General features: G+C 68.4%; 51 protein-coding genes, 2 tRNA genes, 1 other RNA gene and 4 pseudogenes. 24 read left to right on the top strand and 34 right to left on the bottom strand.

The annotated features are described in order from the left end of the window. The first annotated feature begins 242 nt into the window (after positions 1-242). From ACPCXD_RS21380 to ACPCXD_RS21360, 5 genes are read left to right on the top strand one after another with little or no spacing between them, the layout of a single operon-like run. Positions 243-1202 carry a glycoside hydrolase family 26 protein gene (locus ACPCXD_RS21380; RefSeq protein WP_088897149.1) on the top strand — a complete coding sequence of 320 codons (960 nt, stop codon included), beginning with the start codon at positions 243-245 and terminating at the stop codon, positions 1200-1202. Next, a complete protein-coding gene (locus tag ACPCXD_RS21375) occupies positions 1199-2437 on the top strand; it encodes a PP2C family protein-serine/threonine phosphatase (RefSeq protein ID WP_016693154.1) in 1239 nt (412 codons plus the stop codon). Before ACPCXD_RS21380 ends, ACPCXD_RS21375 begins: the two co-directional genes overlap by 4 nt. Further along, the gene (locus tag ACPCXD_RS21370) at positions 2434-4389 is read left to right on the top strand and encodes a glycosyltransferase (RefSeq protein WP_160877618.1); all 1956 of its coding nucleotides are present in this window, start codon (positions 2434-2436) and stop codon (positions 4387-4389) included. The genes ACPCXD_RS21375 and ACPCXD_RS21370 overlap by 4 nt, the downstream gene beginning before the upstream one ends. Further along, entirely contained in the window at positions 4386-4721 is a 336-nt protein-coding gene (locus ACPCXD_RS21365; RefSeq protein ID WP_160877620.1) for an STAS domain-containing protein, read from the top strand. Before ACPCXD_RS21370 ends, ACPCXD_RS21365 begins: the two co-directional genes overlap by 4 nt. Next, the gene (locus ACPCXD_RS21360) at positions 4711-5178 is read left to right on the top strand and encodes an ATP-binding protein (RefSeq protein ID WP_202400462.1); all 468 of its coding nucleotides are present in this window, start codon (positions 4711-4713) and stop codon (positions 5176-5178) included. Before ACPCXD_RS21365 ends, ACPCXD_RS21360 begins: the two co-directional genes overlap by 11 nt. Here the strand turns inward: ACPCXD_RS21360 and ACPCXD_RS21355 are convergent. The 4 genes from ACPCXD_RS21355 to ACPCXD_RS21340 form a co-directional block, all read right to left on the bottom strand. Next, complete coding sequence (locus ACPCXD_RS21355; protein ID WP_088897146.1) at positions 5158-7281, bottom strand: xanthine dehydrogenase family protein molybdopterin-binding subunit; 2124 nt, start codon at positions 7279-7281, stop codon at positions 5158-5160. The genes ACPCXD_RS21360 and ACPCXD_RS21355 overlap by 21 nt on opposite strands. Beyond that, positions 7278-8279 (bottom strand): FAD binding domain-containing protein, encoded by a 1002-nt coding sequence (locus ACPCXD_RS21350; protein ID WP_423661107.1) that lies wholly within the window; start codon positions 8277-8279, stop codon positions 7278-7280. The genes ACPCXD_RS21355 and ACPCXD_RS21350 overlap by 4 nt, the downstream gene beginning before the upstream one ends. Further along, the gene (locus ACPCXD_RS21345; RefSeq protein ID WP_037190583.1) at positions 8276-8869 is read right to left on the bottom strand and encodes a 2Fe-2S iron-sulfur cluster-binding protein; all 594 of its coding nucleotides are present in this window, start codon (positions 8867-8869) and stop codon (positions 8276-8278) included. Before ACPCXD_RS21345 ends, ACPCXD_RS21350 begins: the two co-directional genes overlap by 4 nt. A gap of 215 nt (positions 8870-9084) precedes the next feature. After that, the gene (locus tag ACPCXD_RS21340) at positions 9085-9642 is read right to left on the bottom strand and encodes an NAD(P)H-dependent oxidoreductase (RefSeq protein ID WP_016693161.1); all 558 of its coding nucleotides are present in this window, start codon (positions 9640-9642) and stop codon (positions 9085-9087) included. 89 nt (positions 9643-9731) lie between these two features. Here ACPCXD_RS21340 and ACPCXD_RS21335 point away from each other — a divergent pair, with 89 nt between their 5' ends. From ACPCXD_RS21335 to ACPCXD_RS21325, 3 genes are read left to right on the top strand one after another with little or no spacing between them, the layout of a single operon-like run. Further along, positions 9732-10415: a TetR/AcrR family transcriptional regulator gene (locus tag ACPCXD_RS21335; protein WP_088897144.1), complete on the top strand. Its 684-nt coding sequence runs from the start codon at positions 9732-9734 to the stop codon at positions 10413-10415. A gap of 4 nt (positions 10416-10419) precedes the next feature. After that, positions 10420-11211, top strand: a complete 792-nt coding sequence (locus ACPCXD_RS21330) for an META domain-containing protein (RefSeq protein ID WP_088897143.1) — start codon at positions 10420-10422, stop codon at positions 11209-11211. A 24-nt stretch (positions 11212-11235) separates the two neighbouring features. Next, on the top strand, positions 11236-11655 hold the full coding sequence (locus ACPCXD_RS21325; RefSeq protein ID WP_026061342.1) for an META domain-containing protein: 420 nt from the start codon (positions 11236-11238) through the stop codon (positions 11653-11655). 21 nt (positions 11656-11676) lie between these two features. Here the strand turns inward: ACPCXD_RS21325 and ACPCXD_RS21320 are convergent, their stop codons facing one another. Continuing rightward, positions 11677-12225, bottom strand: coding sequence for a nucleosidase (locus tag ACPCXD_RS21320; protein WP_016693165.1), 549 nt, complete (start codon positions 12223-12225; stop codon positions 11677-11679). Continuing rightward, on the bottom strand, positions 12222-12998 hold the full coding sequence (locus ACPCXD_RS21315) for a fructosamine kinase family protein (RefSeq protein WP_172414869.1): 777 nt from the start codon (positions 12996-12998) through the stop codon (positions 12222-12224). The genes ACPCXD_RS21320 and ACPCXD_RS21315 overlap by 4 nt, the downstream gene beginning before the upstream one ends. Before the next feature lie 86 nt (positions 12999-13084). Here ACPCXD_RS21315 and nadE point away from each other — a divergent pair, with 86 nt between their 5' ends. Then, a complete protein-coding gene (nadE, locus tag ACPCXD_RS21310) occupies positions 13085-13921 on the top strand; it encodes an NAD(+) synthase (RefSeq protein ID WP_088897286.1) in 837 nt (278 codons plus the stop codon). On the opposite strand, the gene ACPCXD_RS21305 is transcribed toward nadE, so the two are convergent. Both ACPCXD_RS21305 and moaA read right to left on the bottom strand, forming a co-directional pair. Continuing rightward, positions 13918-14196: a MoaD/ThiS family protein gene (locus tag ACPCXD_RS21305; protein WP_172414868.1), complete on the bottom strand. Its 279-nt coding sequence runs from the start codon at positions 14194-14196 to the stop codon at positions 13918-13920. The two genes, nadE and ACPCXD_RS21305, sit on opposite strands and share 4 nt — an antisense overlap. Continuing rightward, on the bottom strand, positions 14189-15247 hold the full coding sequence (moaA, locus tag ACPCXD_RS21300; RefSeq protein WP_088897140.1) for a GTP 3',8-cyclase MoaA: 1059 nt from the start codon (positions 15245-15247) through the stop codon (positions 14189-14191). The genes ACPCXD_RS21305 and moaA overlap by 8 nt, the downstream gene beginning before the upstream one ends. A gap of 129 nt (positions 15248-15376) precedes the next feature. Between moaA and ACPCXD_RS21295 the strand changes: the two genes are divergently transcribed. The 4 genes from ACPCXD_RS21295 (at position 15377) to ACPCXD_RS21280 (ending at position 19648) form a co-directional block, all read left to right on the top strand. Next, positions 15377-16582: a molybdopterin molybdotransferase MoeA gene (locus ACPCXD_RS21295; protein ID WP_423661106.1), complete on the top strand. Its 1206-nt coding sequence runs from the start codon at positions 15377-15379 to the stop codon at positions 16580-16582. Next, positions 16579-17577 carry a bifunctional molybdenum cofactor biosynthesis protein MoaC/MoaB gene (gene moaCB, locus ACPCXD_RS21290; protein ID WP_423661105.1) on the top strand — a complete coding sequence of 333 codons (999 nt, stop codon included), beginning with the start codon at positions 16579-16581 and terminating at the stop codon, positions 17575-17577. Before ACPCXD_RS21295 ends, moaCB begins: the two co-directional genes overlap by 4 nt. Beyond that, positions 17570-17983: a molybdenum cofactor biosynthesis protein MoaE gene (locus ACPCXD_RS21285; protein WP_006550376.1), complete on the top strand. Its 414-nt coding sequence runs from the start codon at positions 17570-17572 to the stop codon at positions 17981-17983. The genes moaCB and ACPCXD_RS21285 overlap by 8 nt, the downstream gene beginning before the upstream one ends. A 225-nt stretch (positions 17984-18208) precedes the next feature. Continuing rightward, positions 18209-19648, top strand: a complete 1440-nt coding sequence (locus ACPCXD_RS21280; protein ID WP_423661104.1) for a DEAD/DEAH box helicase — start codon at positions 18209-18211, stop codon at positions 19646-19648. A 101-nt stretch (positions 19649-19749) separates the two neighbouring features. Here the strand turns inward: ACPCXD_RS21280 and ACPCXD_RS21275 are convergent, their stop codons facing one another. The 3 genes from ACPCXD_RS21275 to ACPCXD_RS21265 all read right to left on the bottom strand — a co-directional run bounded on the left by ACPCXD_RS21275 (position 19750) and on the right by ACPCXD_RS21265 (position 22562). Next, positions 19750-20772, bottom strand: a complete 1023-nt coding sequence (locus tag ACPCXD_RS21275) for a CobW family GTP-binding protein (RefSeq protein WP_145693129.1) — start codon at positions 20770-20772, stop codon at positions 19750-19752. A 72-nt stretch (positions 20773-20844) separates the two neighbouring features. Further along, a complete protein-coding gene (locus ACPCXD_RS21270) occupies positions 20845-21480 on the bottom strand; it encodes an MBL fold metallo-hydrolase (protein WP_064060010.1) in 636 nt (211 codons plus the stop codon). After that, positions 21477-22562 (bottom strand): S-(hydroxymethyl)mycothiol dehydrogenase, encoded by a 1086-nt coding sequence (locus tag ACPCXD_RS21265; protein WP_088897136.1) that lies wholly within the window; start codon positions 22560-22562, stop codon positions 21477-21479. Before ACPCXD_RS21265 ends, ACPCXD_RS21270 begins: the two co-directional genes overlap by 4 nt. A 332-nt stretch (positions 22563-22894) precedes the next feature. Between ACPCXD_RS21265 and ACPCXD_RS21260 the strand changes: the two genes are divergently transcribed. After that, complete coding sequence (locus ACPCXD_RS21260) at positions 22895-24676, top strand: cutinase family protein (RefSeq protein ID WP_088897135.1); 1782 nt, start codon at positions 22895-22897, stop codon at positions 24674-24676. Positions 24677-24715: 39 nt separating this feature from the next. On the opposite strand, the gene ACPCXD_RS21255 is transcribed toward ACPCXD_RS21260, so the two are convergent. Continuing rightward, positions 24716-25993, bottom strand: coding sequence for a LuxR C-terminal-related transcriptional regulator (locus tag ACPCXD_RS21255; protein WP_088897134.1), 1278 nt, complete (start codon positions 25991-25993; stop codon positions 24716-24718). 164 nt (positions 25994-26157) lie between these two features. On the opposite strand from ACPCXD_RS21255, the gene ACPCXD_RS21250 reads away from it, so the two are divergent. Then, the gene (locus ACPCXD_RS21250) at positions 26158-27735 is read left to right on the top strand and encodes an AMP-dependent synthetase/ligase (protein WP_423661103.1); all 1578 of its coding nucleotides are present in this window, start codon (positions 26158-26160) and stop codon (positions 27733-27735) included. Positions 27736-27824: 89 nt separating this feature from the next. Then, the gene (locus tag ACPCXD_RS21245) at positions 27825-29669 is read left to right on the top strand and encodes a siderophore-interacting protein (protein ID WP_145693131.1); all 1845 of its coding nucleotides are present in this window, start codon (positions 27825-27827) and stop codon (positions 29667-29669) included. 350 nt (positions 29670-30019) lie between these two features. Here the strand turns inward: ACPCXD_RS21245 and ACPCXD_RS21240 are convergent. Both ACPCXD_RS21240 and ACPCXD_RS21235 read right to left on the bottom strand, forming a co-directional pair. Further along, positions 30020-30217: pseudogene (locus ACPCXD_RS21240) on the bottom strand (ISL3 family transposase); the annotation flags it as partial. A gap of 125 nt (positions 30218-30342) precedes the next feature. Further along, complete coding sequence (locus tag ACPCXD_RS21235; protein WP_064061575.1) at positions 30343-31410, bottom strand: IS110 family RNA-guided transposase; 1068 nt, start codon at positions 31408-31410, stop codon at positions 30343-30345. A gap of 373 nt (positions 31411-31783) precedes the next feature. Here ACPCXD_RS21235 and ACPCXD_RS21230 point away from each other — a divergent pair, with 373 nt between their 5' ends. The 3 genes and pseudogenes from ACPCXD_RS21230 (at position 31784) to ACPCXD_RS21220 (ending at position 34474) form a co-directional block, all read left to right on the top strand. Continuing rightward, complete coding sequence (locus ACPCXD_RS21230) at positions 31784-32470, top strand: TetR/AcrR family transcriptional regulator (RefSeq protein ID WP_229565158.1); 687 nt, start codon at positions 31784-31786, stop codon at positions 32468-32470. A 13-nt stretch (positions 32471-32483) separates the two neighbouring features. Further along, positions 32484-33341, top strand: a complete 858-nt coding sequence (locus tag ACPCXD_RS21225) for a 3-hydroxyacyl-CoA dehydrogenase (RefSeq protein WP_024101447.1) — start codon at positions 32484-32486, stop codon at positions 33339-33341. A 45-nt stretch (positions 33342-33386) separates the two neighbouring features. Continuing rightward, positions 33387-34474 (top strand): annotated as a pseudogene (locus tag ACPCXD_RS21220) (oleate hydratase). 193 nt (positions 34475-34667) lie between these two features. Here the strand turns inward: ACPCXD_RS21220 and ACPCXD_RS21215 are convergent. Continuing rightward, entirely contained in the window at positions 34668-34979 is a 312-nt protein-coding gene (locus ACPCXD_RS21215) for a putative quinol monooxygenase (protein WP_006247389.1), read from the bottom strand. A gap of 107 nt (positions 34980-35086) precedes the next feature. Between ACPCXD_RS21215 and ACPCXD_RS21210 the strand changes: the two genes are divergently transcribed. Continuing rightward, positions 35087-36028, top strand: a complete 942-nt coding sequence (locus tag ACPCXD_RS21210; protein WP_039586057.1) for a GlxA family transcriptional regulator — start codon at positions 35087-35089, stop codon at positions 36026-36028. A 415-nt stretch (positions 36029-36443) separates the two neighbouring features. Here ACPCXD_RS21210 and ACPCXD_RS21205 read toward each other — a convergent pair whose 3' ends face one another. The 18 genes and pseudogenes from ACPCXD_RS21205 to prfB form a co-directional block, all read right to left on the bottom strand. After that, a complete protein-coding gene (locus ACPCXD_RS21205) occupies positions 36444-36929 on the bottom strand; it encodes a hypothetical protein (RefSeq protein ID WP_033097161.1) in 486 nt (161 codons plus the stop codon). A gap of 26 nt (positions 36930-36955) precedes the next feature. After that, positions 36956-37357, bottom strand: a complete 402-nt coding sequence (locus ACPCXD_RS21200; RefSeq protein WP_088899420.1) for a hypothetical protein — start codon at positions 37355-37357, stop codon at positions 36956-36958. 157 nt (positions 37358-37514) lie between these two features. Continuing rightward, positions 37515-37718, bottom strand: a pseudogene (locus ACPCXD_RS21195) (IS1634 family transposase); the annotation flags it as partial. A 220-nt stretch (positions 37719-37938) separates the two neighbouring features. Next, positions 37939-38079: pseudogene (locus ACPCXD_RS21190) on the bottom strand (IS256 family transposase); the annotation flags it as partial. A gap of 163 nt (positions 38080-38242) precedes the next feature. Continuing rightward, positions 38243-38315 (bottom strand) — tRNA-Ala (locus tag ACPCXD_RS21185). 73 nt (positions 38316-38388) lie between these two features. Continuing rightward, positions 38389-38461 (bottom strand) — tRNA-Ala (locus ACPCXD_RS21180). Between the two features lie 146 nt (positions 38462-38607). Next, positions 38608-39357: a DsbA family protein gene (locus ACPCXD_RS21175; RefSeq protein ID WP_006550359.1), complete on the bottom strand. Its 750-nt coding sequence runs from the start codon at positions 39355-39357 to the stop codon at positions 38608-38610. 41 nt (positions 39358-39398) lie between these two features. Further along, positions 39399-39890: a MauE/DoxX family redox-associated membrane protein gene (locus ACPCXD_RS21170; protein WP_160877600.1), complete on the bottom strand. Its 492-nt coding sequence runs from the start codon at positions 39888-39890 to the stop codon at positions 39399-39401. Between the two features lie 46 nt (positions 39891-39936). Next, positions 39937-41133, bottom strand: coding sequence for an MFS transporter (locus ACPCXD_RS21165; protein WP_423661102.1), 1197 nt, complete (start codon positions 41131-41133; stop codon positions 39937-39939). Positions 41134-41190: 57 nt separating this feature from the next. Next, positions 41191-42819: a phosphoglucomutase (alpha-D-glucose-1,6-bisphosphate-dependent) gene (pgm, locus tag ACPCXD_RS21160; protein ID WP_423661101.1), complete on the bottom strand. Its 1629-nt coding sequence runs from the start codon at positions 42817-42819 to the stop codon at positions 41191-41193. 461 nt (positions 42820-43280) lie between these two features. Next, positions 43281-43649: a transfer-messenger RNA gene (gene ssrA, locus ACPCXD_RS21155) on the bottom strand. Positions 43650-43843: 194 nt separating this feature from the next. Next, positions 43844-44701, bottom strand: coding sequence for a DMT family transporter (locus tag ACPCXD_RS21150; RefSeq protein ID WP_186455290.1), 858 nt, complete (start codon positions 44699-44701; stop codon positions 43844-43846). Next, a complete protein-coding gene (gene smpB, locus ACPCXD_RS21145) occupies positions 44698-45174 on the bottom strand; it encodes an SsrA-binding protein SmpB (RefSeq protein ID WP_024101458.1) in 477 nt (158 codons plus the stop codon). Before smpB ends, ACPCXD_RS21150 begins: the two co-directional genes overlap by 4 nt. A 69-nt stretch (positions 45175-45243) precedes the next feature. Next, positions 45244-46149 (bottom strand): permease-like cell division protein FtsX, encoded by a 906-nt coding sequence (gene ftsX, locus ACPCXD_RS21140; RefSeq protein ID WP_016693133.1) that lies wholly within the window; start codon positions 46147-46149, stop codon positions 45244-45246. A 49-nt stretch (positions 46150-46198) separates the two neighbouring features. Next, positions 46199-46888 carry a cell division ATP-binding protein FtsE gene (gene ftsE, locus ACPCXD_RS21135; protein WP_006550350.1) on the bottom strand — a complete coding sequence of 230 codons (690 nt, stop codon included), beginning with the start codon at positions 46886-46888 and terminating at the stop codon, positions 46199-46201. 55 nt (positions 46889-46943) lie between these two features. Next, the gene (locus ACPCXD_RS21130; protein WP_016693132.1) at positions 46944-47450 is read right to left on the bottom strand and encodes an Rv3103c transmembrane domain-containing protein; all 507 of its coding nucleotides are present in this window, start codon (positions 47448-47450) and stop codon (positions 46944-46946) included. Next, a complete protein-coding gene (locus tag ACPCXD_RS21125) occupies positions 47447-48334 on the bottom strand; it encodes a mechanosensitive ion channel family protein (protein ID WP_026061332.1) in 888 nt (295 codons plus the stop codon). Before ACPCXD_RS21125 ends, ACPCXD_RS21130 begins: the two co-directional genes overlap by 4 nt. Positions 48335-48355: 21 nt before the next feature. Next, positions 48356-49474 carry a peptide chain release factor 2 gene (gene prfB / locus ACPCXD_RS21120; protein ID WP_016693130.1) on the bottom strand — a complete coding sequence of 373 codons (1119 nt, stop codon included), beginning with the start codon at positions 49472-49474 and terminating at the stop codon, positions 48356-48358. A gap of 145 nt (positions 49475-49619) precedes the next feature. Here prfB and hisN point away from each other — a divergent pair, with 145 nt between their 5' ends. Next, the gene (hisN, locus tag ACPCXD_RS21115) at positions 49620-50405 is read left to right on the top strand and encodes a histidinol-phosphatase (protein WP_016693129.1); all 786 of its coding nucleotides are present in this window, start codon (positions 49620-49622) and stop codon (positions 50403-50405) included. Between the two features lie 43 nt (positions 50406-50448). Here hisN and ACPCXD_RS21110 read toward each other — a convergent pair whose 3' ends face one another. Continuing rightward, positions 50449-51285: a MerR family transcriptional regulator gene (locus ACPCXD_RS21110; RefSeq protein ID WP_016693128.1), complete on the bottom strand. Its 837-nt coding sequence runs from the start codon at positions 51283-51285 to the stop codon at positions 50449-50451. 122 nt (positions 51286-51407) lie between these two features. Between ACPCXD_RS21110 and ACPCXD_RS21105 the strand changes: the two genes are divergently transcribed. The 3 genes from ACPCXD_RS21105 to ACPCXD_RS21095 form a co-directional block, all read left to right on the top strand. Beyond that, positions 51408-52802, top strand: a complete 1395-nt coding sequence (locus ACPCXD_RS21105) for an acyl-CoA dehydrogenase family protein (RefSeq protein ID WP_145693137.1) — start codon at positions 51408-51410, stop codon at positions 52800-52802. A gap of 28 nt (positions 52803-52830) precedes the next feature. Then, entirely contained in the window at positions 52831-54045 is a 1215-nt protein-coding gene (locus tag ACPCXD_RS21100) for an acyl-CoA dehydrogenase family protein (RefSeq protein WP_145693138.1), read from the top strand. 207 nt (positions 54046-54252) lie between these two features. After that, on the top strand, positions 54253-55931 hold a 1679-nt coding region (locus ACPCXD_RS21095), incomplete at its 3' end, for an acyl-CoA synthetase (RefSeq protein ID WP_423661100.1).

The following is a 55931-nucleotide window of genomic DNA, read 5'->3' as shown; positions in this document are numbered from 1 at the left end:
GGATACACAGAACCCAGGATGTTGTGACTTACAAAGGTGATATTCCCAGGTCGCGACCCTCCCTCCACGGCGTTTCGGGCGTGTCTCGGCGTGTCGCCGCAGCGCGTCCGAGAGAGACCTCGAGCACAGTGTGGCGGGTGCCACCGACAACTTCCCGAGGTCACTGCGAGAACACCCTCCGGAGGGCCTGCGCGGGGAGCTCCGCCCGGGAAGAATGACTCCTCGTGCACCCGGTTCGCGCGATGGTCGCCGCACTGCTGGCACTGTCCCTGTGTGCCGCCTGCGACTCGCGCCGTCAGTGCGAGCCGATCTCCGCCCCGCTCGACGAGACGAGCACCGCGTGTCCCCGCTTCGGCATCAGCACCCCGGGCGGCCCGGTGGCCGTCGACGAGTACCGCGCGGTCACCGAGGCGGTCGGCGCCGCGCCGGGTGCGGTGCTGTGGTTCGTCGACTTCCTCTCCCCTCCACCCGTCGGGGCCCTCGACATCGTGCGTGCCTCGGGAGCCGACCCGATCGTCACGTGGGAGCCGTGGCTGCAGCGCGGCGACGGGACGTACGACCGGACGTCGATCACGATGGCCGACATCGCCGCCGGGGTCCACGACGACCATCTCTACCGGTGGGCGGACGAACTCACCGCGTGGGGCGGGACGGTGTACCTGCGCTTCGCGCACGAGCCGAACGGGGACTGGTACCCGTGGGGTCCCGCCGGCGGTACCCCACCGGAGACCTACGTCGCGGCGTGGCGACACGTGCACGAACTGTTCGCTTCCAAGGGGGCCGAGAACGTGCGCTGGATCTGGACGGTCAACGTCCCGCACGAGGGCAGCAGTCCCATCGCACCCCTGTATCCCGGTGACGACCACGTCGACGTCGTCGGGGTCGACGGTTACAACTGGGGCACCACGCGGCCGTGGAGTCGCTGGCAGTCCCCCGAGGAGCTGTTCGGACCGACCTTCGACGAACTCGGCCGGATCGCCCCGGGTCGTCCCGTCGCGGTCACCGAGGTCGCGAGCGCGGAGGCCGGTGGATCGAAACCGGACTGGATCCGGGGTCTGGTGGGTTACTTGGACAGTCACCCCGCGGCAACGACGTTCGTGTGGTTCCATCACAACAAGGAAACCGACTGGCGCCTGACCAGCACGGCCGAGTGCGCGGCGGCCCTGGGCGACGCTCTGCACAGGAGACACACCGCACGATGACATCCGAGGCGTCGTTGCTCCCCGACCATCTCGAGGACGAGCGCATGCGCGACGTCGAGCGGCTCGAGCTGCTCGACACCCCTCGCGAGGAGCGCTTCGACAAGATCACCCGCATGGCGTGCCGCGTGTTCGGCGTCCCCATGGCGTCGCTGTCGCTGATGGACCACGACCGGCAATGGTTCAAGTCGATCCTCGGATTGGAACTCTCCGAGGTTCCTCGCGAGAGGACGGTGTGCCGCACCACCATCGCGCGCGCGTACGAGCGACCGGACGACCTCGCACTCGTCCTCCCCGATGCCGCAACCGATCCCGCCTTCATGGACATCCCGGGTATCGGTGGTGACGGTGGGATCCGGTTCTACGCGGGTTACCCACTGTTCGGTCCGGCCGGTCATCCCGTGGGCACCTTCTGCATCTACGACACCGAGGAGAGGAACCTCGACCCGGATCAGCTCGACACCTTCGCGGAGCTGGCCGAATGGGCGCAACGCGAACTCGACCGTTCCGACGAACTCGACCGCGCCGCCGAGATCCAGAAGCAACTCCTCCCCCGGCCGCTACCCGACCTCCCGGGCTACGAGATCGCCACCGTCTGCCTGCCCGCCTTCGTGGTGGGTGGCGACTTCTACGACCACTACCGGCTCCGCGAGGGCGTCGTGATCTCCGTTGCCGACGTGATGGGAAAGGGTCTCGGCGCGGCGATCCTGGCGTCGGGCGTGCGCTCCTCGTTGCGCGGTGCCGGCCGCGTGCTCGACCGTTTCGGACGCCGTCCGGTCGGCGTGCTCGACACGGGGATGGCGTTGACCCTCGGCGCCGAGCATCTCGCCGACGACTTCGAGCACACGGGAACGTTCGCCACCTCCTTCGTCGCTGCGATCGAGTTCTCCACGGGAGACGTCGACCACGCCGATGCAGGGCACGGACTCGCGGCGATCCGTCGCGCGGACGGCAGGGTCGAACCCGTCGAGGGCGACGGCCCACCGCTCGGGGTGTTCCCCGCCACCACATGGACATCGGAGACCGCGCACCTCGCCCCGGGCGACATGCTGGTGGTCTGCTCGGACGGACTGCTCGACCTGCTCGACGAGAACAGCGATCCGGCGGCACTGTGCCGTTTCGTCGCCGACCATCCGACCCCGAAGGCGCTGGTGGCCGCTGCACGTGCCCTGACGGAGAACGAACCTCCGCTCGACGACGTCACGGTCGTCGCGATACGACGGAACGAGGTGTCGTGAAGGCTGTCACGAAAGAGGGCTACCCGTCCCCCTTCCTGCGCGTCCTCATCGTCCTCACGGTCGTCGTCGGTCTGAACTACATCGTCTGGCGCTGGCTGTTCTCCGTGAACTGGGATGCCTGGTGGATCGCGATACCGCTGGTGCTGGCGGAGACGTACAGCCTGATCGACTCGCTGCTCTTCGCGTTGACGATGTGGCGGCTGAAGAGACGGCCCGAACCACCCGCAGCGCCGGAGGGGTTGACGGTCGACGTGTTCATCACCACCTACAACGAACCCGTCGACCTGGTGCTGCACACCGCCGCGGCAGCGAAGCGGATCCGCTATCCGCACCGGACGTGGATCCTCGACGACGGAGCCCGGCCCGAACTCGCCGCAGCGGCCGCCGAACTCGGCGTCGACTACATGACGCGGGCGGCGAGCTGGACGAACAAGCCGCGCCATGCCAAGGCCGGCAACCTGATCAACGCGCTGCTGCATTCGGACGGCGAGTTCCTCCTCATCCTCGACGCCGACCAGGTGCCCGAACCCGAGATCCTCGACCGCACACTCGGATACTTCACCGACGACCGCACCGCCCTGGTGCAGACACCGCAGTACTTCACCAACGTTCCCGAGTCCGACCCGCTCGGCAGCCAGGCCCCGTTGTTCTACGGCCCGATCCAGCAGGGCAAGGACGGCTGGAACGCAGCGTTCTTCTGCGGGTCCAACGCGATCCTCCGACGCGAAGCGCTCATGCAACTCGGCATCTCCGGCTATGTCCGGGCCGTCGAGGACGGCGTCGAACGCACCCTGCGCACCGCCGGCAAGGTGGTCGACCGCGCACGCCGGAAGGTGCCCGCCGATCAGCCCGACGTGGCCGCGGCACTGGAGTCGGTGCGACAGGCCGTTCGCTCGGCACGGGGCGAACTGCGGGCGGGAACAGCACTCGCCGACGTCACCTTCCGCTTCCAGCAGGCGGTCGACGCCGCTGCGCGCAGCATCGTCGATGCCGACTTCGGTGGTATCCGAGCCGATCTCGAGGAGATCGCCGCGCTCGACGCACACGGAACCGATGCGCTCACCATCGACGAGACCGTGCTCGAACGCCTCGCCGACCGCGAATGGTCACCGCTCGGTGCACTCGAATCGATCCGCGCGATGATCCGGGCCGTCGACGTCGACCGCGCCGAGGAGGCCGAGCCGATGCTCGCGTTGGCCACGATCTCCGTGACCGAGGACATGGCCACCTCGATGCGTCTGCACGGCGCGGGCTGGAAGTCCGTCTACCACCACGAGATCCTCGCGTACGGACTGGCGCCGGAGGATCCGAAGACGATGGTCACGCAGCGGCTCCGGTGGGCGCAGGGCACGATTCAGGTGATGCTGCGGGAGAACCCACTCGTCCAGAAGGGCATGACCCTCGCGCAGCGCCTCATGTACTGGGCGACGATGTGGAGCTATCTCTCGGGGTTCGCGGCCCTCGCCTATTTCGCGGCGCCGGTGATCTATCTCGTCTTCGGGGTCCTGCCGGTGGAGGCCTACAGTCTCGACTTCTTCGCGCGGCTCGTCCCGTTCCTGGTCCTCAGTCAGTTGCTGTTCTTCGTCGTCGGCCGCGGCACACCGACCTGGCGTGGCCAGCAGTACAGCCTCGCACTGTTCCCGGTGTGGATCAGGGCGTGCTGGACGGCCTTCCTCAACGTGTACTTCGACAAGCCGCTGGATTTCGCGGTCACCCCGAAGACGCGTCAGGGAGGCGAGGGTGTCCCCTGGTATCTGTTCCGTCAGCAACTGCTCGTCATGCTGTTGCTGGTCGTGGCGGCGGTCGTCGGGGCGGTGCGGTTGTTCCTCGGCGACATCTCGGTTCTCGGCGTGACCGCGAACCTCGTCTGGGTCGTGTTCGACCTGTTGATTCTGTCGGTGGTGATCGGCGCGGCTCGCTACCGTGGACCCGAGAACGAAGGAGTTCGATGAGCCACTACGAAACGCGTACGGTCGGAACGAGTACCGTCGTGCAGCCCACCGGTCGCCTGAACATGGTTGCGGCACCACGTCTTCGCGAGCAGTTGCGCGATCTCGTCGAGAGCGGATCCCATCGGCTCGTCGTCGACCTCAGCACGACGGAGTTCATCGACTCCTCCGGGCTCGGCGCACTCGTGTCCGGATTGAAGGCCGCCCGGCAGGCCGGCGGCGACCTGCGGATCGCCTCGCCCACGGCGCAGGTGCAGAGCGTGCTCGCGCTGACCCGGCTCGATCGGGTCCTGGCGACCCACGATTCCGCGGACGCGGCCTTCGATGGCGACTGACGGATCACCCAACATCCGTTCTGCCGACGGCGCGTCCGGCCGGTGGGAGTTGTCCGCGCCGACGAGCGAGGGCACCCTCGACCGGATCATGGATCTGGTCGCGGAGATGTTCGCCGCCGAGGAACTCGACGAGTCCGATCGCGTGCAGTTCGAGATCGCGGTTGCCGAGATCGCCGCGAACATCATCGAACACGCAGGTCGGGGACGAGCCGTCTCGGTGACGTTGACCCTGGAACTCCATCCGGATCGTCTCGAGGCCGTGTTCGTCGACGACGGCGCTCCGGCCCGTGTGGATCTGCGTTCGGTCGAACTCCCGGACGCCCTCGCCGAGCGCGGTCGAGGACTCGCCATCGCCCTCGCCGCGCTCGACGAACTGCGGTACCGGCGACAGGTCGGCACCAATCGCTGGCTGCTGATCTGTCACCGGTCCGATGCGTCAGGGCAGTCCGGGCAGTAGGTCGTCGAGCCGGGCCGGCAGGTTCCGAACCCGTACGCCGGTCGCGTGCCACAGGGCGTTGACGACCGCCGCGGCGCTGCCGACGATCCCGATCTCACCGATCCCCCGCGACCCCATGGGTGTCGCATGCAGGTCCTCGTCGTCGAGCCAATCGGCTTCGATGCCACGGATGTCGGCGTGCGTCGGCACGTGATATTCCGACAGGTCGTGGTTGACGACGTGCCCGAAACGGGCGTCGCGGATGCTCTCCTCGAACAGCGCCATCGAGATCCCGAACGACATCCCGCCGATGAACTGCGACCGCGCCGTCCGCGGGTTGATCACCCGTCCCACGGAGAACAGCCCGAACATCCGGGGCACCCGGATCTCGCCGGTGTCGGCGTCGACGTGCACCTCGGCGAAGTGCACACCGAAGGACTGTGCGGTGTAGTGCTCGAGTTCGCGGTTCTCGGCTGCCGACGCGGACAGTTCGGCGCCCACCGGCGGATCGTCGCCGAAGCGTTTGCCGAATTGCTCTGCGGCCGTGACGATCGCGGTGCCCCAGGACGAGGTGCCCGACGACCCGCCGGCCACCGTGCCGTTGGGCAGTGCGCTGTCGCCGATCTCGAGGTCCACGTCCTCCGGTCGGCATCCGAGTGCGTCGGCGGCGATGAGGGTCAGGGTCGTCCAAGCGCCCGTACCGAGGTCGGTGGCTCCGATGCGGACGGAGTAGCGCCCCTCCCCCAGATGCCGGATATGGGCTTCCGAGCCGGGATTGACCATGTGGGGATAGGTCGCGACCGCCATGCCGGTACCGATCAGGGTGTGGCCCTGCCGCCGGGTTCCGGGTTCGCGGTCGGACGGATCCCATCCGAACCGCTGTGCGCCTTCGCGGAGGCATTCGACGAGCCGGCGCGACGACCACGGCTTCCCCGTCTCCGGATCGGACTCGGGTTCGTTGCGGATGCGCAGTTCGATCGGGTCGATCCCGAGTTCGGCGGCGAGCTCGTCCATCGCCACCTCACCGGCGAACATGCCCGGGGCTTCACCGGGCGCGCGCATCCAGAACGGCGCCGGGACATCGAGGGTGATCGCGCGATGCGACGTGCGGGCGTTGGCGACGTCGTACAGATTGCGCAGCGGTACCCCCGCCTGTTCGACGAATTCGGTGACCCGGGACGACTGGGCGAACGCCTCGTGCACGAGACCGGTGAGCCTGCCGTCACTGTCGGCCGCAAGCCGGATGTGCGAGGCGGTCGGAGCCCGGTAGCCGACGTAACCGAACATGTCGGGACGGGAGACCGCGAACTTGATCGCCTTGCCCGGCAGGGCCCGCGCCGCGAGTCCGCCGAGGACGTCGTGCGCGTGAGGACCGCCCTTGGAACCGAATCCCCCACCGATGTACGGGCAGACCACCCGCATCCGGGCCGTGTCGAGGCCGAAGACCGGTGCGAGGGTCTCGACGACGCCGTGCGGATGCTGCGTCGAGGTGTACAGCGTCAAAGTGTGTGCGTCGACCTCACCGTTCGACGGCACGACGTCGATCCGCCAGATCGCGACGACGGTGTGCGGTTCGAGCGGGTTGTTGTGTTCCTCGGGGGTGGAGTACCACTGATCGATCACCGTCTCGGCGCGGGTGAACGCCGCGTCGACATCCCCTCGCTCGGTGTCGGGTTCGTAGCCACCGTTGACGGTCTCGGGGGTGTACGCATCGGGATGGTCGGCGCGGAAGAGCGCGTCGTGCGGTTCCTCGCTGTATTCGACCTCCAGGAGCGAGCATGCCTCCCGGGCGATCTCGAAGCTCTCGGCGACGACCGCACCGATGATCTGCCCCCGGTACAGCACCTCGGGTGTCTGCAGGACGGAGTACTCACCTTCGGCCTCCTCGGTGAGACGCGGGGCGTTCCAGGGAGTGAGGACCTTCAGCACCCCGGGCACCGCTTCGGCAGCGGCGGTGTCGATCCGGTCGACGCGCCCGCGGGCGATGGTGGAGGTGAGCGGCACGAGGTAGGCGGGATCGTCGACCGGATGCTCGTAGGCGTACGGCGCCGTCCCGGCGACCTTCGCCGGTCCGTCGATTCGCGCGGTGGAGCGCCCACCTGTTCGGATCGGCTCGGGGCTCATGCGGATCCACCTCGTTCCCGTCGTTCGTCGAGTTCGCGCAGGGTCGCCACCACGGTGCGCCGCAGCAGCGGGATCTTGTAGTCGTTGCCGTCGAGGGGGCTCGCGTCGGCGAGTTCGGCCTCGGCCGCAGCGGCGAAGACCTCGTCGGAGGGTTGCTGCCCGAGGAGCGCTTCCTCCGCGCGGTGTGCCCGCCAGGGCCGGTGCGCGACCCCGCCGAATGCGATGCGGCACCCGGTGATCGTCCCGTCCGCGACGGTCATCTCGGCCGCTACGGAGACCAGCGCGAAGGCGTAGGACGCCCGGTCGCGCACCTTGCGGTAGGTGGACAGCGAACTCTGCGCTGCGGGGATCTGCACGCCGACGATCAGGTCGTCACGTTCGAGCACGGTGTCGCGCTCGGGGGTGTCGCCGGGAAGGCGGTAGAAGTCCTCCACCGCGATCGCGCGTTCACCGTCCGGGCCGAGGACGAGGACTTCGGCGTCGAGCGCGAGCAGGGCGACCGCCATGTCGGAGGGATGGGTGGCCACGCAGTGCTCCGAGGCGCCGAGGATCGCGTGGTAGCGGGTGTATCCGCCGATGGCGGAGCAGCCGCTGCCGGGTTCGCGTTTGTTGCAGGGGGTGCTCACGTCCCGGAAGTACGAGCACCGCGTGCGCTGGAGCAGGTTGCCACCGGTGGTCGCGGTGTTCCGGAGCTGAGGCGAGGCACCGGCGAGCAGTGCACGCGACAGCACCGGGTAGTTGCGCCGCACGAAGGGGTGCGCCGCGAGGTCGCTGTTGCGGACGTTGGCGCCCACCCGGATTCCTCCGTCGGTCGTCTCCTCGACGGTGTCGAGCGGTAGATGCGAGACGTCGACGAGAACGTCGGGGGTCGCGACGCCGAGTTTGAGGTGGTCGACGAGATTCGTGCCGCCCGCGAGGAAGACCGCGCCCGGTGTCTCGTGCACGACGGCGACGGCCGCGGCGGGATCTGCCGGTCGCTCGTAGCGGAGGGAGCTCATCGCGACGCCTCCGTATCGAGTCGACTGTCGCCGGTACCGAGTCGGCTGTCGCCGGCGGCGACGGTGCGGATCGCCGAGACGATGTTGGGATAGGCGGCGCAACGGCACAGATTGCCGCTCATGCGTTCCCGGATCTCGTCGTCGTCGAGTTCGGGTGCCTGGTCGAGATCGGCCGTGACGTGACTCGGTGACCCGTCGGCGAACTCGTCGAGCATGCCGACGGCCGAACAGATCTGGCCGGGGGTGCAGTAACCGCACTGGAAGGCGTCGTCCTCGATGAACTGCGCCTGGAGCGGATGCATCTCCCCGTCGCCGAGTCCGGCGGCGGTGACGATCTCGGCGCCGTCGTGCGAGGCGGCGAGGGCCAGGCACGAGAGGGAGCGCCGGCCGTCGATCAGCACGGTGCATGCTCCGCACTGACCGAGATCGCATCCCTTCTTCGGGGACGTGATCCCGAGGCGGTCGCGCAGCGCGTCGAGCACGGTGGTGCGGACGTCGATCGGGACGCGGCGCTCCACCCCGTCGACGTGGAGAACTATGTCGAGATCGGGTCGGTGGCCGGTATCGGTCCTCGTGTCCCCGCTTGTCATGGGCAAACCTCCGAACAGTGGGCTGTGTTCGGGGCATTCCCGCTGCAGGCGTCATCGAACCGTCGGGATGCGACGAGTGGTGCGTTCGCTGCTCGGCCGGACCGTGCGGATACGCGCGGTGCCGGAGACCTCGGGGGTCTCCGGCACCGGGTGTCGGTCGGTCCGCCGGCCGCTCTCGGTGCCGGCGGTACCGGCAAGGGCGGCGGACGTCTCGATCAGGCGTTGGCGAGCACCTTGGTGGCGTCGGCCAGTGCGGCCACGACCGTTGCGACCTGCTGCGCGGTCTCGGCGTGCTCCTTGGCGTGCTCGCCGCCGAACTTGCCGAAGGTCTCGCCGACGGACAGCGAGCCGCCGTCGACGACCTTGCCGCCGGCGATTCCGACGACCTTGACCGCGTCCTCGAGCGCCCACTTCGCGGCATTCTGGCTGGGCGACTGGCTGACGATGGCGACGGGCTTGCCGCTCAGTGCACCGGCACCGTAGGGGCGCGACAGCCAGTCGACGGCGTTCTTGAGCACCGCGGAGACGGTGCCGTTGTACTCGGGGGTGACGACCAGCACGGCATCGACATCGGCAGCGGCGTCGCGCAGGGCCACGGCAGCAGCGGGGGCAGCCTCGCCGTCGAGGTCCTCGTTGTAGAACGGAACGTCGGCGAGGCCCTCGTAGAGGGTCACCTCGACGTTCTCGGCAGCGACCGCCGCGGCGGTCTCGGCGATCTGGCGGGAGATGGAGCCGTCGCGCAGGCTGCCGACGAGGGCGAGAACTCGGGTCATGGGAACATCCTCGGGTCGAAGTGGTTGACTACGCAATGTTAAACGGACCGCGGTCCGCTTTATTCCCCGCCCCGCTAGAGTGTGACCTTGTGAACACTCGCCCCCTCCCGCACGCGGACGGTCGGGCGCTGCCTGCGGCGAACAGTCGGGCCCTCCCTCTGGCGGACGAGCGACTCTCCGAACGGGGCGACGCAGCGCGCAATCGTTCCCGTCTGCTCGACGCCGCCGCCCTGCTCGTCGCCGAACGCGGCGTCGACGCCGTGACGATGGACGCCGTCGCTGCGCGGGCCGGGGTCGGCAAGGGCACCGTCTTCCGCAGGTTCGGCTCCCGCGCCGGGCTCGTCCGGGCGCTACTCGACCACAGCGAGCGCGAGTTCCAGCAGGGTTTCCTGTTCGGCCCGCCGCCGCTCGGCCCGGACGCCGAACCCCTGGCCAGGCTCATCGCCTTCGGTCGTGCGCGCATCGAACTCGTCGAGGTGCAGGGCGAACTGCTCCGCGCGGCCGAATCCGCCACCGACTCCCGCTACACCGCTCCCGCCCATCTGGTCTCGCTCGCCCACGTCGACGCGCTGCTGCGTGCCGCCGGCGTCACCGGCGACACCCGATTGCTGGCGACCTCGCTGGTCGCGTCGCTCGAGGCCACCCTCGTGCTCCACCAGTGGCGCGAGCTCGGGCATCCGCTCCGCCGACTCGCCGACAACTGGGCCGAACTGGCACACCGCGTCGTGACCGGCCGAGGTACCCATGAAACCGGGTCGAGCGCCGTACCGTAACGGCATGATTCGCACATTCCGGGTGCTCGCGGTCGTCTCCCTGGCAGCGGTGGCCGCCGCGTGCAGCACCGATTCGGATTCGGCCGACACCCACTCCGCGGAGGACCTCACCGGCCGCACCTTCGTCTCGACGAGCGTGACCGGCACGCAGATCCCGGGCGACGGACCGATGGTCGTCGAGTTCCCGGACGACGGACGCATCTCCGCGACTGCCGGCTGCAACCGCTTCGTCGGCGGTGTGGACCTGGCCGACGGCCGAGTGAAGACATCGAACCTGGCGAGCACGATGATGGCCTGCCTGCCGGAACGCGAGGGAGCCGACGCCTGGCTCACCACGCTGTTCGGCGCCGAGCCGCGCTGGTCGCTCGACGGGAACACCTTCACGCTCACCGGCGACGACATCACGGTCTCGCTCGAGGACGAGAAGGTGGTCGACCCCGATCTGCCGATCGCCGGCACCGAGTGGGTGGTGACCTCGCTGCGCACCGCCGACGCCGTCGTCAGGTCGGTCGCCCTGGAGAACGCCGCGCCGACACTCACACTGTCCGACGACGGCACCCTCACCGGGAACACGGGGTGCAACGAGTTCGGCGGCAGCGCCGAGGTCGGCGACGATGTCATCCTGTTCGAACCGCTCACCATGACCCGCGCGGCGTGCGCCGATCCCGAGGTCGCCGACATCGAGACGCACATCCTGAACGTGCTCGCAGGTGAGACCACCTACGCCGTCCAGGGCTCGTCGATGACCCTCACCGCGGCGAACGGCACCGACGGACTGGAGTTCACGGCCCGCTGACCCCTCCTCGGTACCGTGAGACCCATGCCGGGAGCAGTCCGCGTGGTCGTCGTCCTCGCACTGGGTGCGCTGCTGTCCGGGTGCGGCATGTTCGGGTCGTCGCCGTCCGACCCGATCGGCCGCCGTTACGTCTCGACCGAGGTCGAGGGGCGGCCCATCCCCGGCGGCGGCCCGCTCCAGTTGTCGTTCCCCGCCCGGGAGCGGGTCGCGGCATCCGCCGGATGCAACCGGTTCACCGGCACCGCCGACCTGTCCGGGGGCAGGATCCGTGCCGGGACGCTCGCGTCCACGAGGATGGCGTGCCCTCCCCCGCGCGACGGCGCCGACGACTGGGTGCGGACGCTGTTCGCGGCCACCCCCCGGTGGACTCTCGACGGAGAGGTGCTCACCCTGACCACCGGCGCGGTGACCGTCACCCTCACCGAACGTACGGACGGGCGCTGAGGCCGGCCGAGAGCGAATCGTTCAGTAACGCTCGACGAGCCACCGCGCGAGTTCCCGTGCGCTGCGGTCGACCTGCTTCGGCCAGTCGAGCGCCGAATCGTCGGCCCGGTCGCTCACGTGCTTGACGAGCCGGCACCGCGCGCCCATGCGGCGGGCGGCGTAGGCGACCGCGAAACCCTCCATGTCGACGAGATCGGCGCGGGCGGACAGCGCGTCGCGGATCTCGGCGTCCGAGACGAACGAATCGCCGGTGGCGAGCACGCTGCCGTCACCCTCGTCGATCTGCACGACGTCCTGCACGGGGTGACCGAGGCTCTTCAGGATCTCGCTGCTGATGTCGTGGTTGATCGCGGCGGACGGCAGGAACAGTCCCGAGTGGTGGGTGTGCAACGCGCCGGCGGTGCCGATGTTCACGACGAGCGGTCGCGCGTCGGCCGGATACGCCGCGAGCGCCGCGGTGACGGCCACCGCTGCGTCGACCTTCCCGATCCCGGTGATCACCGTCTCGTAGCGTTCCGGGACGTGCGCCGCCTCGGCGCGGGTTGCGGATACGACGAGGATCCCGTTCACGTACTGCCTCCGAGTTCGAGGGTCGCGAGTGCCGCCCGGTGCAGCTCCCGCCCGTACCCGGCACCGTATCCCGCGGCATGCACCGCCAGGGGATGCAGCTGGTGCACGGGCACCCGCTGCTCCCACCCGGCGCGCAGCGGATGCGCCGACTCGTAGCCGTCGACGACCCGGCCCAGGTGCGGGCAACCGAAGAGCGCGAGCATCGCCAGATCGGTCTCGCGGTGGCCGCCGTGCGCGGCCGGGTCGATGAGGACGACGCCGCGCGGCGACCACAGCACGTTGCCGTTCCACAGGTCTCCGTGCAGACGCGAAGGCGGATCCTCGTCGTCGAAGGCTCCCGCGGCGACGAGATCGCAGGCGGCCTCGATGTCGCGGCACTGCCGGTCGGTGACGCTGCCCGCCTCGACGGCGCTGCGCAGGAAGGGCAGCACCCGCTCTGCGATGTAGAACGATCCCCAGGTGTCGTGCACGGTGCGGCTCATGGGACGGCGGCCGATGAACAGCTGCCCGTCGTAATCGTCGGGTGCCGCACCGAAACCGGCGGCGCCCGCGTCGTGCATCCGGGCGAGTGCCGCACCGAACTCCCGTGCGGCCTCGGCGGCCGGGGAACTTTCGGCGATCCGCTCGAGTTCGATGTGGTGCCCGCTCACCGACCGCACCGCCGCGACCGGCATACCGGCCTCGGCGAGCCAGGCCAGACCGGCCGCCTCGGCCCGGAAGAAATCCGGATGCGCGTGCGGGTCGTGTTTGCGGAAGACGTCTCCGGTGCTCACCCCGAAGAGTCTGCCCGCGCACTCTTCGCCCCGCCCTCTTCTCCGTTGTATCGCAGCAGTAACACGGGAACGCTAGGGTCGTGAAGATGACGAACCTTCGCGATCGGATCATCGAAGAACTCGGGGTGAAACCCTCCATCGACCCACGCGCCGAGATCGACGCGCGGGTGCAGTTTCTCGCCGACTACCTGCGCAGCACTCCCGCGAAGGGATTCGTGCTCGGCATCAGCGGCGGGCAGGACAGCACTCTCGCCGGCAAGCTCGCCCAGCTCGCCGCGGAGAAGCTCCGCGCCGAAGGCCACACGGCGGAGTTCGTCGCGGTCCGCCTGCCCTACGGCAAGCAGGCCGACGAGCACGACGCCCTCGTCGCACTGGAGTTCATCGGAGCGGACCGCACTCTCGGTGTGGACGTGAAGCCCGGTGCCGACGCGACGGCGTCGGAAGCGGCTCGCGCGCTGTACGGCGCCGAGACGCGTCTACGCGACTTCGTGCGCGGCAACATCAAGGCCCGCGAACGCATGATGATCCAGTACGCGATCGCCGGAGAACTCGGCTACCTCGTGGTCGGCACCGACCACGCCGCCGAAGCGGTGACCGGTTTCTACACCAAGTACGGCGACGGCGGCGTCGACATCACTCCGCTGGCCGGTCTCACGAAGCGGCAGGGCGCGGCGCTGCTGCGCGAACTCGACGCACCCGAGAGCACCTGGATCAAGATCCCCACCGCCGATCTCGAGGACGACCGTCCGGCGCTGCCCGACGAGGAAGCGCTCGGCATGACCTACAGCGAGATCGACGACTATCTCGAGGGAAAGGACGTCACCGACGACCTCGCCAAGCGCCTCGAGACCAAGTTCCTCGACACGCGGCACAAGCGCGTGATGCCCGTTGCGCCCTTCGACACCTGGTGGCGCGAGGATTAACCACCCGCGAAGGGCGGCAGGACGTCCACTCGGGACCCGGCCGGTCGGCCGAGGTCCCGGGTGAGTTCGCCCGTGCCGCCGTCGCCGGGTTCGAGCAGGAAGGCTGCCACCGACAGCACCCGCTCCATGCCGGTCCCGTAACGGTCGACGAGGACGGCACGCAGCGCGCCGAGATCGGCGCCCTCCGGCAGGTCGATCGTGTCCTTCTCGCGTCCGGCCGCGTCTGCTGCGGCCGCGAAGTACCGCACCTCGATCCCGGTCGTCACCTCAGCCACCGATAGCTCCCATGCTCCGCTGCGGCGGCGCGAAGTCCGCCGCGTCCATGCCGTGTCCGGCCCACTTGTTCCACATCGCTCCGCGCCACAGCGCGGCGAGTTCCTCGTCGGTGGCGCCGCCCCGCAGGGCAGCGCGCAGGTCGGTCTCCCGGTCGCTGAACAGGCAGGAGCGGACCGTTCCCTCGGCCGTCAGCCGCGTGCGGTCGCAGTCGCTGCAGAACGACCGCGTCACCGACGCGATGATCCCGACGGTCGCCGGTCCGCTGTCAACGAGCCAGCGTTCGGCCGGCGCGGACGGATCCTCGCGTTCGGTCTCCGTGAGCGTGAACCGCCGCCCGAGGACGTCGAGCAACTGCTGGGCCGGCACCATCTGCGAGCGCGCCCAGTTCTGATCGGCGTCGAGGGGCATCTGCTCGATGAACCGCAGTTCCACGCCCTCGTCCAGGCACCACGCGAGCAGGTCGGCCGCGCCCTCGAGGGTTTCCGGCATCAGGACGGCGTTGACCTTGACCCGACCCAGTCCGGCCGCCACCGCGGCACGGATGCCGTCGAGCACCGAATCCAGCCGGTCGCGGCGCGTGAGCCGCGCGAAGTGCTCGCGGTCGATGGTGTCGAGGGAGATGTTCACGCGGGTCAGTCCGGCGTCCGCGAGCGCCTGCGCACGGTGCCGGAGACCGACCGCATTGGTGGTCAGCGCGATCGGCAGCCCCGGGGTCTCCTGCGCGCACCCGGCGACGATCTCCTCGAGATCGCGGCGCATGAGCGGTTCCCCACCGGTGAAGCGCACCTCGTGGACACCGAGCCGGCCGGTCGCGATCCCCACCAGCCGTACGATCTCGGCGCTCGTGAGCAGCTGGTCGCGCGGAATCTCGGGAAGACCCTCGGCCGGCATGCAGTAGGTGCAGCGCAACGAGCACTTCTCGGTGAGGGATACACGCAGGTCCCGGGCGATGCGACCGAAACGATCGAGGAGTTCGGGCACGTCGGGCCGATCGGACACGTCGTCTGCGCGATCGCGCACGACCGGGATGCCCATGTCCACCGCTGTCATACGACCATCGCTTTCATACAGCCCAGTATGCCCACAACCGCAGATCGTGACACCGCATCCGGACAGACGGGGCACACGCGGCGCGTCGTCGACGGCGGGACACGGCCCTCGTGTGCCTAGGATGGCGGCATGACGAGCGGCAAGCGGTCCGTGGAGGAACACGAACAGCACGTGGCGGCGTTGCTCGACCCGTTGCGGAAGAAGAGCCCGTTGCGTGTGCCGCTCGCGCACGCGCTGCACCGCACCCTCGCGGAGGACATCGAGTCGCCGCTGGACCTGCCACCCTTCCGCAACTCCCAGATGGACGGCTACGCGGTCCGCGCCGACGATCTCGCGGCGACCCCCACCGACCTGCCCGTCCAGGGCGTGCTGGCCGCGGGCGACACCGTCGCGGCACTCGAACCGGGACACGCGCTGAAGATCATGACGGGCGCGCCCGTCCCGGACGGCGCCGACGCCGTCGTCCCGGTCGAGGACACTCGTGCGACCCCTCCCGACTCGGACGGCGTCGGCACGGTGACCGTGGAGCGCAGCGTCACGCCCGGCACCTATGTGCGTGAGGCGGGAACCGATGTCCGCAAGGGCGATCTGCTGCTTCCCGCGGGCACGGTCCTCGCTGCCCGTCACATCGCCGCGCTCGCCGCCGTCGGCCTGACCTCGATCCCCGTCCGCGCACGACCGCGGGTCGCGATCATCTCGACCGGCAGCGAACTCGTCACCGCAGGGAGCGAACTCGGGCCGGGCCAGATCTTCAACTCGAACGGACCGGCGCTGGCCGCGAGCGCGTCGGCCAACGGTGCCGACGTCGTGACCATCGACCACTGCCACGACGATCCGGAGGAGTTCGTGACGATGCTCGAACACGCCGTGGGCGTCGCCGACGTCGTGTTCACCTCGGGCGGAGTGTCGAAAGGCGACTTCGAGGTCGTGAAGGACACGCTCGCGCCGCGGGGCGGGCAGTTCGTCTCGGTGGCGATGCAGCCGGGCGGCCCTCAGGGCACCGCCGTGGTCGACGGCGTGCCGATCCTGACCTTCCCCGGCAATCCCGTCAGCGCGCTCGTCTCGTTCGAGGTGTTCGCGCGACCTGCACTGCGGGCCGCCGCCGGCTATCCGCCCGTCGTGTGCGAGAGCCTGCCGCTCACCGAGGATCTCACGTCGATCCCGGGACGCCGGCAGTTCCTGCGCGGGCGACTCGACGAGAACGGGGTGACCCCCTTCCGCGGGCACGGGTCGCATCTCGTCGCCGGACTCGCCGCCGCCGACGTGCTCCTCGACATCCCCGCCGACACCACCTCCCTCGAAGCCGGAGACCTCGTGAAAGTACGGATCCTGTGACCGACCTCAGCCACCTGGACGACCAGGGACGCGCCCGCATGGTGGACGTCTCCTCGAAGACCGACACCACACGGATCGCCGTGGCGGCAGGCGAACTCGTCACCACTCCCGAGGTGGTCGCGCTCATCCGCGCCGACGACATGCCCAAGGCCGACGTCCTGGCCACGGCCCGCATCGCCGGCATCGCGGCGGCGAAACGCACCTGGGAGCTCATCCCCCTGTGCCACCAGCTGGCGCTGTCGTCGGTGAAGGTGATGTTCGACTTCACCGACACCTCGATCACGATCGAGGCCACCGCGAAGACCAAGGGCCCGACCGGAGTCGAGATGGAGGCGCTCACCGCGGTCGCCGTCGCCGGCCTGACGCTGCACGACATGGTCAAGGCTGTGGATCCGGCCGCCGTTCTCGACGGTGTGCGGTTGATCTCGAAGGAGGGCGGCAAGCGCGGCCACTGGACCCGCGACGACGCACCCGGCCGGGACGAGACCGCCGGCACCGACGAACAGCCCGTGGAGGAGACCGGACGCTCCGCCGCGGTGGTCGTCGCGTCGACCGGTGTCGCCGCGGGCACCCGTGAGGACCGCACCGGCCCGCTCATCCGGTCGTGGCTCGAGGACAAGGGATTCACGGTCCGCGGCCCTCTCGTGCACGCGGACGCCGACATCGCCGCCGGTCTCGCCGACGCGGTCCGTCCCGGCCCTGCCCTGGTCGTGACGACCGGCGGAACCGGGGCGTCGCCGACCGACGCGACCCCCGAAGCGACTCTCGCCCTGCTCGATCGCGAACTGCCCGGTATCGCGGAGTCGATCCGGCAGCGTGGACTCGAGGTCACCCCGCACGCCGTGCTCTCGCGCGGCGTCGCCGGTCTCGTCGGCCGCACGGTCGTCGTGAACCTGCCCGGCTCGCCCGGCGGGGTGAAGGACGGTCTCGCCGCCCTCGACCCGATCCTCGACCATCTGTTGGCACAAGTCGCAGGAGGCGGCGCTCATGAGTGAACTACTGGCCCGGATCTCCTCGGAACCGCTCGATCCCGCAGCGGTGGACGCCGCGGTGGCGGGCGCCGAACACGGTGCGGTGGTGCTCTTCACCGGTGTCGTCCGTAATCACGACGGCGGGCAGTCGGTGACCGCGCTGCAGTACCAGGCCCATCCGGATGCCGAAGCGTTCCTGCGGCGGTGCTGTGAGGACGTCGCGGCGAAGTCCGGGCTGCCGGTCGCGGCGGTGCACCGAGTGGGCGATCTCACCATCGGCGATCTCGCACTCGTCGCGGCGGTCGCCGCCCCGCACCGCGCGGAAGCCTTCGCCACCTGCGCCGAACTGGTGGAACGCATCAAGGCCGAGGTGCCGATCTGGAAGCGTCAGCACTTCACCGAGGGCGCCTCCGAATGGGTGGGTCTGTAGCCGGGACGACGGGTCGGACGTACCCCGTGCGGTAGGGTGACATGGTTCGGGCGTCACGACGACGCCCACCGTCGTGGGATACCGGCGGCCCGGGATCGTGCCCGGCCCGCACGCACAGATGCAGTACGCACAGATGCACCGGCCTTCCTTGCGGCGATCGCACAGCACCACGGGCACACGGCCCGTCGAGTGCACACACGCCGCATCGAAAGGCAGCGCTGTTCCATGACCACATCATTTTCCGATCTCGGGGTGCCCCGCCCGCTCGTCGCCACGCTGAACGACGCCGGGATCACCAGCCCCTTCCCCATCCAGGTGGACACCCTCCCCGACACCCTTGCCGGTCGCGACGTGCTCGGACGCGGACGTACGGGTAGCGGTAAGACCCTGGCCTTCTCGATCCCGCTCGCCGCTCGCCTCGCCGGCCGGAGCACCCGGGCAGCAGGCCGTCCGCGTGGCCTGATCCTGGCTCCCACCCGCGAGCTGGCGACCCAGATCGCCGCGGCCATCGAACCGCTCGCGCATTCGTCGGGCCTGAAGGTCACCACGATCTTCGGTGGCGTGTCACAGAAGCGCCAGGTCGAGGCCCTCCGTCGCGGCGTCGACATCGTCATCGCCTGCCCGGGCCGCCTCGAGGACCTCATGCGCCAGAAGTTCGTCGTGCTCGACGACATCGAGGTCACCGTGCTCGACGAGGCCGACCACATGGCCGATCTCGGCTTCCTGCCCGGCGTCACCCGCATCCTGACGGCGACACCGAAAGACGGCCAGCGCCTGCTGTTCTCGGCCACCCTGGACAACGGCGTCGACAAGCTCGTCAAGCGGTTCCTGAAGAACCCGGTCATGCACTCGGTCGACGAGGCCACCTCCCCCGTCGCCGCGATGACCCACCACGTCTTCGACGTCGCGGGCATGGATGCGAAGAAGGAACTCGTCCGCACCCTCGCATCGGGTACCGGTCGCCGAATCCTGTTCATGCGCACCAAGCATCAGGCCCGCAAGCTCGCCAAGCAGCTCACCGACTCGGGTATCCCGGCGGTGGACCTGCACGGCAATCTCTCCCAGAACGCCCGCGACCGCAATCTCGCCGCGTTCTCGTCGGGTGAGGCCCGGGTGCTCGTGGCGACGGACGTCGCCGCACGCGGTGTCCACGTCGACGACGTCGAACTCGTCGTGCACGTCGATCCCCCGGCCGAGCACAAGGCGTACCTGCACCGCTCCGGTCGCACGGCCCGCGCCGGCAGCACCGGCGACGTCGTCACCGTCGTCCTGCCCGACCAGCGCAGGGATCTCGCGGCCATCATGCGCAAGGCCGCCATCGACGTCACCCCCATCAAGGTGACGGCGGATTCCGAGCACGTGCTGAAGCTCGTCGGCGAGATCGCGCCGTACGTCGCGCCGGCACCGAAGCAGGCTTCCGCGCCGTCGCGTCCGCAGCGCAACGGCGGCAGCCGCCGTTCGTCGGCTCCCCGCCAGGGCTCCGGTTCGGGTCAGCGTTCCTCGTCGAGCGGACAGCGTTCCGCCGGTGGTCAGCGCTCCTCGGGTGGGCAGCGCTCCTCGGGTGGGCAGCGCGCGGCCGGCGGTCAGCGTTCGGCCGGTCAGGGCGCCGCAGCTGCCACCGGTGGCCGTCGTCGTCCCCAGCGCCGTACCTCCGCCGCTCGCTGAGCCGAAGGGCCTGCCTCCCGCGTCAGCGGGGGTGAGTCGGCCTTCCGCCTCAGCGGGATGAATCGGCCTTCCGCCTCAGCGGGATGAATCGGCCTTTCGCCTCAGCGGGGCGTGAATCGGTGTATCGCGTACATCGCGTCCGCGGACACCGGTTCGGTCGGCACACAGCGGCGTAGGCGCTCGCGTACGTCGTCGGAGTCCAGATCGGCACCGATGACGACGAGTTGCGTCCCGTCGGGCACGTCGTCGCCGCGACCCGCCGATTCGAACCGGATGTGGTCGCCGACGGTGTGCAACAGATAGCTGCCGGTGTCCAATCCGGCAGCGACTCGCACGTATCCCTTGATACGGAACACCCCTGCGGGCTGGTTCTCGAGAAAATCCACCAGCACGCGGGGGTGCAGTGCATCTGCGGACTCGAAGGTGATCGCGTCGTAGCCGTCGTGCAGATGGGTGTGCTCGTGGTCGTCCTGCTCGTAGAGCAACTGGTCGAGGGTGAGCTGCTCCCCCGGCTGCGGCCCCGGCCGCTCCGGGATGTCGAACAGCAACGCCGGGTCGATGCGACCGTGATCGGTCGAGACGACGGCGGCGCGGGAGTTGAGCCGGCACAGGCGGGTCAGCAGATCGTCGTGGGCGTCGCCGTCGATCCGGTCGGTCTTGTTGAGCAGCACCAGATCGGCGAGCGCCACGTGCTGTTCGAGTTCGGGATGCTGCTCCGCGGTCGCGTCGAACTCCACCGCGTCGACGACCAGGACGAGGCCACCGTAGGAGACGTATTCGTTCTCCGAGCCGGCGACGAGCCGGATCATGTTGCGGGGCTCGGCGAGTCCGCTCGCCTCGACGACGATCACGTCGAGATCGGACGAGCGGTGGGCGAGCTTGTCGAGCATCGCATCCATGTCGCTGACATCGACTGCGCAGCACAGGCATCCGTTGCTCAGCGAGACCATCGAGTCGACCTGCCCCGCCACCATCATCGAATCGATGTTGACGGAACCGAAGTCGTTGACGATCACGCCGATCCGCGCACCCCGGGTGTTGCGCAGCAGATGGTTGAGCAGCGTCGTCTTCCCCGCGCCGAGAAATCCGGCCACCACGATCACCGGGATCTGCTTCTTCGCCATGATGGTGAGACTAGTCGTGCGCTCGTGCGCGGTTCCGGCGGCGATCGCCACCGGAACCGCGCACCGGCGGCGTCAGCTACCGCGCTTGATCCACTCCTCGAGATGCGGCGACTCGGTGCCGATCGTGGTCCCGTCACCGTGCCCGGTGTGCACCTTCGTCTCCGCGGGCAGGACGAACAGCTTCTCGCGGATCGACCCGATGATGGTCGGGAAGTCCGAGAACGAGCGGCCCGTCGCGCCCGGCCCGCCGGAGAACAGGGTGTCGCCGGTGAACAGCTCACCCGCTTCCGGCAGGTACAGGCAGGTCGAGCCCGGCGAGTGACCCGGGGTGGCGATCGCCTGGATGTCGGTGCCGGCCACACGGATCCGCTCCCCGTCCTCGAGCGTGCCGTGCGCGACGCCCGGGTGGGTCATCTCCCACAGCACGTCGTCGGCCGGGTTGAGCAGGATCGGCGCGTCGAGCTTCTCGGACAGTTCCGGCGCCACGGTGATGTGGTCGTTGTGCGCGTGCGTGCACACGATCGCCACGACCTTCCGCCCACCCACGGCGTCGATGATCGGCTGCGCGGTGTGCGCGGCGTCGATCACGACCACCTCGGAGTCGTCGCCGACGAGCCAGATGTTGTTGTCGACCTCCCATTCACCGCCGTCGAGCGCGAAGGTGCCCGACGTGACGACCCGGTCGACGCGGATCGGCGAGGTGCTCACAAGACCACCACCGAACGGAGGACCTCACCGCGGTGCATCGTCTCGAACGCCTTCTCGACGTCGTCGATGCCGATGCGCTCGGTGACGAACTTCTCGAGCGGCAGGCGTCCCTGCTGGTACAGGTCGACGTAGGTCGGGAAGTCGCGCTCGGGCAGGCAGTCGCCGTACCATGAGCTCTTGAGCGAGCCGCCGTGCGAGAAGAAGTCGATGAGCGGCATCTCGAGGGTCATGTCCGGGGTGGGCACGCCGACGAGGACGACGGTGCCGGCGAGGTCGCGCGCGTAGAAGGCCTGCTTGTAGGTCTCCGGGCGGCCCACGGCCTCGATGACGACGTCGGCGCCGAAACCGTTGGTCAATTCCTTGATGGCCTCGACCGCGTCGGTCGAGGTCGAGTTGACGGTGTGGGTGGCGCCGAGGTCGGTGGCCCACTCGAGCTTCTTGTCGTCGCGGTCGACGGCGATGATCGTGCCGGCGCCCGCCAGGCGCGCACCCATGATCGCGGCGTCGCCGACACCGCCGCAGCCGATGACGGCGACGGACTGGCCGCGGGTGACCCCGCCGGTGTTCACGGCGGCACCGAGACCGGCCATGACACCGCAGCCGAGCAGGCCGACGACGGCCGGATCGGCGCTCGGGTCGACCTTGGTGCACTGGCCGGCGTGGACGAGGGTCTTGTCGGCGAACGCGCCGATGCCCAGCGCCGGGGAGAGCTCGGTGCCGTCCTCGAGCGTCATCTTCTGCGTGGCGTTGAAGGTGTCGAAGCAGTACTGCGGCTGACCGCGCTTGCAGGCGCGACACTGGCCGCACACCGCGCGCCAGTTCAGGACGACGAAGTCGCCGACGGCGACCGAGTCGACACCCTCACCGACGGACTCGACGACACCGGCGGCCTCGTGGCCGAGCAGGAACGGGAACTCGTCGTTGATGCCGCCCTCGCGGTAGTGCAGATCGGTGTGGCACACGCCGCACGCGGCGATCGCGACGACGACCTCACCGGGTCCGGGATCGGGGATCACGATGGGCACGACCTCGACGGGCGCTCCCTTCGAGCGAGCGACGACTCCGCGGACTGTTTGCGACATGGTGTCTCCGTTTCGTGATGCGACCGGCAGTGTCCGGTGTTTCCGACTTCCGGTGATTCCGACCCTAGCCACTCCCGCGGTGCTCTGCTCCTGATCGTTCGGCGGGCCCGACCCGGCCGAACGGCCAGGCGCTGAGCGGCGAACTCGAATTGTCCGATTAGCGCATTTCCCTTGGATTTTGCGACTCGACGCTCGGGCCGGCATTTTCCGTCGCCACCTCGGAAAACCCGTGTCGATGTAACGCCGCGAGCGACCTTCACGAAATCCGTTACGACCCGCCGCACTTCGGCGGGCCGGCAATTCCTCGGTCAGAAACGGATTGGTAGAGGCCCATGGCACTTCGAAAGTCGCTGTCGCGTCGGCGGATTCTCGCCGGCGTCTTCGCCCCCACCGCGCTCGGAGTCGTGGCAGCGGCCGCGATCGTGCTTCCGCAACAGGACACCCCCACCGTTGCCGACCCGTATCTCGCCGGCCTGGCGAAGACCACCGAATGTCACGACATGGTCAGCCTGGGCATCGGTGGTCGCGGCGACATCCCTCGCGACGAGTCGAAGATGCTCGTCGACGAGAACGGCAAAAGACTTCCCGCCGGTCAGCAGGACGCCTACAGCAGTATGTGGGTGGATCCGGTGATCAATGCCCCGATGGGGGAGCACGCGGACGGCGAGGGATACGCCGCCATCTACATCGAGTACCCGGCCGACCTCGCCAGCTACGAGAACGCCGTGAACAAGGGCGCCGAGAACACCATCGAGGTCATGAAGGCCATCCGGAGGTCCTGCCCGAACACCCAGTTCGCCATCGTCGGCTTCAGCGAGGGCGCCGACGTCGCGCGCCGCGCCGCAATGGAGATCGGTGCGCAGGAGCAGGGCGAGGACGGTTCCTGGGACATCATCGATCCCGACTCCGTCAGCGGCGTGGTCATCCTCTCCGACGCCGGCCGCCAGGCGGGCGAAGGCTTCTTCCCCGGTGCGGAGAACGGCACGAACCCCGACGGTTTCGATCGCCCCTACCAGCCCGGCGGCGACGCCGTCCCCGGACGCGGCGTCCTCCCCGACACGAACGGCGGCTTCGGTCATCTCGCCGGCAAGGTCGCCTCGTTCTGCTCCGAGGGCGACTTCACCTGCTCGGCACCCGAGAACATCGCGCTGATCGAACTGCTCGCGAACGTGGGCCGTCAGGTCAACGGCGACGCTCTCGAGCGCGAGGGCCTGACCCCCGCGACCGGCGCAGATCTCGCCCAGGTCGTCGGCCGGGTCGCACTGCTCGCTCTCGCCGACATCTCGGCGAACCCGGACTGGATGCGGTCGGACGAGACCTTCCTCGAGGTGCTGATCAAGGTCTCCGACCCGAGCTACGACCCCGCCACCGCACGCCCCACCACGCCTGTGGCCGCCGACGCCGACGAGGACGCGACCGGAGAGGACGGCGCGGAGGCGCCCATCCCCGCGGAGCGTCTGTCCAACCTCGCGTACCTGCCGGAGAAGATCGTCAAGGAGGTCGTCGGGTTCATCCGGAGCAACCAGAACACCCTCGCGGTGGTGCTCGCCGACCCGTACGACCAGACCTTCGGCTACAACGAGGAGACTCGGGACCACTACGGTCACCACTTCGACTACTGGGACGACGACATCGACGGCAAGGGCACGTCCACCGTCGAGTACGCCGCCGCCTGGCTCGAGCACCTGGCCCGCGAGGCCAGGGAGGGCAAGAAGGTCGATCCGAAGAAGGTCGACCAGACCGCGGTGCTCATGATCGCCGAGGAGACGGCGAAGGCCGAGAGCGCCGAGGTGTCCACCACGCCGGAGACCTCGCCGTCCTCGACCGTGAGCGACGATGCGACGGTCGCCGACAGCAGCGTGCCCGCCGCCGTCGACGGCGCCCCGGCTCTCGCGGGCGACCCCGCCGCACCGGTGGATCCGCTCGCGACCGAGGCGGGCGTGCCGGCGGCCACGTCCACCCCGGTGACCACCACGGCCCCGGTCCCCACCCCGTCGGAGACCACGACTCCGGCCACGGGCGAGACCACCACCGACGCCGGATCGACCACCTCCGGAACGCCCACGACGACCGTCGCACCGACGACGACCACGTCGCCGGCACCGGCTGCCTGACCGTCCTCGACGGGCCACCCGACGACCGAGAACTCGGCGTCAGCCCGCGGCGCGGACCCCGGCCTCTGCACCGAGAGCCGCGGCCTCACCGCGAGTGCTGACGCCGAGTTTTCGTAGTACGCCGGCCACGTGGAACTTCACCGTCGACTCGCTCACGCCGAGGCGTTCGGCGATGACGCGGTTGCGCCGTCCGGCCACGAGATGTTCGAGGACCTCGATCTCCCGGGGCGCGAGGGCGGCGAGCGCATCGAGGGCGGGGCCGTCCGTCGCGGCGATCGGCAGGTCGAGCGGGAAGCTCACCGCGACCCGTGTCCCCCAGCCGGGCGTCGATTCGGATTCGATTCCACCGCCGAGGGTTTCGACGCGGTCGCGGAGCTGGCGTCCGAGTTCGACGACGTCGATCTCGCCGTTGCCGTCGTCGCGCACGTCCACCAGCAGGGTCGAGTCGTCGCAGGTCCACGCGACGCGCACCCGCGTCACGTCGGTCTGACCGGACATCGCCAGCACCGCGCCCCGGGCAATCGCGCGTGCCGCGTGCGCGACCTCGCCGGGCAGTCCCCGCCCACCCACCGGCGGAGCGACCATCTGCAGGTCGAGCGGACGGTGCCGCACCAGATCGCGCAGTTCACCGTGGAGTCGGGCGAACGCGGTGGTCAGCGCCTCCTCCGCGAGTTCGCGGTGCAGGTCCACCGCCGATCGCAGGCCGATCAGGGCCTCGGTCGCCGTCTCCCGCGCCGTGGTCCGGGCACGGGTGTCGTCGAGATCCTTCGACCGCAGGGTCGCGAGGATGGTCTCGAGGGTCACGGCATGGGATTCGGTGAGTTCGGCGACGGTGCGGGCCCGCTCCGCCGAGGCGGCCCGCGATTCCGCGAGGTAGGCCGGGCTGGCGGTGTGCACCTGCAACCGGATGCCGGTCGCGACCACGCCGAACGCCGCCCGCACGAGGTCGAGGGCCGCGGACGTGGCCCGGGCCCCGCGCGGCACGAGCACCAGGAGCGTGTCGGTGCTGTCGAGGATCGCGCACACCTCACGATCGCGACCGGCGAGACGGAAGCTGCCGCGCCGGATCTCCCCCGCGGCGAGTTCGTTCCGCACCCGATCCAGCTCGGCGATGGTCACCCGGTCGACGATCGACGGGTCGCCGGCCACCTTCCGCGGCCGTCCGGTGCATTCCCTCGTGAAGATCACCATGGCGCTGTGCGGAGCGAGGTCGTCCACATAGGTGGAGAAGCGCTGCGCGATCTCCGCGAGCGGACCGGTCAGGACGTCGCGCAGTTCGGCGATCAGGACCTCGGGACGACGGGCAGCGGGACTCACGTGCCCACGATATCGGCGTCCACCGGCGCCCTTCCCGGCGAGCCATCCCTCGGCGACGCGAGCATCGCGTACTGCGCACTTCGGCCCCTCGCACCCCGACCGGCGGTAACATTCCGACCACTGGGGCGACTTCGATTCCTCGTCCGTGGGAGGTGCTGCGAACCGTGGCGGACCCCCGCTCGACGACAGGCACCGCGACCGCGATCGACGGTCGCGACGGGTTCCCCGCGACCGTGCCCGGTCTGCTGCTCGACCGGGTGTCCCGCTCCCCCGACTCCGTCGCCTACCTGCGTCCCGACGGCGAGCGGTGGCGCCCCTCGACCTGGGCGGACGTTCGACGGGAGGTCTTCGACCTCGCAGCGGGATTGATCGGCCGGGGTGTGGAAGCCGGATCGCGGGTCGCGATCTGCGCGACGACCTGTTACCGGACCGTCGTCGCCGACCTCGCGATCACATGCGCGGGCGGCGCCACCGTCCCGATCTATCCGGCCACCCGCGACGACGAGGTGCGGTCACAGATCCGGCGTGCGCACGCCGTCCTCACCGTCGCCGACCGGCCGATCGCCACCACCGATCTCCTGGGCACCGACGGACTCGACGAGCTCGCCGCCGAGGGTCGTCGTCTGCTGCGCACCGACCCCGGCGTCGTGGAGCGACGGATCGCGGCGCTGTCCCCGGACGACGAGGCCGCGCTGATCTACACGGCGTGCGAGGACGGCCGCACCAAGGGCGCGTGCCTGACCCATCGGGGCACGACCTACGGTGCCCGGGCCGTCGCGCAGACCGGCATGATCTCGTCGTCCGACCGTCAGTTGCTGTGGTTGCCGCTCGCGCACGTCTTCGGCCGGTCGTTGCTGATCATGGCCATGCACACGGGTGTGAGCACCGCCGTCGACGGTCGCGCCGACCGCGTCACCGCGAATCTGCGGACGGTCCGGCCGACCTTCCTGGGATCGGTCCCGCACGTGCTCGAGAAGATCGCCCGGCTGGAACGGGACGAGCTCGGGGGCCGGCTCCGCTTCGTCATCTCCGGATCGGCGCGATTGTCCGAAGACGTCGCCCGGCGGTTCGAGCAGCTCGGTGTGCCGGTGCTCGAGTGTTACGGGATCACGGAGACGTCGGGACCGTCGTGCGCGAACCTGCTCGGCGCGCACCGGCCCGGCACGGTCGGCCGGCCGCTGCGCGGCACGGAGGTCCGGATCGCCGATACCGGTGAACTTCTCATCCGCAGTCCCGGAGTGATGACCGGTTACCACGACGATCCCGCGGAGAGTGCCGCCGCGCTCGACGCCGACGGCTGGTTCCACACGGGCGATCTCGCCGAGATCGACGCCGACGGATTCGTCGTCGTGACAGGGCACCGCAAGGACACCTTCAAGACCAGCACCGGAAAGTACGTCGGCCCCACCGCGCTCGCCGACCGCTGGAGGAGGGTGTGCCCGGGCAGCGAACTCGTCGTGGCCGGGGAGCTGCGCCCCTACTGCGTCGGCCTCGTGTTCACCACCGCGCCGGAGCCGGTCGTCGCGGCCGCGCTGGAGCAGCTCAACGCCCGATCGGATCCGTGGGAACGCATCCGCCGATTCGTCACGGTGAGCGCGCCGCCGAACGCCGACGATCTCGACCCGGCCGGGCGTCCGATCCGTGATCGCGTGCTCGCCCGGTACGCCCGTCTCGTCGACGAGATGTACGCGAACGGTCGTCGCGCGGGCCAGGACGGGTCGCGGCAGTCGAACGCCGTCTGAAGTAAGGTTCGCCTAAACGCAGGTCACCGCGCGGCCGGAGAGGCCGGTCGTTCCGCCGTCCACGATCCCCTGCCGAGGAGAACGCACCCATGGCCCGTAGTCTTCGCCCCCTCGAGGTCTTCCCGATCACCACGCGGTACCTGAAGGTGCTCCGCGTGACGGACGTGAGCCCCGGGATGCGACGGGTGACCCTCGGGGGCGAACAGTTGCAGGCGCACGTCGCGCCGAACGGGTTCCCGGTGGAGGCGTTCCGGTCCGACGGTGTGGACGACGAGTTCAAGCTGATGTTCAAGCATCCCGAACTCGACGAGGCCCTCGGCCCCACCCAGGCCGACGGCGTGGTGAACTGGCCGCGCGATCCGAAGCTGCTCATGCGCACCTACACCGTCCGGCGCTGGGATCCGGTCGCCGGCGAGATCGACGTGGACTTCGTGCGCCACGGCGTGGGTCCCGCGTCGAGCTGGTCGTACCGCGCGGAACCCGGTGAGACCATCCAGATCGCCGGACCGAAGTCGTCGGCCGGACACCCGCAGGGCGTGGACTGGACGCTCGTGGCAGGCGACGAGACGGCTCTGCCGGCCATCGGGCGCTGGCTCGAGAACTGGCCGGAGGGTGCACGTGGCCGGATCTTCGTCGAGATCGCTGACGACTCGCATCGGCAGGATCTTCCCGTTCCCGACGGGGTGGAGCTGACCTGGCTGAGCCGCGACGGCGCCGAGCCTGGCACGACGACCCTGTTGTTCGATGCCATCCGGGCCGCCGAGTGGTGGGACGGCACGGTCTTCGCGTGGGTGGCCGGTGAGGCCCTCACGCTCACCCCGATCCGGCGGTGGCTGCGCAACGAGAAGGGCCTGCCCAAGGAGCAGGTGGAGGTCACCGGTTACTGGCGTCGTCAGGAGGTCGCGGTGTCGGAGGCCGACGCCTCCCTGCCCGATTTCGAGGCGACCGAGGACGAACGCGACCGCTTCGACGAACTGGCCGAGATCGCACCGGGTTTCGCGCTGCGGGTCGCGGCGACCATCGGACTGGCGACGGCCTTCGACGCGTCGCCGCGCACCCTCGACGAACTCGTGGCCAAGACCGGAACCGACCGCACCGGTCTGGGCAAACTGCTCCGCTATCTCACTGCCGTGGGGGTGGCCGAGGATCTCGGCGAGGGCCGGTTCCAGCTCACCGGCGTCGGCCGTGAACTCGAGGACGACCACCACATCGAGGAACTGCGACTCGACGGCGTGCACGCGCAGCGGGAACTGGCGGGCATGCTCGCGCTCCTCGCCGCCGTCCGCACGGGTCACGGGGACGACGCACAGCGGTTCGGGAAGAGCTTCGCGCAGCGCATCGCGGACGACACCGCCCTCCTGACGGACCGGTACGAGCAGGAAGCCGAGATGGCCGTCTACTTCGCCGGTGCCCTCGCGGCGAAGGTGCCCGCCGACGTCATGACGATCGTGGTCTCCGGTGAGGCCGCCGGTTCCTACGCCCACGCCCTCGTCACGGCGAATCCGTCGGCACGGGCGACCGTGGTGGCCGCGCCGTCGGAGATCGAGGTCGTGCGTCGCGTCCACGGCGAGCACGAGCGCGTCGCCTATACGCCGGGCAGCATGCTCGAGGCCCGGCCCGAACCGGTGGACGCGGTGCTGCTGAGCGGGCGGTTGAACGAACTGCCCGAGGCCGACGCCGTGCACGTGCTGCAGCAGGCGGCGGCCGGACTGAATCCGGGCGGCCGGGTCCTCGTCTTCGGCACTGTGCTCGACGACATCGCCGGTGAGCACGACTACGAGGACGATCTCGTCGACTTCGCGCTCAGCGGCGGCGGTGGTCGTACGCACGAGGACCACCTGGCACTGTTCGAGGCGGCCGGCCTCGCGGAACCCGAGCGCACGACGGTGGGTTGGGGCATGACGCTGTACACGTCCACCGGCTCGGCGGGCTGAGATCGTGGGAATGCAGCGGCCTCGCGACGCGCGGGGCCGCTGCAGAACGACAAGAAGAGCTGCTGCGAGGAAGTCTCCCGCGAGGAATGTCTTCCGAACGGTGGACCTAGCGGGAGGCTTATCGAAACTTGCCCCAGCGCTGGACGGATGGTCCCGAGCCACAGGGCTATTCGGAAGCGTGCGTGTCCACCAGGCGCACCGAGGCGGAGCCTTCCTCAGCTGTCTCGACCGGATGAGGTTCGTCAGGTTCCGGAAGTTCAGGGCCGAGCCGCGGAGGCGCTCCAGGCACCCGTTGACGGTCCCGGTCGGGCCGTTGCACGTGCCGGTCCGGTCGAAGAACGCGAGGATGTCTCGTGGGCGAGACGCCGCGTGTCCGTCCCGCGCGAGAGCGCCCGGCTACCGCATCCCCGGCACCACGGGTCCGGCTCGGCGACGCGGCACTCGATCACCGCGCGATCCGGCTCGAGCAGCTGACCGACGGCCACAAGACCGAGCTCGTCGAGGTGGAAGACGGTCAGGTCGGGGGTCGCGAAGGTAGCGTGGTGCACGTCGAGGTCTTCCGGCGGATGGTCAGTGTGAGAGCTTCCATCATCGGAAGGCCTCGACTTTCATCCGGCGACCGACGCGCTCAGCCACCCACCCCCTCAACTGCGACACTCCTATTGACTTGCTGTCAAGCGGCGGTCGTTTGGCGTCGAGGCTGCAGCGTCTGGACGATGAGTGGATAGAGCTGCCGAACGAGATACCGTTTCAGGCAGCGGATGATTTCCATCTTCGTCTTGCCTTCCGCGATCCGTCGTGTCGCGTAGTTACGGGTCTGCTGGTCGTAGCGCAGCCGCACGAGCACGATGTGGTAGAGCGCTGAGTTCGCCTGCCGGTCGCCTGCGCGGTTGAGTCGGTGACGGTTGGTCTTGCCCGACGACGCCGGTATCGGACAGGCTCCGGCCAGTGCCGCGAACGCGGCTTCCGAGCGTAGCCTGTCAGGGTTGTCGCCGGCGGTGATCAGCAGCTGCGCCACGGTGTCTCGGCCGCAGCCGAAGACGCTCATCAGGTCCGGGGCATGGTCTTCGAGTAGCCGTTGCAGGTGCCCGGACAAGTCCTCGATCTGCTCGGTCAGTGCTTGCCAGCGCCGCGCCAGCAGCCGCAGGCTGTAGGCCGTGGCCTCGGCTGCGGTGACCGGCGCAGGTGTCGGTCGTGACGCCGCCAGCGCAGCGATCAACTTGGTGTTCGACAGGCCCCGGTAACGCGAACGCAGCTCCTCTGGCGCCGTGATCAGCATGCCCTTGATCTGGTTGATCGTCGCTGTCCTGGCGGTCAGTGCAGACGACCTCGAGGTGCGCAGCACCCGGAGTGACTCCACCAACCCATCGCCACCCTTGGGTGCGGCGCTGGCTCGACCCGACAGCACCGCCTCAGCGGCCGAATAGGCGTCGAAGGGATCGCTCTTGCCGCGAATCCGGCGATCGAACCGGTTGGGGCGGTTGACCTCACTGACCGCGATGCCCGCGACCTGCATCGCACGACTGACCCCAGCCCCGTACGAGCCGGTGCACTCGATGCCTACCTTCACCAGCCCAGGCCAGGACCGCAGGAACCGCAACGCCGCCTGGTAGCCGGCCGCGGTCGCTGGGACCTGTACATCTGCCAGTCGTCGTCCGGTGGCATCGATCGCTGCGACGTGGTGGGTGTCGGCGTGGGTATCGATTCCGCCGTAGACCTCGAGGTGATCCTGATTCACCATGGGACTGCGCCCTTCCATCTTGTCGGGTGCGCAGTCCGGCCGGGCGTCAGTCAGTTCACTATCGGGGATCTCGCCAGACTCCTATCAGGACATGACGGCCCGCCGGGCTGCACTCAAACGAGTGAGCCGAGCCGGTCGACACGTCGCAGACAGGACAGCCACCAACCTGCAGTGGCGTCAGAAGAGCCGTGAGCCAGACCCGCCCACCAGACCCATCCTGCGTCCACCGAGCCGAGACCGTCACGCCCATCAAGGAGTCAGACCAACCGGTCCACGAGATCCATAGTGAAGAGCCACAACACCGGCCACGCCTGTCGCCGATCGCGTGCGTACGCCCTTTGCGGTCCGCAAAAAAATGAGTACGCTCATTAATGTGAGCGAGGTGCAGCAGCTTTCAGAGCGCGGACGGCGCCCGGGCGTTCGGGAGATAGAGTCCCGCCGCGAGCAGAACATGCGGCTCAAGCGGGAGCGAATCTTTCGCGCCGCGTCCGACCTGTTGCGTGCGCGCGGGTTCTCCGCAGTGACGACGCAGGAGGTGTCCGCCGCGGCCGGGGTCGCAGCGGGGACCTTGTTCCGGTACGCAGCGACCAAGAGCGAGTTGCTGCTCATGGTCTACAACGAGGCACTCCGGGCATCGATAGATGAGGGCGCCGCGCGTGCGGCGTTGACGCCGGATCCTGCCGCCGCGGTCTTCGCCCGCCTGCACCCGCTCGTCGTCGCTGCCGCACGTGAGCCGGAGAACAGTGCTGCGTACCAGCGGGAGCTGCTGTTCGGCCCTCACGACGCGAAGTTCCGGGCCGAGGGCATGGCGTTGATCTTCGAGCTCGAGGCGTCCCTCTCCGACACGCTACGACGCGCCGCTCCGACCCTCAGCGACGGGGAGGCACGCGTCGCAGGATCCTCGCTGTTCGCCGTCACGCATCTCGCGATCGCTCGGATGACGGCCTCGGACATCCCCGAGGCTGACGCGATCGACGACCTCAGACGTCAGGTCACGCTCATCGTGACCGGCGTGCCGCACACACCCCGGCGGCCGGATCCGCCGCCCGAGAAGGAATGAAGGAAACAGAACAATGAGCAACATCACACACGTGACCGTCCTGGGAACCGGAGTCCTCGGCACCCAGATCGCCTTCCAGACCGCCTACAGCGGCTTCCAGGTCACCGCATATGACATCAGCAGCGACGCCATCGAGGCAGCCAAGAAGCGGTTCGACGCTCTCGTCACCACCTACAAGGACGACGGAGTCGCGGGGGCAGCCGAGGGGAAGGCGGACGAGGCGCTCACCCGCGTCCGGTTCTCCTCCGACCTCGCCGACGCGGTCGCGGACGCGGATCTGGTCATCGAGGCGATCCCCGAGGTACTGTCCATCAAGCAGGACACCTACCGAAGGCTCGGCGAGCTCGCACCGGAGAAGACGATCTTCGCAACGAACTCGTCGACACTTCTGCCCAGCGACCTCAAGGACTCCACCGGACGCCCCGCCAAGTTCCTCGCGCTGCACTTCGCGAACCGGGTCTGGAAGTTCAACACCGCCGAGGTGATGGGCACCGCCGACACCGATCCGGCCGTGTTCGACGAGGTCGTCGCCTTCGCCGGCAACATCGGGATGGTTCCGATCCCCGTGTACAAGGAGAAGTCCGGCTACGTCCTCAACTCGCTACTGGTGCCGTTCCTCAACGCCGGGTACGCACTCGCCGCCGGCGGATACGCCGAGCCGAAGGACATCGACAACGTGTGGCGGATCGGCACGGGAGCGCCGATGGGCCCCTTCCAGATCACCGATGTCATCGGCCTGGCCACCCCGTACAACATCCTCGCCCACGGCGGGGAGGAGGACCAGGCGCTCGCGGCCTGGCTGAAGAGCGAGTACATCGACCACGGCAAGCTGGGCGTCGCCACCGGCGAGGGCTTCTACACCTACAACTGACCCACGACCGCGGCAGAACAGTCCACGAGAGGACGTGCAAGCCAGATGTACTACAGCAGTGGAAACTACGAAGCCTTCGCCCGCCCCCGCAAGCCCGAGGGAGTCGAGAACAAGACCGCCTGGTTCGTCGGCGCCGGGCTCACCTCGATGGCCTCGGCGGTGTTCATGATCCGCGACGGGCAACTCTCCGGCGACAAGATCACAATCCTCGAGCGCCTGGACCTGCCCGGCGGCGCGCTGGACGGTATCAAGAAGCCGGACAAAGGGTTTGTCATCCGCGGCGGGCGCGAGATGGAAGACCACATGGAGTGCCTCTGGGATCTGTTCCGCACCATCCCGTCGCTCGAGGTCGACGGATCCGTCCTCGACGAGTTCTACTGGCTCAACAAAGACGACCCAACTACTCACTCAACCGGGTCACACACCGGCAGGGCGAGGAGTTCGTCACCAACAATGAGTTCGGCCTGAGCGAGAAAGCTCAGAAGGAGTTGGTCAAGGTTTTTCTCGCCTCGCGTGAGGAGATGGAAGACAAGCGCATCAACGAGATCTTCGGTGAAGAGTTCCTGAGCAGCAACTTCTGGCTCTACTGGCGGACGATGTTCGCGTTCGAGAACTGGCACTCCGCACTCGAGCTGAAGCTCTACCTGCACCGGTTCGTGCACCACATCGGCGGGCTCCCCGACCTTTCGGCGCTGAAGTTCACGAAGTACAACCAGTACGAATCGCTCGTGCTGCCCATGTACCGCTGGCTCCTGGACCAGGGCGTGAGATTCGAGTTCTCCACCGAGGTCACCGACATCGACTTCGTTTTCGACGGCGACCGTAAACAGGCCACCCGCATCCACTGGACAAAGGGCGGCGTGCCCGGCGGCGTCGACCTCGGTCCCGACGACCTCGTGCTCGCCACGATCGGTTCGCTCACAGAGAACTCCGACGACGGCACCCACCACAATGCGGCCAGACTCGACGAAGGCCCCGCGCCGGCGTGGGACCTGTGGCGGCGCATCGCGGCCAAGCATTCCTCTTTCGCCAACGACCCGTCATCGCTGCGACGCGCAACGCGTCTCCCGTCACGGCAACGGATCGCAACCACGACCCGCCCACGGCGCCTCGCGGGACGGAGGGCAAGTTGACACAGTTGCGCTGCCATGGAACCGCGCTGGCTCTCTCGATGACCACCGGTGAAACAGTGCCGCTCCAGGCTTGCGCCTGGTGTTGCCTGGCCTCCTCGTGATCGGCCCGTCGGGGATCGTCAACGTGGTGCGGGTGTCGAGGCGGTCGGGTCCGACGGCTCGGCGGGGCGCGATCGTCTCGTGCGTTGGCGGACTACGGGAGCTTGGACGCGAGGACGTCGGCCGCCAGGATCTCGGGTGCTGCGCCGAGGAGGTGCTGGTTGGCCATCAGGGCTGCGACGATGGCGCCGTTGGCGTGGGCGTCGCGAGCGGCCTCGTCGGGGAATGCATCGAAGATCCAGAAGGTGTCGGCGTGGGTCCTAGCCGCGAACCAGACAATCGTTCCTACTTCTTCGTTGGCGAGTGCGACAGCGCCGGCGAGCAGATCGGCGAGCGCGTCGTGCTGTCCATCGGCCGCGACGATCTTGGCGACGAATGCATACGGAAGTGATGCTGGTGTGGACATGAGGGGTTCTCCTTGAAGTCGGGGTTCTTCGTGGGGCGAGTTCAGCGTATGACGAGCGAGGGCCGGTGGGGAGTGGCGTATACGACAGTCTTGCTATTGTTCGCGCCATGCGTATCGGACTGATCGCGATCGACGGCTGCTTCGGTTCGGCTGTCGCGTCGGTCATCGACATCGTGCGGGTGGCCGACGGAGCCCGCGGCGATGTCGACCCGCGGATCGACCCGATCGAACTCGCCATCCTCGGACCGAAACGGCGAGTGACCACGACGGCATCGATGACCCTGTCGGTAGACCACCCGCTGTCGGAGTCCGGAGAGTTCGACGTGGTCGTCGTCCCTGCGCTTGGAACCCTCACGGCCGCCGCTACCAACGACGCCCTCCAGAGCCGAGATGCACGTTCGGTCATCGCCTCACTCGGGCGCCTCGACGACGCGACCACCCGGATCGCCGCGGCGTGCACCGGCGTGTTCGCCGTCGCCGAGACCGGACGGATGCATCATCGGCGGGCGACGACCAGCTGGTTCCTGGGGCCGGAGTTCCTGAAGCGCTATCCGACCGTCGCCCTCGATCTCGACACCATGGTCGTGGTCGACGGGAACCTCGTCACCGCCGGCGCCGCGTTCGCCCACATCGACCTCGCGCTCTCACTCGTGCGATCGATCAGCCCCGACCTGGCCCAATATGTCGCCAAGCTCCTCATCATCGACGAGCGTCCGTCGCAGGCGGCCTTCGTCGCCTACGAACATCTCCGGCACGAGGACCCGATCGTCGTCGAGTTCGAACGCTTCGTGCGCGCCCGCCTGGACGAACCGTTCAACGTCGCCTTCGTCGCGCAGTCGCTCGGCACCAGCCGGCGCACCCTCGAACGACGAGTCCGTGCGGCGCTCAACCTCACTCCGCTCGGCTTCGTCCAACGGCTTCGCATCGAACGAGCTCGGCACCTCTCAGCAACCACGGACCTCACCTCCGCCGAGATCGCGCTACGGGTCGGCTACGCGAACGCCGAGACTCTGCGCTCCCTCCTGCGCAGGGAGCGACGCCGTTCCTGACCTATCGCCATGCCTGTAGCCGGTGTCCTAGCGCTCGGTTGGAACCACCTCTCAGCACGTCGCGTCGACGCTCCTGCGTCGCCCCTGGACGACCCACTCGACACGCCCGCAGCACAGGCCATGTGACGTGCCCCGGCTTCCCGGACGGTCGGGGTTGGGTGGCTGTGATGTCGCTGCGTTCTCGTCGAGGAGGTCAGCAGACCCGATCAGGGTCGATTGGGATGAGCCGCGAAGGCGGTCAGGTCAGGGCGGCCGAAGCCGGCCGGCGGGGTAGCGTCGGACACGTCGAGGTCTTTCGGATGGATGGCGTAGGAACCTCCATCGTCGGGAGACCTCGACGTCTATCTGCGGACCGACGCGCCCGGCCGACCTACACCGTCATCTGGGAAGAGCCTGTAATGGTCGCACGGAATGCTCAGGCTGGGGAGAAGCGGTAGAAGTATTTGGTGACGTAGAGTTCGTCGACGATGGTGGTGACCATCAGGATGAGGTCGGGGCCGTCGGTGAACAGGTTGCTGTTCATGTCGAGGTCGCTGTCGGAGTACTTGCTCACCCAGGTGCCGTCCACGAGTCGCTCCATGCGGAGATATGGCGCCACGCTGCTGACGATGCGTCCGTCCTGGTCCTCGATCGAGTCGGTCAGGACGCCCTGCTCCTTCTCGGCGGAGGTCCAGGGGACCTTGGCGCCGCCTCGCATGGAGAAGTGGACCTCGCCGTCGGAGTCGGTGATCTCGAGCGTTTCGCCTCCGGCGGGGGAGATGGTTTCCGGGGTGTAGAGCGAACGGTCGCGGAAGATGATCGCGTAGCTGCCCGAGCGGTGTCCGGCGTCCTGTTCGGAGAAGCCGGTCAATTCCCACCGGCCGAGCAGCGCTGTCGGGTCAGTCGTCTGGGGAGCGGGCATGCCAAGTCCTCTCAGTGGGGGTCGGGTCAGGGGGGCAGCGCGGCTCGAAGCTCCATGGAGTTGTCATCGTTGAAGCGCCAGGCCTCGGCTTCGTTGCCGAGGTGGTAGGTCACGGTTGCGGACTTCGCCTTGAGGTCGCACTGGATCACCCCTGCGACAGGTTCGCCGGGTTGGTCTTCCCGGTTGTCGAGCCAAGTGTTGTTGACTACCGCTTTTAGAATCCCAAACGTCTTGGGGTGGATGTCGCCGACGTTATCCTCACGCTGAGGCCCATAAGCGGCGGCAAGGAGTTTTATTGTGTTTGACTCGTAAAAGAGGATAAAGGCAGCGTGGTCTGCGGGATATTCGGCGAGAAAATAGCGGTCGTTGGCGAGTTTCTCGACAAGAGCTTCGACTGTTTCGTTATCAACTGTCAATGTGGTTGGCATTGCTGTATCACTTTATCTTTGATCGGCTAAACGTCTGGCCTGCCTCGTTTTTGAATCTCTCGGTTATGGTTTCGGGGAGGCCAAGTGAACTGTATCCAACGGTAACTTCTGACGCCCGAGAGCCATCCGGTGGGTGGCTTAAAACTATCTCACCTCGGACCACCGCCGAGGCTCGATCCTCCAGCCCGAGATCGAGTTCGTGCTGGTTAGCGTTGATTCGTTGCTTAGCAATCTCGATCAATGCCGCAAGCTCGCCGGGCGTGTGGGCCGAGCCGATGTGCGCGATCATCTGGCGCCGACCGCGGATCTTCTCCCAGATCTGCACGCCGATGGCCCCGGAGGCGGTCTTGGACTGCACCACGTACAGATCCACCTCCTCCAAACTCCGCTCGATTAGTGACCCGCGCGCCACATGCTCGAACTCGTGACCTGCAGCGATCCTAACGAATTGGCTAGAAACGACGTCAACTTGTGGAACTCAGGTCTGACACGGGGTGGTCCTCGCTGATGCCCTGCACCCGTTTGACGAATTCGTCGCCGGGCTGAACCTCGACCGCGTCGACACTCTCGTCGGCTCGTTCCTCAGCGTCGAGTGCGGTTTCGAGCACGGTCTTCGTCAACTGCCCGAGCAGTCCGTTCGGGCCCATCAGTTAGACGCCTTGTTCCTCGGCCTGGGCCAGTAGTTGCTGCGCCAACTCCAGCTGGTTCATCTCGTCCGCCATGGGCTCCAGTGTTTCCGTCATGGTCGATCCTTCCGCCAAGCTCGCTGCTCGGCGTGTCAGGCCGACCCGGATCACGTCAACACCGACATCCCCGAGCCGGTGACCGCAGAAACGAGCCTGCCCCGCACTCAGGCGGGGCAGGTTTCGATTTGCTCAACTTACGTGGAGCTAAGGGGACTCGAACCCCTGACCCCCACACTGCCAGTGTGGTGCGCTACCAGCTGCGCCATAGCCCCTTGCACGGCCCTGACGGGGACCGCCACCGAAGACTACAGGCGAGAGCGTGAACTCTCGCCTGTAGCGATCTTGTGGAGCTAAGGGGACTCGAACCCCTGACCCCCACACTGCCAGTGTGGTGCGCTACCAGCTGCGCCATAGCCCCGTATTCGGTTGTACCGTCGCGCTCCGGTTGACCCCTTCGCGCTGAAAGAAAACTACACCATCGCGCTCGACGCCAACAAATCGGCTGGTAGACAGCGTGACTGTGGCGGGAGCACGCACCGTGCGCAGCTCCCGCCACCGCTCCGTCTATCCGACGAGTTCGGTCACCCAGTTCTCGTCGCCGAGGGCGTCGATAACGGTCCCCTCGTACACGACAGCCGGCGTGCCGGCCGCTCCGGTCGTCGCGAGCAGACGGCGTCCCGCCTCCGCGTCGGCCGAGGCCTGATCGATCCGGGCGCCGTCGGTGATGCACTGCGCGACGTCCTCGGAGGCACCCGCGTCGCGCGCCATCTGCGCGAGACCCGCGTTGTCGATGTCACCGTCGCCACCCTCGGCCGGTTGGTTGTCGGGCGACAGCAGGGCGTCGTGGAATGCGGAGAACGCGCGGGCATCGCCGCTCTCGGCGACGCACTGCGCCGCCGCCACCGCGCGGGTCGAGTAGTCGCCGCTGCTCGACGCCCGGTCGAGGAAAGCGAGCATCCGGTACCGGATCGCCAATTGGCCGTCGTCGATCGCCTGGGCGAGCTCCTGCGAGTGCTTGTGTTCGAGTTCGGCGCAGTAGGGGCACAGCGGGTCCTCGAACAGGTCGACGGTCCGTGGGGCGTCGGGGCGGCCCAGCAGGATTGCGCCGTCGTCCTCGATCGACACTTCCACCGCGCCGTTCTGCACGGAGCCGTAACCGTCATTGCGGGGATCGCCGCTGCCCGACGACCACAGGACACCACCGATGACGAGCGCACCGATCACCAGGATCGCGATGCCGCCGAGAATGTAGGTGACCCTGTTCGACGTCGGCTGCGGTGTGTACTTGCCGGATGAGACCTTCTTCGCGCTCACGGATGCTGCCCTCTACTGCTCGTCGGTGGGGAAGGACGATCTCACTCTGCCATCGACGGCTGAGGGGCCGCTGAGAGGGAAGCACATGAACCCGGACCGAGCGCGAACCAGGTGCGCGGCCGGACGACCAGCCATATCGACATCGCCAGGAAGCCGACGTCGCGGGCGATCTCGATCGCGTAGTCGCGGCCGTCGACGCCCTCGACCACACCTCCTCCCCCGAAGCAGCCGCAATCGATCGACAGGCCGCGCGCCCACGCCGAGGCGATCGCGACGACGAGCGCGACCAGCCCCAAGGCGCTGACGAGCGCTGCGAAGCGCGTCGCGAGACCGACGAGCAGGACCAGGCCCAGGGCCAGTTCGAGAACGGGGAAGGCGGCGGCGAACGGCCGCACCCAGCCGGTGGGCAAAATCTGGTACGCCCGTACCGCCACGACGGTCTGCGTCGGATCCGAGAACTTCACCCAACCGGAGACGAGCCACACCGCCGCCAGACCGTATCGGGCGAGCGTGGAGACGAGACCGACCCACATGCCGGCGACAATACCGGGCGGTCGTCTCACCGCGCCGTGTCGTCGGTCACCTGTGTCGCCTGCTCGACGACCCGGGGCGTCCGACGACGAACCACGGCAGCGTCGCCGCTAGCATGATCACACCCGTGACCGCGAAGGCCGTCGAGTAGGACAACCGGTCCGCGAGGAAGCCTGCGGCGACCGGACCGATCACCGCGCCGACATCGGCGACCATCTGGAAGGTCGCGAGCACCGGCCCGCCCCGGGCCTTGCTGCCCACGACGTCGGCGACGGCGGCCTGCTGCGAGGGATTCGACAGCCCGGACCCCATACCCGCCACGAACGAGGTGATGAGGAACCACACGACGCTCTCGGTGAATCCCATCGCGATCGTGCTGACCCCGCACACCAGCAGACCGGCCAGGACGAAGGGGCGCCGCCCGAACCGGTCGGACAGCTTGCCGGACTTGATGAGGACGAGTGCGTTGCCCACTGCGAACGCCGTCAGCGCGACACCCGCGAAGGCCTCCCCTTCCTCGAGGGCCTCGACGACGAACAGCGGCACCATCGCGACGCGGACCCCGAACACCACCCAGCCGTTGGCGAAGTTCGATCCGAGGGCCGCGCGGTAGACCGGCGAGCGCAGCGCGTCGCGCAGGCGCATGACGGGCACGCCGTCCCCCTTGTCGGGACGGGCGAGATCCGACGAGCGCAGGCTGATCCCCACGACCGAGGCCGCCACGAGCAGCGCCACGGCGTAGATCAGGAAGGGTGCGCGCAGACCCAGCCCGATCAGCGCACCACCGACGAGCGGGCCGAGAATGTTGCCCATGAGGAAGCTCGTCGCGTACAGGCCCGAGACACGGCCGCGGGCGTCGGCGGGCGCGATCCGCACGAGCAGTCCGAGCGCCGACACGGTGAACATCGTCGACCCGATACCGCCGAGGGCCCGGAAGACGAGCAGCTGCCAGTAACTCGCGGCGAACGCGCACGCCCCCGTCGACAGGGCGACGATGAGCAGGCCCGTGATGTAGACGGGCCGCTCCCCCAGCTTCTGCACCAGCGAACCGCTCGCGGGTGCGAACAGCAGTCGCATCGCCGCGAACGACGACACGACGACGGTCGCCGCCGTGACACCGACGTCGAAGCTGCGCGCGAATTGCGGCAGCGCGGGAGCCACGAGACCGAAGCCGAGCGCGATGACGAAACTCGCGACGACCAGAACCCAGATTTCACGCGGCAACGCCGCGTCACGTGTCCGCATGATGCCCACGATGTTAGCGAGGCGCACGACCTCGCCGGGGCGCGGTGGCGGCCGCGCTCAGGACAGGACGGACGAGACGAGTTCGCGCGCCGCCTGCTGGACCTCGGCGAGATGGTCGGGGCCCCGGAACGATTCGGCGTAGATCTTGTACACGTCCTCGGTGCCGGAGGGACGGGCGGCGAACCACGCGTTCTCGGTGGTCACCTTCAGGCCACCGAGCGCGGCGCCGTTGCCGGGTGCCGCGGTGAGCGTCGCGGTGATCGGTTCGCCGGCGAGTTCGGTGGCACCGACCTGCTCGGGCGACAACTTCGACAGCACCGCCTTCTGCTCCCGCGTCGCAGGGGCGTCCACGCGCGCGTAAGCGGGGTCGCCGTACCGGTCGACGAGTTCGGCGTAGTACCGGGACGGGCTCTTCTCCGTCACCGCGGTGATCTCCGCCGCGAGCAGCGCGAGCACGATGCCGTCCTTGTCGGTGGTCCACACCGAGCCGTCTCGCCGGAGGAAGGAGGCACCGGCACTCTCCTCCCCACCGAAGCCCAGCGAACCGTCGCTCAGGCCGGGCACGAACCACTTGAAGCCGACGGGCACCTCGAGCAGGTCGCGGCCCACTCCGGCGGCGACCCGGTCGATCATCGACGAACTCACCAGCGTCTTGCCCACCTTGCTCGACTCCGCCCAGCCCGGCCGGTTGCGGAACAGGTAGTCGATCGCGACGGCGAGGTAGTGGTTCGGGTTGAGCAGACCAGCGTCGGGGGTCACGATGCCGTGCCGGTCGGCGTCGGCGTCGTTGCCGGTCGCGAGGTCGAAGGCCTCCCGGTTGCCGATCAGCGACGCCATCGCATTCGGGGACGAGCAGTCCATCCGGATCTTGCCGTCGGTGTCGAGTGTCATGAACCGCCAGGTGGCGTCGACGAGCGGATTGACGACGGTGAGGTCGAGCGCGTGCCGTTCGGCGATCTCGCCCCAGTAGTCGACGCTCGCACCGCCCATCGGGTCCGCACCGATCCGTACCCCTGCGGCACGGACGACGTCGAGGTCGACGATGTTCGGCAGGTCGTCGATGTAGGCGGCGAGGAAGTCGTGCCGTCCGGCGGAGGCGAGGGCGGAGGAGAGCGGCACCCGCTTCACCCCGTCGAGTCCGGCGGCGAGCAGTTCGTTGGCGCGGGCGGCGATGGTCGAGGTCGCATCGCTGTCGGCCGGTCCACCGGACGGCGGGTTGTACTTGAAGCCGCCGTCGCGCGGCGGATTGTGCGAGGGGGTGACCACGATGCCGTCGGCACGGGCCCCGGATCCGGCGTTGTGCTGCAGGATCGCGTGACTGACCGCGGGAGTCGGGGTGTAGCGGTCGCGGGAGTCGACCACCACCTCGACACCGTTCGCGACGAGCACTTCGAGTGCGCTCGCCCAGGCCGGTTCGGACAGCGCGTGTGTGTCGCGGCCGAGGAACAGCGGGCCCGAAGTGCCCTGCTGGGCGCGGTATTCGACGATGGCCTGGGTGGTCGCGAGGATGTGGGCTTCGTTGAACGCACCGTCGAGGCTCGAGCCGCGATGGCCGGATGTGCCGAAAGCCACCTGCTGCGAGGCGTTCTCGGGATCCGGTTGCACGGTGTAGTAGGCGGTGACAAGGTGTGCGAGATCTTCGAGATCCGCCGCGGTGGCCGGCTGCCCCGCTCGTTCGTGCGCCATGTGCTCTCCTCGTCGATGGTGGTGTTCTCATCTTGCCGCCGATCCGCGGCACGCGCGGGATGAGTACCCCGATCCGCGCGTCGGTACGGATACGGACGAAAAGGTCATCACGGCCGTGGGACCAAAGTGTCTGACCCGAAAGTAATATTGGCGCTCACAATCAGGTGGGCTAACTTCAGTGAACGAAATGAAGACGATGCCGGGGAGGACATATCTTCGTTTCGCTCTCGCTGTTTCGGCGCCGTCTCCGACGTCTCCGGGACCGACAGCGACCGTGCCCGTCGTCGAGAACTCTCACACCCTGAGTCTCGACGGCGGGCACTGCCGTTTCCAGCGCACTGCCGTTTCCAGGGCACTGTTGTTTCCAGGGCACTGCCGTTTCCCGACACTGCCGATCAGGCTCACCCGGACAACAAGAAACCCGGGTAGGTGATCGATGGTCGATCTCCTACCCGGGTCGATGGTGGAGCTGCCGGGAATCGAACCCGGGTCCTCCGCCGCCTCGCGAGGGCTTCTCCGTGTGCAGTTCGCTATGTCTCTACTCGGATCTCCCGTTCTCGCGAACAAGACGAGATGACGATCCCAGTCGCTGTTTGTTGTCCCGTACGACTCCGCGACCGAGCCGGACGGTAGAGCTCTCTAGTCGATGCCAGGATCCGGGTCGAGAGCAAACCCGGGCTGACAGAGACGCGCTCGCTTAGGCAGCGAGGGCGTACTCGCGCTGAGTGGACTCGGCGCTTAATTGGTTGCAACGACGCTTACGGTGGTCTCTTGCCTGCACCGACACGCTTCCCCTTGCTCAACGTACGCAGTCGAAACCGTTCAGCCCCGTACGCACCTGCGACCTTCGCAGGACTACCTACTGTAACGACCCGAAGGCCCGATGTCATTCCCATTTCCGGAAACGATTCGCGGCCGGGTCATGAGCCTGCTCACATTGCCGCTCACCAGCCGCGGAACCGCGTCGGAGTCACCCGGACGGGAACGGAGTAGTCGGCCAGGAAGGCGTCCGGGCTGGGACGAATCAGCCAGGCAGGCTGACGAGTGCGACGGCAACGCCGGCTGCGAGCAGGCCGAGCAGTTTCACCCGGCTCACGCGCTCACCGAGCACGATCACGGCGAGCAGCACCGTCACCGCCGGATACAGCGCCGCGATCACGCTCACCAGGGAGAGCAGTCCGTGCTGGTAGGCGAACAGCAGTGCACCGTTCGCGATCACATCGATCGCGCCGATCCCGATAAGGATCGGCAGGAGCGACCGGACCGGCCACACCACGGCGCGCCACGAGAAGGCGATCACGAGCCAGACCACGAGGGTGGCGGTCGCGCGGGAGGCGGCGAGCGGCCACAGTCCGGTGCCGGTCCCGACCTGACCGAGGCCGATGAACGACAACGCGAAGGCGATGCCCGATCCGACCGTCCACCACGCGATCCTCGAGGTGAAGCGCGGGTGTCCCACACCGGTGACGGTCTCGTCGGATTCGCGGCTGACCAACCCCACCGCGATCACCGCGACGACGATGCCGAGATAGGCGAGCAGACCGGGCCGGTCCCCCGTCGCGATCCCGACGAGCACAGGGATACCTGCCACGACGACGGCGGTGACCGGTGAGACGACCGACATCGGCCCGTTCGCCAGTGCGAGATAGAACCACCAGACGGCGATGCCGCCGGCCACACCCGCCGCGGCACCCCACGCGAGGGAGGCCGCGGTGAGGTCGCCGCCGGCGATCGACGCGGCGATCAGGGACACGACGAGCGAGACCGGGTAGGTGACGGCGACGACGCCGAGTGCGCTCGCGCGCCGGGAAGCGGCGCCTCCCGCGAAATCGCTGAGGCCGTAACCGACTGCCGCGAGCAGCGCGAGCGCGACCGCGATCAGCGGCTCATGCCCTTCACCCGCCGGCCGAGCTCGCGGGTCACCTCACGTTCGGCGGTCCGGCGTGCGAGATCCTGACGCTTGTCGTAGTCCTGCTTGCCCTTGGCGAGCGCGAGTTCGACCTTGACCTTGCCGTCGGAGAAGTACATCGACAGCGGCACGAGGGTCTGGTTGCCCTCACGGGTCTTGCCGACGAGCGCGTCGATCTCCCGACGGTGCAGCAGCAGCTTGCGGGTGCGGCGCGGAGCGTGGTTGGTCCACGTGCCGTGCCCGTATTCCGGAATGTGCAGACCCCGCAGCCACACCTCGCCGTCGTCGACGGTCGCGAACGCGTCGACCAGGGAGGCCTTGCCCTCCCGCAGGCTCTTGACCTCGGTACCGACGAGGGCGATACCCGCCTCGTAGGTGTCGAGGATGGTGTAGTTGTGGCGCGCCTTCCGGTTGGTCGCGATGACCTTCCGGCCCTTTTCCTTCACGTGCAGGCCTTTCCGGTCCACGATCGATCGAACAGAACACCGTCCAGCATAGGAACCTCGCACAACACCTTATTCACGCACGTACAGACGCAAGGTCACATACGAGGTGAGAGCGGCCATTCCCACACCCACGAGCACCAGGAACGGCGAGACCAGAAGGATGTCGCTGTCGGTGATGCGGGCGACGATGTTCGCGTCGTAGACCTCGGTGAGCATGTCGTCGACGAACATGCTCTTGGCGACGAACAGACCACCGATGGCGAGCGCGGCACCCACGATCGCGGCGATCACCGCTTCGAGGAGGAAGGGCAGCTGCGTGTACCAGCGGGTCGCGCCGACCAGCCGCATGATGCCGACCTCGGTGCGGCGGGTGAAGGCGGCGATCTGCACCATGTTGGCGATCAGGAGCACGGCCGCGATCGCCTGGATCGTGGCGATGGCGAACGCGCCGTTGCGGATGCCGCCGAGCACACCGAACAGGCGCTCGACGAGATCCTGCTGGTTGAGCACGCTGTCGACGCCGGGTCTGGTGCCGAAGTCGTCCTGGATCGCCGCGAAGCGATCCGGATCGGACATCTTGATCTTGAAGGAGGCCGGGAAGCTGTCGGCGCTCACGAGTTCGGCGAGTTCGGGCTGATCGGCGAAGACGCGGTCGGTGGCGTCGGCGACGGCGTCGTCGCGGCTCAGGTACTGGACCGACACCACGTCGTCGGTGCCCTCGAGGTCGCTGCGCAGGGCGGAGCAGAGGTCCTGCTCGCACTCCGGATCGAGCGAGGAGATGTCCTCGGTCAGGAACACCTGCACCTCGACGCGGTCGAGGAAGATCCGTTCCGTCTTGCCCGCCATCTGGACCACGAGCAGACCCGCACCGAACAGCGCGAGGGAGATCGCCGTGGTGAGGATCATCGCGATGGTCATGGTGAGGTTGCGGCGCAGGCCGGTGGTGACCTCGCTGAACAGGAAGCTGGCACGCATCGGGTGGGAATCCTTCGGTTGCCTGGTGGGGATGCTCGGGTGACGGGATCTACCGGCCGACGCCGTAGACGCCGCGCGCCTCGTCGCGCACGACGCGTCCGAGATCGAGTTCGACGACCCGCCGCCGCATCGAGTCGACGATGTGGTGGTCGTGGGTCGCCATGAGCACCGTCGTGCCCGTGCGGTTGATGCGTTCGAGCAGCAGCATGATGTCCTGGCTGGTCTCGGGGTCGAGGTTGCCGGTCGGTTCGTCGGCCATCAGCACGAGCGGCCGGTTGACGAACGCGCGCGCGATCGCGACGCGCTGCTGTTCGCCGCCGGACAGTTCGGCGGGCAGCCGGTCGGCCTTGCCGGACAGTCCCACCAGGTCGAGCACCTCCGGCACCGTCCGTTCGATCACCCCGCGCGGCTTGCCGATCACCTCGAGAGCGAACGAGATGTTCTCGGCGACGGTCTTGCGCTGGAGCAACCGGAAGTCCTGGAAGACGCACCCGAGATTCTGGCGCAGCTTCGGCACACGACGCGCCGGCAGCCGGTTGACATGGAAATCCGCCACGTGGATGTCGCCGGTGGTGGGCTTCTCCTCGCGCAGGAGCAACCGGAGGAAGGTCGACTTCCCCGATCCGGAGGGACCGATGAGAAAGACGAACTCGCCCTTCTCGACGTGCACCGAGACCCCTTCGAGTGCGGGGCGCGTGGACGTCTTGTAGGACTTGGACACATTCTCCAGCCGGATCACGTGGACATGCTAACCGTTACCGGACGGTGACCTACGGCACCGGCTCGTCGGCGCTCTACGACGGCGGGGCGTCGGTGTCCTCGGTGACCGTCGGATTCTGCTGGTCGTTCAACCCGGGGATCCGCGGCAGATCGAACGGGAACTGCCTGTTCGTCGTGGTGGGAATCTCCGTGGTCGGCACGTCCCGCTGCGGCACGACCCCCTGTTCCGAACCCGGACCGTCGGTCGCCGTCGTGGGCGGGTAGAGCGACGAGGTCGTCGGCGGATAGGGCGTGTCGGTGGTCTCCGGCACGTACTCCTCCTGCGGGGCCGTGGTCGCCGGCGGCACGTACGGCACGTACGGGGTCTCGGAGATGAGCACGGCGGTCGACGGTGCCTCGGGGGTGTCCTCGGGCTGGTTGAGGAACAGGTAGGTCACCCACAGCGCGAGCCACAGGGTGCACAACGCGAAGGTCGTGGTCCTGATCCGTCCGCCCAGCAGGTGCGACGGGATGCGCCTGCGGTGCGTCTCCTCCGGCTCGGTGGCCGCGCCTCCACCCGACGTCCCTCCACCCGGTGTCACTGTGCCTCCACTCGATCGACCACGCTGGCGGTGTCGAGCTGGGGCGTGACGGTGATGCCCTGTTCACGCAGCGCTCGCGCGATCCGCGCACGCAGCAGACGGCCCACCTGGAACTGCTTGCCGGGCAGCGTGCGCGCGACCATGCGGACGCTGAGCTGATCCACCTCGAGGCTCTCGACACCCATCACGCTCGGCTCGTCGAGCAGCAGCTCCCGCAGGCGGGGTTCCTTGTATGCGGCGACACCCAGTTCGCGCAGGATCTCGGTGACGTCGGCGATGTCGGCGCTCACCGGGATCGGCACGTCCACCACGGCGCGCGCCCAGTCCTTCGACAGATTGACGGCCTTGTTGATCTGCCCGTTGGGGACGGTGATGACCTCACCTGCCGTGCTGCGAACCCGGGTGACGCGCAATGTGACGTCCTCGACGGTGCCGATCGCGTCCTCGGACGCACCGGTCACGGAGATCTGCACGGTGTCGCCGAAGCCGTACTGCCGTTCGGTGATGATGAAGAACCCCGCGAGGATGTCCTGCACGATGCGCTGGGCACCGAAGCCGAGTGCCGCGCCGAGCACGGTCGCCGGCGCAACCAGGCTGCCGATGGGCAGCTGGAGATAGTCGAACACCTTCAGGGTCGCGACGATGTACACGAACGAGATGGCCATCCACGTGACCACCTGGGCGACCGAGTGGCGATGCTTCGTCGCCTCGGACCGCACGAGGTCGTCGGACTGGGTGTAGCGATCGTCGATGCGCCGCGTGATGCGGCTGCCGAGCCAGGAGACGAACCGGGCGATGAGAACCGCGCCCAGGATCGTGAGCGCGATCAGCAGCCCGCTCGTCGACAACCAGTCGAGCAGTCTAGCTCCGGGAAGAAACGGCACAGGCCCCTCTCCTGTTTCCGATCACGACTTCTGCTCTTCCCGCATACGCCAGCGGATGCCCGATTCGAGGAATCCGTCGATGTCGCCGTCGAGCACCGCCGAGGGGTTGTTGACCTCGTACTCGGTGCGAAGGTCCTTGACCATCTGGTAGGGGTGCAGCACGTACGAGCGCATCTGGTTGCCCCACGAGCTGCCGCCGTCGCCCTTGAGCGCATCCATCTCGGCGCGCTCCTCCTGGCGCTTGCGCTCGAGGAGCTTGGCCTGCAGGACGCGCATGGCCGCGACCTTGTTCTGCAGCTGCGACTTCTCGTTCTGACAGGTGACGACGATGCCGGTCGGGATGTGCGTCAGACGCACGGCGGAGTCGGTGGTGTTGACCGACTGGCCACCCGGGCCGGACGAACGGTAGACGTCGACGCGGACGTCGTTCTCGTCGACATCGATGTGGTCGGTGGTCTCGACGACGGGCAGCACCTCGACCTCGGCGAAGGAGGTCTGGCGGCGGCCCTGGTTGTCGAAGGGGCTGATGCGGACGAGCCGGTGCGTGCCCATCTCGACCGACAGGGTGCCGTAGGTGTAGGGCGCCTTCACCGCGAAGGTGGCGGACTTGATGCCGGCCTCTTCGGCGTAGGAGGTGTCGTAGACCTCGACGCCGTATCCGTGCTTGTCGGCCCAGCGGATGTACATGCGCATGAGCATCTCGGCCCAGTCGGCGGCGTCGACGCCACCGGCGCCCGCGCGGATGTTGACGAGCGCGTCGCGCTGGTCGTACTCGCCGGACAGCAGCGTGCGTACCTCCATCGCCTCGATGTCGGCGCGCAGGCTCTCGCGTTCGGCATCGGCGTCGGCCATGGCGGCGGTGCGGGCCTCACCCTCCTCGCCCTCGGCGAGTTCGTACAGAACCGGCAGATCCTCGAGTCGCTGACGCAGACCCTCGACCCGGCGCAGCTCACCCTGTGCGTGCGACAGCTCGCTGGTGACCTTCTGGGCGTGCTCCTGGTCGTTCCACAACTCGGGATCGGCGGCCTGGTGCTCGAGTTCGTCGATGCGCCGTCGCAGCTCCTCGACGTCGAGGACCGACTCCACGGTGCGGAGGGTCGTGTCGAGCTCGGTCAGGGCTGCGGAAACATCGGGATGCACGATTCAACAGGTTACCGGAGCGACGAACCGGCCCGCCGTGGGCGGCGATCGACACGTGCAGGGCCCGAGCCGGGTCGAGCATCGCCGACCCCGGAGTGGACGGCAAGCTGCTCGGCCCGGAGCGACGGCGGCTAGCGTTTCCGTCATGACCACCGACTACACCGCCGACCTGGACCTCGCCCTCCGACTCGCCGACGCATCCGACTCCATCACCCGCGACCGTTTCGGTGCGCTGGACCTGAAGGTGGACGACAAGCCGGACCTGAGCCCGGTCTCCGATGCCGACCTCACCGTCGAGCGCACCATCCGCGAGACGCTCGGCGAGCAGCGACCGGACGACGCGGTGCTCGGCGAGGAGTTCGGTGGCGACGCGGTCTTCCGCGGACGGCAGTGGGTCGTCGATCCGATCGACGGCACGAAGAACTTCGTGCGCGGTGTGCCGGTCTGGGCGAGCCTCATCTCGCTCCTCGAGGACGGTGTGCCCGTCGTCGGCGTGGTCAGCGCCCCGGCACTGAACCGTCGGTGGTGGGCGGCTGCGGGCGGCGGCGCCTGGGTATCGCACGACGGCGCCGAGCCCCGACGCATCTCGGTGTCGCAGGTGACCGATCTCGCATCGGCGTCGCTGAGCTTCTCGAGCCTGAGCGGCTGGCACGAGCGCGGCATCCGTGATCGTTTCGTCGCCCTGACCGACGACGTGTGGCGGGTGCGCGCCTACGGCGACTTCTTCTCCTACTGCCTGCTCGCCGAGGGCACCCTCGAGATCGCGCTCGAACCCGAGGTCTCGCTGTGGGATCTGGCCGCCCTCGACGTATTGGTGCGCGAGGCCGGTGGACGGTTCACGAACCTCGAGGGCGCGGACGGCCCGCACGGCGGCAGCGCGGTCGCGACCAACGGCACGCTGCACGACGAGGTGCTCGGTCGGCTGAAGTGAGGGGCCGGCCCCACGCGCCGTGCGCCGCGTGGGGCCGGGTCCGTCAGCGGACCGGGAGGTACACCGCGGTCTCGAGGTCGGCTTCGCTCCTGACGCTCGGGTCGTTCGTATAGACGTTGAAGTGGTGGGTGGCCACGTCGTCGTCGACCCGGGCCGCGGACAGGCCGTGTTCGGTCAGAAATGCGGCGATCGCCTCGTGGGCCCGCGGGATCGATTCGGCGTACGGCCCGGTCACGGTGGCGACGACCGCCCGGCGTGCGGGGAACTCGTGAACCGTCAGCGGTTCGCGGGCCGTGGTTCCCGGCGCCACCGGCAGGAACACGGATTCGTCGACGTCCGACTCGCGGAACTCGCCGTCGTGTTCGATGCATCCGCCGGGTCCGGTCGGGACGATGCCCTGCTCCTGCAGGGCGGGCATGAAGCGTTGCCACAGTTCGCCTTCGGCCGAGTAGTCGGCGACGGTGCCGCGGAGGCAGACGTAGGTCTGCTGCGGAATCTCGGTCAGTTCGATTCGGGTCATGATCGTGTCCTCCGGTATCTCGTCGAGCATGCGGTCCAGGGCCCTCAGTCGCATGCGACCGAGTTCGAGCTCCTCCTCCAGCACGCGGCGCTGCATTCGGAGTGCCTGCGTGTAGGCGGGAGTTCCGGCCGTCGCCAGTAGCGCCCCGATGGCGGACACGCCGAAGCCGACGTCGCGCAGACGGCGGATGCGCGCGGCATCGGCGGTCTGCTCGGGGAGGTATCGGCGGTAACCGCTGACCTCGTCGACCACGGCGGGGATCAGCACTCCGTGCGAGTCGTAGTGCCGCAGCATCCGCACGCTGATCCGGGTCAGGGACGAGAACTCTCCGATGGACATCAACCTGGTGGTGTCGGTCATGGCGCCGAGTCTGCGACCTCACACGGTGTGAGGGTCAACCGGCGGAACTTACCGCGCAGTAGACACCGACCTTACTCGGAAGTAAGATCGGAACCGTCCGCTGCCGCATCGAGAGACTTCTGGTGATCATGAGCAAGCAAGACAGCGTGGCCCGCCACACGCCTCGCGACACGTCCGCCGTCGGCCTCAATCCGATCAAACGCGACGCCATGGGCGCTGCCATGCGCGTGCTCACCCGGATCACGGGCTCCGAACTGGCCGACCGGTACAAGATCCGCGAGACGATCGACCGGATCACGTACCAGTCCACGAAGACGGGCTTCAAGACCCTCGGCGCCGCCACGCGCACCTTCAAGAAGATGTCGGGCGGCGCGAGCGGCCCGCAGCGTCTCACCCCTGCGAAGAACGCCGACTTCTTCGATCTCACCCCCACCGACGATCAGCAGATGATCACGGAGACGGTGCGGGAGTTCGCCGCCGAGATCCTGCGGCCCGCCGCGCACGACGCCGACGAGGCCGCCGCGGCCCCGGCCGACCTGCTCGCGCGCGCAGCCGAACTCGGCATCACCATGGTCAACGTGCCCGAGGCGTTCGACGGCGCCGCCGACGAGCGCGGCGTGGTCACCAACGTGCTGGTCGCCGAGGCCCTCGCACACGGCGACATGGGCCTGGCCCTGCCGATCCTCGCGCCGAGCGGCGTGGCCGTGGCGCTGACGCAGTGGGGCACCGAGGACCAGCAGAAGACCTACCTGCCGGCCTTCGCCGGCGACGACGTCCCCCAGGCGTCCGTCGTCATCGCCGAGCCGCGCGCCCTGTTCGATCCCTTCGCGCTGCAGACCAAGGCGGTCCGCTCCCCCAGCGGCTACCGGCTCAACGGTGTGAAGTCGTTCGTCCCGGCCGCGGGCAGCGCCGAACTCTTCGTCGTCGCAGCCGAACTCGACGGCAAGCCGTCCCTCTTCCTCGTCGAGGCGAAGAGCAAGGGCGTCGTCATCGAGGCCGATCCGGGCATGGGCCTGCGCGCCGCCGGGCTGGGCCGCCTCCTGCTCGAGGACGTCGCGGTGCCGGAATCGGCACGTCTCGGCGACGACGACGCCGACATCCGCGCCGAGCAGTACGCCGACGCCGTGCGCCTGTCGCGCCTGGGCTGGGCAGCTCTGGCGATGGGCACCGGTCAGGCCGTGCTCGACTACGTGGTCCCCTACGTCAACGAGCGCGAGGCCTTCGGTGAGCCCATCAGCCACCGGCAGGCGGTGGCGTTCATGGTGGCCAACATCAAGATCGAGCTCGACGGTCTGCGCCTGGTCACGCTACGTGGTGCGTCGCGGGCCGAGCAGGGCCTGTCGTTCGCTCGCGAGGCGGCCCTGGCCCGCAAGCTCGCCACCGACAAGGGCATGCAGTTCGGTCTCGACGGCGTCCAGCTGCTCGGTGGCCACGGCTACACCAAGGAACACCCCGTCGAACGTTGGTACCGCGACCTGCGAGCAATCGGAGTCGCCGAGGGCGTCGTCCTCGTCTGATCGGCCCGACCCGAACAAGGAACCTGTGATGATCAATCTCGAACTTCCCCGGAAGCTCAAGGCTTCCGCGAACCAGGCCCATCAGGTCGCCGCGCAGATCTTCCGGCCGATCTCCCGCAAGTACGACCTCGCCGAGCACGAGTACCCCGTCGAACTCGACACGATGGCCGCGATGGTCGAGGGACTCAACGACTCCGGTCAGGGCGCGGCGGGCGCCACGCTCGGCCGCGACAGCAAGGCCAAGCAGGACGGCGCCGCCGGAAATGCCAACGGCGGCAACATGGCCGGGCTCCTCAACGTCATCGAGACGTGCTGGGGCGACGTCGGCCTGACCCTGTCGATCCCCTACCAGGGCCTCGGCAACTCCGCGATCGCCGCGGTGGCCACCGACGAGCAACTCGAACGTTTCGGCAAGGTGTGGGCCTCGATGGCGATCACCGAGCCCGGTTTCGGATCCGACTCGGCGGCCGTGACGACCACGGCCGTGCTCGACGGCGACGAGTGGGTCCTCAACGGCGAGAAGATCTTCGTCACCGCCGGTGAGCGTTCCACGCACATCGTCGTGTGGGCATCCGTCGACAGGTCGAAGGGCCGCGCCGCGATCAAGTCGTTCGTCGTGCCGCGCGAGGCTCCCGGACTCTCGGTCGCGCGTCTCGAGAAGAAGCTCGGCATCAAGGCATCGGACACCGCGGTGCTCGTGCTCGACAATTGCCGCATCCCGAAGGACAACATCCTCGGCTCCCCGGAGGTGAACACCGAGAAGGGGTTCGCCGGGGTCATGCAGACCTTCGACAACACGCGTCCGATCGTGGCCGGCATGGCCGTGGGCCTCGGTCGCGCGGTGCTCGAGGAACTGCGCGCGATCCTGAAGGAGGCGGGCGTCGAGGTCTCCTACGACATCCCTGCCAACAACCAGCACGCCGCGGCCGCCGAGTTCCTGGCGCTCGAGGCCGACTGGGAGGCCGCCTACCTGCTCGCGCTGCGCGCGACGTGGATGGCCGACAACAAGAAGCCCAACTCCCTCGAGGCGTCGGTGTCGAAGGCCAAGGCCGGCCGCACCGGCACCGCGGTCTCGCTCAAAGCTGTCGAACTCGCCGGAACCTACGGGTACTCCCAGCGGCCGCTGCTCGAGAAGTGGGCACGTGATTCCAAGATCCTCGACATCTTCGAGGGCACCCAGCAGATCCAGCAGCTCATCGTCGCTCGACGGGTGCTCGGAAAGTCGTCCTCCGAACTGAAATAACGCCCGGGGCATGGGGTCCGTCCGCAGGCCCGGAGGGATGGGACCGGGGGCCGGCAACGGTACCCGGCGTTTCGGAGGATCCATCGGGGGACGAGCCCTCGCCGCAGGTGCGGCGAGGGCTCTACCCGTTCGAGGACATTTGCCTGGAATGTGAGCTACGTCACGGCTACTGTGTGTCCTGACACCGACACACAGCCAGGGGGACGGATGCTCGGTCAGGACATTCTCGGCAGGATCACGGGCGGGCGGATCACGCTCGACGACACGATCGGCCAGGTCAAGGACACCGTCGGATCACTCGCGGTACTCCATCGCGCAGGTCTGCTGCACTTCCCACGCGTGGACCACAGCATCGGGACGATCATGGCGGCCAACAAGTACGGCCCCTTCGCCGGTGCCGTGCACGCACAGGCCGAACGCGGTCTGGACGCCGTCGCACTGATAGACGAGGCCGGCGACGTCACCTACAAGGAACTCGAGGCCCGATCCAACGCCCTCGTACGTGCATGGCAGCGCGCCGGGGTCGAACCGGGATCGGTCATGGGCATCATGGCCCGCAACCACCGCGGTCTCGTGCTGACGATGCTCGCCACCGCCAAGCTCGGCGTGCGACTCGTGATGATGAACACCGGCTTCGCCCCACGGCAACTCGTCGACGTCGCCGCGCGCGAACAGGTCTCGACGTTCGTCTTCGACAGCGAGTTCGCCGAGGTCGCCGCCGCGCTCCCCGACGACGTGCGCCGGTACGTCTCCTGGGTGGACGACGAGGTCCCCGGCATCCCGACGCTGGAGCAGTCGATCGAAGGGCTGGACGGCTCGTCCCTGCCCGCCCCGGACGTCTTCGGTGGATTCGTATTGCTCACCAGCGGCACCACCGGCACCCCGAAGGGCGCGCCGCGCGGCCGCACGTCGCCGTTCGCGTCAGCCCAGTTCCTCGACCGGGTTCCGCTGCGCCCCGGACAGACGATGCTCATGGCCGCCCCCGCCTTCCACGGCACCGGCGTCTCGCAGTTCGCGCTCGCCCTCGCGCTCGGTCAAACCGTGGTGATGATGCGGCGCTTCTCCCCCGTCGACACCCTGGGCCTCGTCGAGCAGCACGGGGCGAACGTGCTGGTCGTGGTCCCGACCATGCTGCAGCGGATCCTCGACCTCGGACCGGAGAAGATCGCCGAGTACGACACCTCGAGCCTGAAGATCGTTTTCTCTGCGGGTTCGTCGCTCTCACCCGATGTGTGCCGCCGGACGACGGAGGCCTTCGGGCACGTGCTGTACAACCTGTACGGATCCACCGAATGCGCCGTCGCGACGGTCGCGACCCCCGACGACATCCGGCAGGCCCCCGGCACGGCCGGTCGCCCTCCCGTGACGTGCCGGGTGGTGCTGTTCGACGACGACGGCAACCGCATCACCGAACCGCACGTCTCCGGCCGCATCTTCGTCTCGAGCGGCCTGTCCTTCGCCGGCTACACCGATGGTCGCGACAAGGAACGCATCGACGGACTGCTGTCGATCGGCGACATCGGGCACTGGGACGAGAACGGCCTGCTCTTCGTCGACGGCCGCGACGACGACATGATCGTCTCCGGCGGCGAGAACGTCTATCCGCTCGAGGTCGAGAACCTGCTCGCCGAACGGGAGGACGTGCTCGACGCCGCCGTGGTCGGTGTCGCCGATTCCCAGTTCGGGCAGCGGCTGCGGGCCTTCGTGGTCCCCTCCCCCGATTCCTCCCGCGACGCCGAGGACATCAAGGCGTTCGTGAAGGCGAATCTCGCCCGGTACAAGGTCCCGCGCGAGGTGGTCTTCCTCGACGAGCTGCCACGCAATGCCACCGGGAAGCTGCTGCGCCGAGTGCTGGTGGAGATGGATGTGCCCGAGGATCCCGAGAA

It is taken from the genome of Rhodococcus sp. AB351, assembly GCF_049538275.1.
GTDB lineage: Bacteria > Actinomycetota > Actinomycetes > Mycobacteriales > Mycobacteriaceae > Rhodococcus.
This window is presented reverse-complemented; position numbering and strand designations above follow the sequence as displayed.

What these genes read in the sequence shown, in the direction of transcription:
- ACPCXD_RS21215 (WP_006247389.1), bottom strand. Translation starts at nt 34,979, where the DNA reads ATGTCCACACCAGCATCACTTCCGTATGCATTCGTCGCCAAGATCGTC.
- moaA (WP_088897140.1), bottom strand. Translation starts at nt 15,247, where the DNA reads ATGACAGCGGTGGACATGGGCATCCCGGTCGTGCGCGATCGCGCAGAC.
- ACPCXD_RS21110 (WP_016693128.1), bottom strand. Translation starts at nt 51,285, where the DNA reads ATGACCGACACCACCAGGTTGATGTCCATCGGAGAGTTCTCGTCCCTG.
- ACPCXD_RS21200 (WP_088899420.1), bottom strand. Translation starts at nt 37,357, where the DNA reads ATGCCAACCACATTGACAGTTGATAACGAAACAGTCGAAGCTCTTGTC.
- ACPCXD_RS21295 (WP_423661106.1), top strand. Translation starts at nt 15,377, where the DNA reads ATGACGAGCGGCAAGCGGTCCGTGGAGGAACACGAACAGCACGTGGCG.
- ACPCXD_RS21275 (WP_145693129.1), bottom strand. Translation starts at nt 20,772, where the DNA reads ATGGCGAAGAAGCAGATCCCGGTGATCGTGGTGGCCGGATTTCTCGGC.
- ACPCXD_RS21375 (WP_016693154.1), top strand. Translation starts at nt 1,199, where the DNA reads ATGACATCCGAGGCGTCGTTGCTCCCCGACCATCTCGAGGACGAGCGC.
- ACPCXD_RS21340 (WP_016693161.1), bottom strand. Translation starts at nt 9,642, where the DNA reads ATGACCCGAGTTCTCGCCCTCGTCGGCAGCCTGCGCGACGGCTCCATC.
- ACPCXD_RS21325 (WP_026061342.1), top strand. Translation starts at nt 11,236, where the DNA reads ATGCCGGGAGCAGTCCGCGTGGTCGTCGTCCTCGCACTGGGTGCGCTG.
- ACPCXD_RS21380 (WP_088897149.1), top strand. Translation starts at nt 243, where the DNA reads ATGGTCGCCGCACTGCTGGCACTGTCCCTGTGTGCCGCCTGCGACTCG.
- ftsX (WP_016693133.1), bottom strand. Translation starts at nt 46,149, where the DNA reads ATGCGTGCCAGCTTCCTGTTCAGCGAGGTCACCACCGGCCTGCGCCGC.
- ACPCXD_RS21350 (WP_423661107.1), bottom strand. Translation starts at nt 8,279, where the DNA reads ATGAGCTCCCTCCGCTACGAGCGACCGGCAGATCCCGCCGCGGCCGTC.
- ACPCXD_RS21235 (WP_064061575.1), bottom strand. Translation starts at nt 31,410, where the DNA reads ATGGTGAATCAGGATCACCTCGAGGTCTACGGCGGAATCGATACCCAC.
- ACPCXD_RS21280 (WP_423661104.1), top strand. Translation starts at nt 18,209, where the DNA reads ATGACCACATCATTTTCCGATCTCGGGGTGCCCCGCCCGCTCGTCGCC.
- ACPCXD_RS21360 (WP_202400462.1), top strand. Translation starts at nt 4,711, where the DNA reads ATGGCGACTGACGGATCACCCAACATCCGTTCTGCCGACGGCGCGTCC.
- ACPCXD_RS21260 (WP_088897135.1), top strand. Translation starts at nt 22,895, where the DNA reads ATGGCACTTCGAAAGTCGCTGTCGCGTCGGCGGATTCTCGCCGGCGTC.
- ACPCXD_RS21285 (WP_006550376.1), top strand. Translation starts at nt 17,570, where the DNA reads ATGAGTGAACTACTGGCCCGGATCTCCTCGGAACCGCTCGATCCCGCA.
- pgm (WP_423661101.1), bottom strand. Translation starts at nt 42,819, where the DNA reads ATGGCGCACGAACGAGCGGGGCAGCCGGCCACCGCGGCGGATCTCGAA.
- nadE (WP_088897286.1), top strand. Translation starts at nt 13,085, where the DNA reads ATGACGAACCTTCGCGATCGGATCATCGAAGAACTCGGGGTGAAACCC.
- ACPCXD_RS21205 (WP_033097161.1), bottom strand. Translation starts at nt 36,929, where the DNA reads ATGCCCGCTCCCCAGACGACTGACCCGACAGCGCTGCTCGGCCGGTGG.
- ACPCXD_RS21365 (WP_160877620.1), top strand. Translation starts at nt 4,386, where the DNA reads ATGAGCCACTACGAAACGCGTACGGTCGGAACGAGTACCGTCGTGCAG.
- ACPCXD_RS21225 (WP_024101447.1), top strand. Translation starts at nt 32,484, where the DNA reads ATGAGCAACATCACACACGTGACCGTCCTGGGAACCGGAGTCCTCGGC.
- ACPCXD_RS21210 (WP_039586057.1), top strand. Translation starts at nt 35,087, where the DNA reads ATGCGTATCGGACTGATCGCGATCGACGGCTGCTTCGGTTCGGCTGTC.
- ACPCXD_RS21170 (WP_160877600.1), bottom strand. Translation starts at nt 39,890, where the DNA reads ATGTGGGTCGGTCTCGTCTCCACGCTCGCCCGATACGGTCTGGCGGCG.
- ACPCXD_RS21330 (WP_088897143.1), top strand. Translation starts at nt 10,420, where the DNA reads ATGATTCGCACATTCCGGGTGCTCGCGGTCGTCTCCCTGGCAGCGGTG.
- ACPCXD_RS21265 (WP_088897136.1), bottom strand. Translation starts at nt 22,562, where the DNA reads ATGTCGCAAACAGTCCGCGGAGTCGTCGCTCGCTCGAAGGGAGCGCCC.
- ACPCXD_RS21100 (WP_145693138.1), top strand. Translation starts at nt 52,831, where the DNA reads ATGATCAATCTCGAACTTCCCCGGAAGCTCAAGGCTTCCGCGAACCAG.
- ACPCXD_RS21345 (WP_037190583.1), bottom strand. Translation starts at nt 8,869, where the DNA reads ATGACAAGCGGGGACACGAGGACCGATACCGGCCACCGACCCGATCTC.
- hisN (WP_016693129.1), top strand. Translation starts at nt 49,620, where the DNA reads ATGACCACCGACTACACCGCCGACCTGGACCTCGCCCTCCGACTCGCC.
- ACPCXD_RS21355 (WP_088897146.1), bottom strand. Translation starts at nt 7,281, where the DNA reads ATGAGCCCCGAGCCGATCCGAACAGGTGGGCGCTCCACCGCGCGAATC.
- ACPCXD_RS21245 (WP_145693131.1), top strand. Translation starts at nt 27,825, where the DNA reads ATGGCCCGTAGTCTTCGCCCCCTCGAGGTCTTCCCGATCACCACGCGG.
- ACPCXD_RS21165 (WP_423661102.1), bottom strand. Translation starts at nt 41,133, where the DNA reads ATGCGGACACGTGACGCGGCGTTGCCGCGTGAAATCTGGGTTCTGGTC.